This window comes from Collinsella sp. AM42-18AC, from assembly GCF_003467965.1.
In the GTDB taxonomy this organism is placed as follows: Bacteria; Actinomycetota; Coriobacteriia; order Coriobacteriales; family Coriobacteriaceae; genus Collinsella.
Genome location: NZ_QSFY01000016.1, coordinates 1 through 50,554, shown reverse-complemented (window position 1 = coordinate 50,554; position 50,554 = coordinate 1). Strand labels below are relative to the sequence as shown.

Annotated in this window: 42 protein-coding genes; 16 read left to right on the top strand and 26 right to left on the bottom strand. The window is 59.8% G+C overall.

Features of this window, described 5'->3' with window-relative positions:
* Positions 1–96: 96 nt before the first annotated feature.
* The 10 genes from DW913_RS08895 to DW913_RS08855 all read right to left on the bottom strand — a co-directional run bounded on the left by DW913_RS08895 (position 97) and on the right by DW913_RS08855 (position 12,634).
* Positions 97–4,878 (bottom strand): 2-hydroxyacyl-CoA dehydratase, encoded by a 4,782-nt coding sequence (locus DW913_RS08895; RefSeq protein WP_117798275.1) that lies wholly within the window; start codon positions 4,876–4,878, stop codon positions 97–99.
* A gap of 12 nt (positions 4,879–4,890) precedes the next feature.
* Positions 4,891–5,601: a TetR/AcrR family transcriptional regulator gene (locus DW913_RS08890; protein ID WP_117736137.1), complete on the bottom strand. Its 711-nt coding sequence runs from the start codon at positions 5,599–5,601 to the stop codon at positions 4,891–4,893.
* Between the two features lie 255 nt (positions 5,602–5,856).
* Positions 5,857–5,982, bottom strand: a complete 126-nt coding sequence (locus DW913_RS10220) for a hypothetical protein (RefSeq protein WP_255413571.1) — start codon at positions 5,980–5,982, stop codon at positions 5,857–5,859.
* A 156-nt stretch (positions 5,983–6,138) separates the two neighbouring features.
* The gene (locus DW913_RS08885; protein ID WP_233503174.1) at positions 6,139–7,002 is read right to left on the bottom strand and encodes an HAD-IIB family hydrolase; all 864 of its coding nucleotides are present in this window, start codon (positions 7,000–7,002) and stop codon (positions 6,139–6,141) included.
* Between the two features lie 109 nt (positions 7,003–7,111).
* Complete coding sequence (locus DW913_RS08880; protein ID WP_117798274.1) at positions 7,112–8,374, bottom strand: MFS transporter; 1,263 nt, start codon at positions 8,372–8,374, stop codon at positions 7,112–7,114.
* Between the two features lie 100 nt (positions 8,375–8,474).
* Complete coding sequence (locus DW913_RS08875; protein WP_158551295.1) at positions 8,475–9,137, bottom strand: TetR/AcrR family transcriptional regulator; 663 nt, start codon at positions 9,135–9,137, stop codon at positions 8,475–8,477.
* Between the two features lie 74 nt (positions 9,138–9,211).
* Positions 9,212–9,550, bottom strand: coding sequence for a P-II family nitrogen regulator (locus DW913_RS08870; RefSeq protein ID WP_117775909.1), 339 nt, complete (start codon positions 9,548–9,550; stop codon positions 9,212–9,214).
* 48 nt (positions 9,551–9,598) lie between these two features.
* Positions 9,599–10,876, bottom strand: coding sequence for an ammonium transporter (locus DW913_RS08865; RefSeq protein WP_117798272.1), 1,278 nt, complete (start codon positions 10,874–10,876; stop codon positions 9,599–9,601).
* A 198-nt stretch (positions 10,877–11,074) separates the two neighbouring features.
* Positions 11,075–12,094 (bottom strand): putative ABC transporter permease, encoded by a 1,020-nt coding sequence (locus DW913_RS08860; RefSeq protein WP_233542041.1) that lies wholly within the window; start codon positions 12,092–12,094, stop codon positions 11,075–11,077.
* A 3-nt stretch (positions 12,095–12,097) separates the two neighbouring features.
* Positions 12,098–12,634 (bottom strand): HD domain-containing protein, encoded by a 537-nt coding sequence (locus DW913_RS08855; protein WP_117798271.1) that lies wholly within the window; start codon positions 12,632–12,634, stop codon positions 12,098–12,100.
* 228 nt (positions 12,635–12,862) lie between these two features.
* Between DW913_RS08855 and DW913_RS08850 the strand changes: the two genes are divergently transcribed.
* The 6 genes from DW913_RS08850 (at position 12,863) to DW913_RS08825 (ending at position 19,386) form a co-directional block, all read left to right on the top strand.
* Entirely contained in the window at positions 12,863–14,644 is a 1,782-nt protein-coding gene (locus DW913_RS08850; RefSeq protein ID WP_117798270.1) for a 1-deoxy-D-xylulose-5-phosphate synthase, read from the top strand.
* Between the two features lie 455 nt (positions 14,645–15,099).
* A complete protein-coding gene (locus DW913_RS08845) occupies positions 15,100–16,095 on the top strand; it encodes a glutamate ABC transporter substrate-binding protein (protein WP_117798269.1) in 996 nt (331 codons plus the stop codon).
* Positions 16,096–16,233: 138 nt separating this feature from the next.
* Positions 16,234–16,893 carry an amino acid ABC transporter permease gene (locus DW913_RS08840; protein WP_117798268.1) on the top strand — a complete coding sequence of 220 codons (660 nt, stop codon included), beginning with the start codon at positions 16,234–16,236 and terminating at the stop codon, positions 16,891–16,893.
* The gene (locus tag DW913_RS08835; protein WP_006234893.1) at positions 16,890–17,723 is read left to right on the top strand and encodes an amino acid ABC transporter permease; all 834 of its coding nucleotides are present in this window, start codon (positions 16,890–16,892) and stop codon (positions 17,721–17,723) included. The genes DW913_RS08840 and DW913_RS08835 overlap by 4 nt, the downstream gene beginning before the upstream one ends.
* A 36-nt stretch (positions 17,724–17,759) precedes the next feature.
* Entirely contained in the window at positions 17,760–18,524 is a 765-nt protein-coding gene (locus tag DW913_RS08830; protein ID WP_117798267.1) for an amino acid ABC transporter ATP-binding protein, read from the top strand.
* Between the two features lie 52 nt (positions 18,525–18,576).
* Positions 18,577–19,386 (top strand): gamma-glutamyl-gamma-aminobutyrate hydrolase family protein, encoded by an 810-nt coding sequence (locus tag DW913_RS08825; RefSeq protein WP_117798266.1) that lies wholly within the window; start codon positions 18,577–18,579, stop codon positions 19,384–19,386.
* A 108-nt stretch (positions 19,387–19,494) separates the two neighbouring features.
* Here the strand turns inward: DW913_RS08825 and DW913_RS08820 are convergent, their stop codons facing one another.
* The 8 genes from DW913_RS08820 to DW913_RS08785 all read right to left on the bottom strand — a co-directional run bounded on the left by DW913_RS08820 (position 19,495) and on the right by DW913_RS08785 (position 26,422).
* Entirely contained in the window at positions 19,495–20,313 is an 819-nt protein-coding gene (locus DW913_RS08820; RefSeq protein WP_117798265.1) for a hypothetical protein, read from the bottom strand.
* A complete protein-coding gene (locus tag DW913_RS08815) occupies positions 20,297–21,121 on the bottom strand; it encodes a hypothetical protein (RefSeq protein WP_117798264.1) in 825 nt (274 codons plus the stop codon). Before DW913_RS08815 ends, DW913_RS08820 begins: the two co-directional genes overlap by 17 nt.
* The gene (locus DW913_RS08810) at positions 21,118–21,879 is read right to left on the bottom strand and encodes an ABC transporter ATP-binding protein (RefSeq protein WP_117798263.1); all 762 of its coding nucleotides are present in this window, start codon (positions 21,877–21,879) and stop codon (positions 21,118–21,120) included. The genes DW913_RS08815 and DW913_RS08810 overlap by 4 nt, the downstream gene beginning before the upstream one ends.
* 144 nt (positions 21,880–22,023) lie before the next feature.
* Complete coding sequence (locus tag DW913_RS08805; RefSeq protein ID WP_117798262.1) at positions 22,024–22,353, bottom strand: helix-turn-helix transcriptional regulator; 330 nt, start codon at positions 22,351–22,353, stop codon at positions 22,024–22,026.
* A gap of 8 nt (positions 22,354–22,361) precedes the next feature.
* The gene (locus DW913_RS08800; RefSeq protein ID WP_117640224.1) at positions 22,362–22,922 is read right to left on the bottom strand and encodes a hypothetical protein; all 561 of its coding nucleotides are present in this window, start codon (positions 22,920–22,922) and stop codon (positions 22,362–22,364) included.
* 230 nt (positions 22,923–23,152) lie between these two features.
* Positions 23,153–23,509, bottom strand: a complete 357-nt coding sequence (locus DW913_RS08795; protein ID WP_199407877.1) for an Hpt domain-containing protein — start codon at positions 23,507–23,509, stop codon at positions 23,153–23,155.
* 24 nt (positions 23,510–23,533) lie between these two features.
* Positions 23,534–25,414, bottom strand: coding sequence for a diguanylate cyclase (locus tag DW913_RS08790; RefSeq protein ID WP_117798261.1), 1,881 nt, complete (start codon positions 25,412–25,414; stop codon positions 23,534–23,536).
* Between the two features lie 210 nt (positions 25,415–25,624).
* Positions 25,625–26,422 (bottom strand): alpha/beta fold hydrolase, encoded by a 798-nt coding sequence (locus DW913_RS08785; protein WP_117563848.1) that lies wholly within the window; start codon positions 26,420–26,422, stop codon positions 25,625–25,627.
* A 225-nt stretch (positions 26,423–26,647) separates the two neighbouring features.
* Between DW913_RS08785 and DW913_RS08780 the strand changes: the two genes are divergently transcribed.
* The 3 genes from DW913_RS08780 to DW913_RS08770 all read left to right on the top strand — a co-directional run bounded on the left by DW913_RS08780 (position 26,648) and on the right by DW913_RS08770 (position 29,538).
* Positions 26,648–27,424, top strand: a complete 777-nt coding sequence (locus DW913_RS08780; RefSeq protein WP_117798260.1) for a radical SAM protein — start codon at positions 26,648–26,650, stop codon at positions 27,422–27,424.
* A gap of 160 nt (positions 27,425–27,584) precedes the next feature.
* Positions 27,585–28,472 carry a type I methionyl aminopeptidase gene (gene map, locus DW913_RS08775; protein ID WP_117798259.1) on the top strand — a complete coding sequence of 296 codons (888 nt, stop codon included), beginning with the start codon at positions 27,585–27,587 and terminating at the stop codon, positions 28,470–28,472.
* A 130-nt stretch (positions 28,473–28,602) separates the two neighbouring features.
* Entirely contained in the window at positions 28,603–29,538 is a 936-nt protein-coding gene (locus DW913_RS08770; protein WP_117798258.1) for a D-2-hydroxyacid dehydrogenase, read from the top strand.
* Between the two features lie 574 nt (positions 29,539–30,112).
* Here DW913_RS08770 and DW913_RS08765 read toward each other — a convergent pair.
* The gene (locus DW913_RS08765; protein WP_233542040.1) at positions 30,113–31,498 is read right to left on the bottom strand and encodes a M18 family aminopeptidase; all 1,386 of its coding nucleotides are present in this window, start codon (positions 31,496–31,498) and stop codon (positions 30,113–30,115) included.
* 161 nt (positions 31,499–31,659) lie between these two features.
* On the opposite strand from DW913_RS08765, the gene DW913_RS08760 reads away from it, so the two are divergent.
* The 3 genes from DW913_RS08760 (at position 31,660) to DW913_RS08750 (ending at position 35,297) form a co-directional block, all read left to right on the top strand.
* Positions 31,660–32,745: a carcinine hydrolase/isopenicillin-N N-acyltransferase family protein gene (locus DW913_RS08760; protein ID WP_117798257.1), complete on the top strand. Its 1,086-nt coding sequence runs from the start codon at positions 31,660–31,662 to the stop codon at positions 32,743–32,745.
* Positions 32,746–32,884: 139 nt separating this feature from the next.
* Positions 32,885–33,964 carry a 6-phosphofructokinase gene (locus tag DW913_RS08755; protein WP_117798256.1) on the top strand — a complete coding sequence of 360 codons (1,080 nt, stop codon included), beginning with the start codon at positions 32,885–32,887 and terminating at the stop codon, positions 33,962–33,964.
* Positions 33,965–34,358: 394 nt separating this feature from the next.
* A complete protein-coding gene (locus tag DW913_RS08750) occupies positions 34,359–35,297 on the top strand; it encodes a helix-turn-helix domain-containing protein (RefSeq protein WP_117798255.1) in 939 nt (312 codons plus the stop codon).
* Between the two features lie 514 nt (positions 35,298–35,811).
* Here the strand turns inward: DW913_RS08750 and DW913_RS08745 are convergent.
* Complete coding sequence (locus DW913_RS08745; protein ID WP_233542039.1) at positions 35,812–38,577, bottom strand: FtsX-like permease family protein; 2,766 nt, start codon at positions 38,575–38,577, stop codon at positions 35,812–35,814.
* A 5-nt stretch (positions 38,578–38,582) separates the two neighbouring features.
* Complete coding sequence (locus DW913_RS08740; RefSeq protein WP_117798254.1) at positions 38,583–39,284, bottom strand: ABC transporter ATP-binding protein; 702 nt, start codon at positions 39,282–39,284, stop codon at positions 38,583–38,585.
* 271 nt (positions 39,285–39,555) lie between these two features.
* On the opposite strand from DW913_RS08740, the gene DW913_RS08735 reads away from it, so the two are divergent.
* On the top strand, positions 39,556–40,194 hold the full coding sequence (locus DW913_RS08735; RefSeq protein WP_117798253.1) for a GyrI-like domain-containing protein: 639 nt from the start codon (positions 39,556–39,558) through the stop codon (positions 40,192–40,194).
* Between the two features lie 185 nt (positions 40,195–40,379).
* A complete protein-coding gene (locus tag DW913_RS08730) occupies positions 40,380–41,615 on the top strand; it encodes a chloride channel protein (protein WP_117798252.1) in 1,236 nt (411 codons plus the stop codon).
* 170 nt (positions 41,616–41,785) lie between these two features.
* On the opposite strand, the gene DW913_RS08725 is transcribed toward DW913_RS08730, so the two are convergent.
* The 5 genes from DW913_RS08725 to DW913_RS08705 form a co-directional block, all read right to left on the bottom strand.
* A complete protein-coding gene (locus DW913_RS08725; protein WP_117798251.1) occupies positions 41,786–43,165 on the bottom strand; it encodes a sensor histidine kinase KdpD in 1,380 nt (459 codons plus the stop codon).
* Positions 43,162–43,851 carry a response regulator transcription factor gene (locus DW913_RS08720; protein ID WP_089572344.1) on the bottom strand — a complete coding sequence of 230 codons (690 nt, stop codon included), beginning with the start codon at positions 43,849–43,851 and terminating at the stop codon, positions 43,162–43,164. Before DW913_RS08720 ends, DW913_RS08725 begins: the two co-directional genes overlap by 4 nt.
* Positions 43,852–44,079: 228 nt before the next feature.
* Positions 44,080–44,658 (bottom strand): methylated-DNA--[protein]-cysteine S-methyltransferase, encoded by a 579-nt coding sequence (locus tag DW913_RS08715; protein ID WP_233502817.1) that lies wholly within the window; start codon positions 44,656–44,658, stop codon positions 44,080–44,082.
* A 454-nt stretch (positions 44,659–45,112) separates the two neighbouring features.
* On the bottom strand, positions 45,113–46,138 hold the full coding sequence (locus DW913_RS08710; protein ID WP_089572346.1) for an aspartate-semialdehyde dehydrogenase: 1,026 nt from the start codon (positions 46,136–46,138) through the stop codon (positions 45,113–45,115).
* A gap of 173 nt (positions 46,139–46,311) precedes the next feature.
* Entirely contained in the window at positions 46,312–47,700 is a 1,389-nt protein-coding gene (locus tag DW913_RS08705; protein ID WP_117798250.1) for an aspartate kinase, read from the bottom strand.
* 104 nt (positions 47,701–47,804) lie between these two features.
* Between DW913_RS08705 and thrC the strand changes: the two genes are divergently transcribed.
* Together thrC and thrB are read left to right on the top strand one after the other, a co-directional pair.
* On the top strand, positions 47,805–49,322 hold the full coding sequence (gene thrC, locus DW913_RS08700) for a threonine synthase (RefSeq protein WP_117798249.1): 1,518 nt from the start codon (positions 47,805–47,807) through the stop codon (positions 49,320–49,322).
* Between the two features lie 203 nt (positions 49,323–49,525).
* On the top strand, positions 49,526–50,407 hold the full coding sequence (thrB, locus tag DW913_RS08695; protein WP_006234874.1) for a homoserine kinase: 882 nt from the start codon (positions 49,526–49,528) through the stop codon (positions 50,405–50,407).
* The last annotated feature ends 147 nt before the right edge of the window (positions 50,408–50,554 follow it).

Sequence of the window (50,554 nt, the reverse complement as noted above, 5' to 3'; positions counted from 1 at the left end):
TGCGCGCCCCGCACAGGCTAAAGCCTTTAATAAAAACGGGTGGCAGCCGGTACGGCTACCACCCGTTTGTCTCATATCCAGCACAAAGCAGGCCAGTTACTTCTTAATGTCGCGTCCCAGGCGCTCGGCGACCGATGCCACGGCCTCCTCGCTGGCCGGCCCGCAGCTCACACAGCCATCGTGGGCGCGCATCTGGCCGGTGACCTCGTCCATCGCGAGCGGCGCCACCTTCTCGAGCTTAAAGCCCTTACCGGCGCGCATGTTCTCCTTGGCCACACTGATCATGAGCTTAATACGGTTGAGCTGGTTGACCTCGGATGCACCGGGGTCGTAGTCCACCGCGACAATGTTGCTCTCGGGGTGCTGACGGCGCAGTTCCTTGATCACGGCCTTGCCCACCACGTGGTTGGGCAGGCACGCGAAGGGCTGCGTGCAGATGATGTTGGGCGCACCGTGGTCAATCAGATCGAGCATCTCGGCCGTGAGCAGCCAGCCCTCGCCCATGTTGTTGCACACCGAAAGCACCGTGCGGGCCTTGTCGGCCATGGTGCCGATGCGCTCGGGCGCCTCAAAGCGTCGGGACTTTTCGAGCATCTCCTCCACCGGCGTACGCATCCAGTCCACGAGCTTGATGAGCGCCTGCATACCAGCGCGCGTGGTAGCAGAGCTTCCCAGCTCGTCCTTCTGCAGCTCGGCATTACTCATGGAGTACAGGAAGAAGTCGAGCAGGCCCGGCACCACGGCCTCGCAGCCCTCGCGCTCGATGACATCTACCACGTGGTTGTTGGCTGTGGGGTGGAACTTGACCAAGATCTCGCCGACCACGCCCACGCGCGGCTTGGTACCCTCGCCCACGAGCGGCATAGTATCGAACGCGCGGATGGCCTCGCGGCACAGCTTGGTGTAGTTGTGGCGGTTGAACTTGGGCGCCAGCTTGCGGGCGCGCGCCATGTACTCCTCGTAGAGCGCGTTGGCAGCACCGGGCGTGGCCTCGTACGGGCGGCAGCGGTAGAGCATCTGCATCATCACGTCACCAAAGAGCACCGCGTACACAGCCTGCTTAAGCAGGGCCGGTGTCAGCTTAAAGCCGGGGTTGTCCTCGCCGAGCGCCACGGCCGAAAGCGAGATTACGGGAATCTCGGGGTGACCGCTCTCGCGCAGGGCCTTGCGGATGAGCGCGATGTAGTTGGTAGCTCGGCAGCCGCCACCGGTCTGGCTGATGACCACGGCCGTCTTGGACAGATCGTACCTGCCGCTCTCGATGGCCTCCATAATCTGGCCCGTCACCAGAATCGACGGGTAGCAAATGTCGTTGTTCACGTAGCGCAGACCGGCCTCGACGGCGTCGTGATCGGTCGAGGGCAGCAGCTCCAGGTTGTAGCCGGCACCGCGGAACACCTCTTTGACCAGGTCGAAGTGGATCGGCGCCATCTGCGGGCACAGGATGGTGTAGCCCTCGTCGCGCATCTGCTCGGTAAAGGGCACCTTGGGCCACGCGGTCGAGGCACTCTCACGCTGGGCCTCGAACGTGTACTTGCGGCTCGCGAACGCGGGGGCATCCGTGGAGGGAGCCACCGGCGCGGCATCGCCCTGCTCGTAGGCCTCGCCCGCAGCGGTTGCCTCGGCCAGACGCTCGGCCTCCTGGTCCTTAAGCGCGGCCATGAGCGAGCGGATGCGAATGCGCGCGGCACCCAGGTTGGATACCTCGTCGATCTTGAGCACGGTGTAGATCTTGCCGCTGGCTTCCAGAATCTCCTGCACCTGATCGGTGGTCAGGGCATCGAGGCCGCAGCCGAAAGAGTTGAGCTGGATCAGGTCCAGATCGTTGCGCATCGTCACAAAACGGGCGACGGCGTACAGGCGGCTGTGGTACATCCACTGGTCGACGACGCGGATGGGGCGCTCGGGCTTCACGAGATGCGCGAGCGAATCCTCGGTAAAGACCGCAAAGCCAAAGCTCGAGATGAGTTCGGGCAGGGCGTGGTTGATCTCGGGATCGTTGTGGTAAGGGCGACCGGCGAGCACAATGCCGTGGCCGCCGTGGCCCTCAACCCACTTAAGAGCCTCCTCACCCATGGTCTGGATGTCCTCGTGGAAACGCGCATCGGCCTCAAAGGCAGCGTTGACGGCGGCATCGACCTCGGAACGCGTGATCTTGGGCCCACGCACGCGACCGCGACCGGCTTGCGCATCGGCCACACGGTCGACGGCGAGCACCTGGTACAGACGGCGCTTGAGCTCGGTCTTGTCATGATAGGGCACAAACGGGTACAGGAACTCGATATTCTGCTCGCGAATCTCATCGATATTGAGCGCCAACGCCGTGGGGTAGCTCATGACGATGGGGCAGTTGTAGCAGTTACCGGCCGTCGGGTCCTCCTTGCGCTCCCAGCGCACGCACGGCATCCAGATAAAGTCGACATCGCGGTCGATGAGGTTCATAACGTGGCCGTGGCTCATCTTTGCCGGGTAGCACACGCTCTCGGACGGCATGGACTCGATGCCCGCCTGGTAGGTCTTTTTGCTCGACTGGTCGGACAGCTGCACGCTAAAGCCCAAGCGCGTAAAGAACGCGTGCCAGAAGGGGTAGTTCTCGTACATGTTGAGCGCGCGCGGGATGCCGACGGTGCCGCGCGGGGCCTCGTCGGGGCTCAGCACCTCGCGGTTAAAGAGCAGATCGTTCTTCTTTTTGAAGAGGTTGGGCGCCTCGGTCTTTTGCTTTTTGTGGCCGGCACCCTTCTCGCAGCGGTTACCGGTAATGAAGCGCCTGCCGCCGCCAAAGTCGTTGACGGTGAGCTGGCAGTTGTTGGAGCAGCGGCCGCAGCGGACATGCTTTTGCGTCACGGTGAGGTGCGCGATGTCCTCGGCCGAAAGGATGGTCGAGGTGCCGTCGGCGCCGGCGCGATCGCGGGCGAGCAGGGCCGCACCATAGGCGCCCATGCAGCCGGCGATGTCGGGACGCACGGCATGAACGCCGGTGAGCTGCTCAAACGCGCGCAACGTGGCGTCGGACATAAAGGTGCCGCCCTGAACGATCACCTGGCTGCCGATCTCCTTGGGGTCGCGCAGCTTAATGACCTTGAACAGGGCATTCTTGATGACGGAATAGGACAGGCCGGCCGCGATGTCGCCCACCGTGGCACCTTCCTTTTGCGCCTGCTTGACGCGCGAGTTCATAAAGACCGTGCAGCGACTGCCCAGGTCGACGGGGGCCTTGGCATGGATGGCGGCATCGGCAAACGCGCGCACGTCCATGTTCATAGACACGGCGAAGCTCTCGATAAAGCTGCCGCAGCCCGATGAGCAGGCCTCGTTGAGCATGATGTGCTCGATGACGCCGTCCTTAACGCGCAGACACTTCATGTCCTGGCCGCCGATGTCCAGGATGAACTCGACGCCGGGCAGGAATGCCTTGGCGCCACGCAGGTGCGCAACGGTCTCGATCTCGCCGGAGTCGGCCTTGAGGGCCTCGATGAGCAGCGCCTCGCCGTAGCCCGTGGTGGTCACGTGGCCGATGGTACAGCCGGCGGGGATGTGGTTGTAGAAATCGGCCATGATGACCTTGGCCGTGCCCAGGATGTCGCCGTTGTTGTTGCCGTACCAGGTGTGCAACAGCTGGCCGTCCTCGCCCACGAGCGCGGCCTTCATGGTGGTGGAGCCGGCGTCGATACCGATGAACACGCGGCCGGTGTAGCCGTCGAGCTTGCCCTTGGGGACGACTTCCTGGTCGTGGCGACCCTTGAACTCGGCAAAGTCCTCGTCGGTGGCAAAGAGCGGATCCAGGCGCTCGACCTCAGCACCCTGCGTGTCGCCCAAGCTGTCGATAGCCTCGATGAGCTGCGGGAACGTGCTGAGCTTGTTGGACTCGTGCGCCATGGCGGCGCCGCTCGCCACAAACAGGTGGGCGTTTTGGGGCACGATGCGGTGCTCCTCGTCCAGGTTGAGCGTGAGGTAGAAGCGGTGGCGCAGCTCGGAGAGGTACTGCAGCGGGCCGCCCAGGAAGGCGACGTTGCCGCGGATGGGACGGCCGCAGGCGAGGCCCGAGATGGTCTGCGTCACGACGGCCTGGAAAATGGAGGCAGCCACGTCCTCGGGGCGGGCGCCCTCGTTGAGCAGCGGCTGAACGTCGGTCTTGGCAAAGACGCCGCAGCGGCTGGCGATGGGATAGATGGTGGTGGCGTTGGTCGCGAGCTCGTTGAGGCCGCTGGCATCGGTGTGCAGCAGGGTGGCCATCTGATCGATGAAGGCGCCCGTGCCGCCGGCGCAGGTGCCGTTCATGCGCTGCTCGATACCGTTGTCAAAGTAGATGATCTTGGCGTCCTCGCCGCCCAGCTCGATGGCGACGTCGGTGGCCGGGATGAGGGTCTCGACGGCGCGTTTGCTGGCGATGACCTCCTGGACAAACTCCAGGTCGAGCCACTGGGACAGCAGCAGGCCGCCCGAGCCGGTAATGGCGCAGGTCATCTGGGCCGTCGGCAGCACGGTCGCAGCGCCCGCAAACAGGTCGCGGGCGCAAGCGCGGACATCGGTGTGATGACGCTGGTACTTGGCGTAGACGATCTGGTTGTCGTCGTTGAGCACGGCGAGCTTAACGGTGGTGGAGCCCACGTCGATGCCCAGGTGCAGGTTGCCGCGGGCGGCCTCGGGGTTGAAGATCGCGCCTTCGGGGGCGTGGGCGGCGGCTACGGGCTCAGCGGCGGTGGCGGGCTCGCTAGCGATGGACGTCTCCCCTGCCGTGTTCTTGGCATCGGCAACTACCTCGGCAACTTTCTCGGCAGCCGCGGTCGCGGCCTTCTGCGCGGCGTCCACCACGGCGGGCGCGGCCTCGCGCGCGGCAGCAACCATACGGTCCTTGATGCCCTCGACGAGTTTGCTCATCTGTCTCTCCTCTTAGTTGTTGGACTCGACGGTTGCGGCGGTGTCGGCCGCGTCCTCGAGCTGCAAGTTCAATAGCTTCATGCCGTATTCCGGCACATTGATATCGATGGGTTGGCCATACAGGTCGCCGGGGCGCACAAAGGCGATAACCGTCATGATGCGCGCCATGGCCTCGGGCGATTCGGAAAGGTCACGCTCAAACCAGCGCTGAATCATGCCGACCTCGGCACTCACGACGTAGGTGACGTAGTAGTCAAAGAACGTGCCCAGCGCCAGGCCCAAAATGCCCGTCTGCGCACGCGGCACCACAGCCTCACGCGCGGTGTCGATAATCCTTTTAATGAAGGCCTGGTCGCCACCCGGACCCAGCAGCGCACCGATTAAGTCGCGGTTGGCCGCAAGATAACGCAGCAGCTCAACCGAACCGGGCGCCGGCTCGAGCTCATCGATGTTGTGATAGAGATCGGGCAGCTGAGCTGCGGTGATGAGCTCAATGCGCTCACGGATCTCGGCCAGCAAGCCGTCCTCGATTTGATTGATAAAGTCGGGAATATCGCGATAGTGCGAATAGAACGTGCGGCGCGTAAGGCCAGCACGCTCGGTGAGCGACGCGACATTAATGCGCGAAAGGTCGCCGCTTTCGGCAAGCTCGCTGGCAAGTGCCTGGCGAAGGGCACGCTGCGAGCGAAGGGACCGGCGATCGCATTTCTCGAGCTGGGACAAGCGCCCTCCTTGTTACTCAACCTGTGCGCTATTGCACAGTGCGAGTATTATTGCACACCGTGTGTATCAACACGTAAAGGCAATATTTGGGATGTGACAAAGGGACTGTCTTTTTGTCACATTAGGTTGCGCTCAGCTTTTAGAAGCGACATTGCCGATTGTCCAAAATGTCATTCGTGGGTAGAATGGTGTCGACGGCAGCCCAAGTTCTGCAAAGCTGGGCAGCGCCGTTGCGTGGATTAAGGGGTCAACGCCTTAGCGGCGGCGACCCCTCTTTCGTTGCTTCGAGCGTTGCTTGAGTGCCTCGGAAAGTCCGATAAGCGTCGTAAGAAGCGAGACCAATGCGGTCAGGAGCCTCACGAAATCAATCAAATCGGTCATGGGCATCACCTCCCATCAGATGGAGGGCGCTGCCCGGCACATGGAACTGCCGCCAACAGCAACAATTCTATCAAAGCGCAGTTAAATATGCGAATATATGTTCGTGTTTAAAGAAGCTAGTCCCCACTGTGACAAAGGGACAGTCCCTTTGTCACATTATTCAATGATGGTGCGGGAGCTCTGCTTATGCATGGTGGCGAGCATGTGTTTGGGGACGGCGTGGACCATGCAGCTGCCGATAGTTGCGCTCGCAGCAGCCTTAGCTGCATCGCTAGCGTTTTTGGTCGCATAGCTGTGGCGGAAACGCTTGAGCATGGCGATGTCGTTGCCGCCGTCGCCGTAGACCGCGACCTCGTCCTCGGCAATACCGTAGTAGCCCGCCAGCCAGGCCACACTCTCGCCCTTGTTGCACGCCACGTCCGTGATCTCGAACATCACCGGATCGAACGGCGCGTTGACCACATGGTCCGAGCGTTCGGCAAGATAGGCCTTAAGGTCACGCTCCAGCTCGGGCGAGGTCACGCGACAATTGATCTTGCATACATCGTGGCGCAGGATGTCACCGATCGACTGGTCGAAATACTGCTCCTCGTGATACCCACCGCGCGCACGCATGCCGCGCATCACAATACGCTTGATGGGGCTGTCCTTTTTAAAGCCCGCCTGATGCATCTCGAACGAACCGCTCGAGTACATGCCATCGGGCGTGGAACAATCAAAGCAAATGTCCGGGAACGCCTTGAGCAGTTCCTCAGTGACCTGCGGATCGATGGTCCAAGTCTTGAGCACCTCGCCATGGCTGTCGCGCACGATGGATCCATTGGAGCAGCAGGCGTCAAGCGCCAGGCCCGTAAAGCCATGCTCGCCGATCGGCAACGTCGATCGTCCAGTCGCGGGAACCACGTGCAGGCCAGCCTCAGTCAGCTCGCGAATGGCGCGGCGGATGGTCCCATCCGCCTCGTGCAGGGCGTTCAGCAGCGTTCCGTCTAAGTCACTCGCGAACATCTTGATCATGGACATGCCTCTCCTTCGTCTGCCCGATATTGTAGACGAAGGAGAGGCATGTCCAAACAATGCCGTCCCGGCGCGGCGTACCACCGCCTTCACAAATTCACGGTGCCCCAGCGCGTTAAGACAATCGCCGCAATCGATTTTTCAGCCGATAAAACAGAGCCGTCATCAACGTCAGCACCGCCAACATGGCTGCGAATACAATCGCCGGTGTCCATCGATCATATGCAGCCCCGTACGTCAATTGGCCGATAGGCGTTGCGCAGGAAAGGACCATGTAAACGACCGAAAGCACTTTTCCGCAGAGCTCAGTCGGCGCTGCCCGCTGAACAAACGCGATGATTTCAACCGACGCAATGCTTGCCCACACCATGACCCATGCCGAACCAACTGCAAACACGGCGAACGCACATACATCAGTGCCGCACAATAGCGCGACAATGATCGGCGCGACTCCAAAACAGATCATCGCAACATATCGACATATGCCATTGAAAGAAAAGCGATGCGGCCAAATGCCGACCAAGCCACTGCCGGTAAGACCACCCAAGCCCAGAGCAACCTCAACTATCCCAACGCAGGACGATTGCATGCCGAGATGCTTTGTAACAATAATGGGAGCGCCAATCGTTAGCCCAACCAACGCAAGGTTCAAAACGGCCGCAAGCAAAATCACAGCAACCAATGATGCATTTTGCAACAGATACCGAATCGACTCCCGAAAATCGTTTCGGCATGTCGTGCGAGTCGCGCCGTCTCCCATCGTTTCAGATGAGGCATTTTGCTTGAGTACGCCACCAAACAACAGAGCTGAAATCGCAAACGTTACCGACGCGATTGTGCAAAGAGCATCGATGCCAAAGCACCCATAGACTGCCGTCCCGACCACAGGACCCAAGATATTGCTCACCATGGTCACCTGCGAAACCAATGCAGTGGCCCGCTCAACCTTCTTTTCACCCGCCATGCGCACCGTCTCAATTTGGAGCATTGGCTTTAGCAGCGATTGAACACCATATTGAACACAAAGTATCGCTACTACGACGACCGCAAGAGGCAACGAGCGCTTCATGGGGATAGACAGCAGTGATGCAGTCATCAGAGCAATGCCGAGGGTCCGCTTTCGCTCGAGATGTCTTCCCCTATCCGCCAAGATTCCGCCAGCCGGAGTTGCAAGTACGCCGGGTATGAACGCTATCGCCGCGACGACGCCATATAACGTTGACGATCCACTGCGATCGAACAAGTAAAGTGGATACGCAAAGCACCGCGCCGACAGCATCGAATACGTGCACAGCTGCGCAACCAGAAGTTCCGCGAGCCTGATTGACCGCACTGTTTTTGATTTCAACGAGACACCGACGTCTCTCAGCCCAGCCATAAGCCCACCCCCTATACATACCACTAGTATGTATTTAATGACTTGAAAAGGGCAGCCGTGGCTACCCTCACAAATCAATTACATACCGTTGGTATCTATATTACCACCCGGCGCAGTCCCATACGTCCCAAATCTGCGCCGTTGTCTGGAGCACTTCCTCGCCCAAATCGAGTCCCACCGCAGAGGCCATCTGCGCCAAACATTGAGCGCGAGCGAGCATTCGATCCTTGGGTTCAAGCGGACGAAACAGTGGCAGCAACCAGAGATTCGCCAGCAACGATACGGCCTCTGCCGCTTCGCGCGGGCATTCGCACGCAATGGATCCGTCGGCGATGCCCTCCTCGATCACTGGCAAGAGACAGCCATCGGCCGACTCGTCAAATGAGCCCTGGTACTGCATCGCCAGTAGGCGCGAGCTTTTTACCGGATCTGCTGCAGGACGCATACGTGCCCATAGCTCAATTTGTGGAACAACGGACTCGGGAGCGTACAGTCGCTTGAGCTTTTGGGCTCCGGTCATATTACCGACGCCAAGCATCGAGCGGCGGCGCTCAACAATCGGAGTCATCGCCCGATCAAACGCGGCGTTGAAAATCTCTTCTTTGCTCTTGAAGTGATGATAGACAGCGCCCTTGGTCATACCATCGAGACGGTCAACGATATCTTGAATGCTCGTCCCCTCATAACCCTGTGCGCAGAATAGCTCCAGTGCCGCGTCGAGAATCTTCGCGACCGTCTCCTCGGGATATTTATTGCGACCCATAATCCGCCCATCCGCAACGCAAGCCTTGTGCCTCATTGCAGCATTTTAACGTTGCGGATGGCAGACGGTCGATTCTACACCGCGGCGGGGCCGTGTTCGCCGGTACGGATGCGGATAACATCCTCGACCGGCTCGACCCAAATCTTGCCGTCTCCAACGGCACCGGTGCGGGCGGCGTTGCAGATGATGTCGACAATGCCATCGACATGTTCATCAGCGCAGATAAGGGTGAACTGCACCTTAGGGATCGTGTTGACAAGCAACTCGTTGCCGCGCACGTATTCCTTCCAGCCATGCTGTGCGCCGCAGCCCTGCACCTGGTTGATAGTCATGCCGCGAACATCAGCAGCAAACAGCGCGTCTTTAAGAACCTCAAGCTTCTCAGCACGAACGATTGCCGTGATCTTCTTCATAGTGAATTCCTCTCTTTAAGAGTTGGTCTGACAGAACGTTTGAAACTGTTAGTCCAGACCACTAAACGAAGGATAGGCGCTCTCACCGTGCTGGCTCGCATCCAAGCCCAGTGCCTCGTCGGCCTCGTCCACGCGCAGGCTACCGTGGAACAGCGCCTTGACCACCGCGGCGATCAACAAATCGAGCACCAGCACAATAGCGACCGTCACCACAATGCCTAAAATCTGCGAGATGAGCAGCGACACGTCGCCCGTGTAGAACAGGCCACCCTTACCGGTCCACGAAAGCTCCGGCACACAGAACAGGCCCGTGAGCACGCCGCCCAAGATGCCGCCAATGCCGTGGCAACCGAACGCGTCGAGCGCATCGTCGTAGCCAAACTTGGTCTTAAGATGGCTGATAGCCAGGTAGCAGACAGGCGATACGATCAAGCCCATGACCAGCGCCGCCCACGGCTCGACAAAGCCTGCGCCGGGCGTAACCACCACCAGGCCCGCAACCAGACCGGTGCTGGCACCCACCAGCGTGGGGCGACCGGTGTGCACGCGCTCGACGGCAAGCCACGAGACCATGCCCGCCGCGCTGGCCGTCACGGTGTTGAGGATGGCGAGCGCCGCCACGGCGTCGGCCTTAAACTCGCTGCCGCCGTTAAAGCCAAACCAGCCAAACCAAAGCAGGCCGGCGCCCAGCGCCACAAACGGCACGTTATGCGGACGATAGCTCACCATGCCAAAGCCGCGACGACGGCCGAGCATTAAGCAGAGGATCAGGCCGGTAAGACCAGACGAAATGTGCACCACGTCGCCGCCAGCAAAGTCGAGTGCGCCGATGATGTCGCCGATAAAGGAGCCATCGCCGCCCCAAACCATGTGGGCGAGCGGCGCATAGACCACGAGTAGCCAAATGCCCAGGAAGGCCGTCATGGCACCGAACTTAACGCGACCGGCCAGGCTGCCCGTGACGATAGCGGCCGTGATCATGGCAAACGCCATCTGGAAGGCGATGTTGATGATCTGAGGGTAGACGGCACCGTCCGCGGCATTGCCCTCGGCCGCCTGCAGCACCTGGTGGAGCACCGGCAGGCACAGCAGCTGGTCAAGGCCTCCAATAAACGGACTGGAGCCGTCGCCGCCGTAGGCCAGCGACCAGCCAGCAACAATCCACAGCACACCAACCAGGCCAATGGCGCCAAAGCACATAAGCATGGTGTTGATGACATTTTTGCGCCTGGACAGGCCGCCATAGAAAAACGCCAGGCCCGGTGTCATTAAAAACACGAGCATGGTGCAGATGAGCATAAACGTTGTCGATCCCGTATCGTACATTCGCTCCCCCTTGGTCGCATGGACGTTGTCGGCGCCCATAATGCGGCCGAGGGGCAACTGGTGTAGACCAGATACGGCGTTGTTAAACGCTGCGTTGTCGAATGGAAACGGTGCCGCAATCTTGGAAACGGCGCGGCAACGGGCGCGAAACGAACGGGAAACGGGCGAACGAGAAGGGCGCGCTTGGCCCCGTCCCGGCTAGCGCCGGAACAGCTCGCGGGCTCGGTCGCGGAGGTCGGTAGCTCGGATGACGCCCTCGTAGCGATTGATGTGCAGACGCGGGAAGGCGTTAAAGAAGCGTAGGTCGCGGCGGCTGAGCGACACGCTCGGCACCGGACGGCTCATGCGCTTGCCGGCAAGGCGACGACTGAGCGACGGACGCGGCATGCTCGGCGCGGCATCGGCCACGCGGCGGGCAGCGAGCGCCAGGCCGCGAGCACCATCCGAGATAAATGTCGGCATCGAAGCCTTCTCGCGCAGGGCATCGAGCGCCGCGTCGCCCAGCTCGGCCAGCCACGCGTTAACGGCGCGACCGCGGATATGCGTCTGCGCCACCGAATCGATCGCCGAATCGGGAATACGTTCGAGCATAGAGTCGGAGGCATCGGCAAGCGACTCATTGATGCGGTCGGCAAGGTCGGCACGCACACGCTCCAGCTCATCGGACAGGCGGCGCCAGCTGGCCAACGAGCACACCGCATCGACCATCATCGCGACCGCGACGATAAAGGCGGACAGCCGCACAATCAGCACCGGCAGATGGCCAAGCAGCCCCAGCAATGCCGGCTCCACTAAACGGCAAATGCACAGCGCACCCAGGCCAAACGCGCAGGCCCAGTACAGACAGATGCGTCCATGCAAATTAAACGGCAGGTGCGAGTAATCCCAAAAGCGCGCGCCTGTTGTTTTTTCCAACAATACGCCTACGCTGTACTCAATCAAGCTGCATACGAGCGCCGCGGCAACAAACTGGCTCGAGGCATCCGGAATCCCGCGCAGCAAAAGCCAACAGGCTATGCCACCCACACCATAGATAGGGCAACACGGCCCCAGCAAAAAGCCACTGTTGGCAAATCGTCCGTGATTGAGCATGGCGCAAACCGTCGACTCCCACGCCCAGCCGCAAAACCCGTAAAAGGCAAACGAGAGCACCAGTGCCGAGAGTGGACAGGCGGCAAGCGTCGCGCCGCCAAAAGCCATGTCGATCGCGGTTCCCACCGTCTACCCTCTCCTCTTTTCGTTCGATTCGCTGCTCACGTCATCGTCCGCCCTGTCTTTGCGCGGCAGACGGCCGGTAATCGTCTCGCGCAGCGCGCACCATTTATCCGCCAGGCACACAATCCATGCCTCGCGACACGTCGGCGGCACCGGTACCAGCGGAAACATATGGCGCGCGATGATATTCCGCTCGCGCGACGTCAGCTCAAAATCCTCTTCGGCACGCGCCAGGGCAAAAAACGGATGCCGAAAGCCATGCAGTCGATGGCTTGGGTCGGGATCGTGCCAGTCATAGAGAAAGTAATCGTGCAGCAGGGCCCCGCGCAGCAGCGACAAGCGGTCGACGGAGATACCGACGCGGCCCAGGCGCTCGGCAAAGGACAGACTTGCCCGCGCCACCGAGGTCACATGCGTATACACCGTCACATCGCCATGCTGGATAAACTCGCGCGTCAGGTCCAGACGGCCCGCCTGTGCCAGTTGACGGGCAGCATGGTCTACTTCGCACGCGATTTTCTCGGCACGAACGGTATCGGACATGCGGCCTCCTTCCGGCGGCGCTCGGCGGCAAGCCACAGCCTGCACGCAATGAATAAAATCATCATGGAACTTATCAGTATGGCATCGGACAAAACGTTTTGCCCCACCAGTTGGCGAATTACCGCGCCGCCGTCACATATCAAACGCCAAAATGTGCGAGACTGTCTTGTGCAATTGTGCCGGCCGAGGGAGTGCCGGCGCACGATTCGCATGGAGTAACCCACAACGATGCTGCTTACGCAAACGACAACGCCCGAGGACGTCAAGGCTCTCGATCGCGCCGAGCTTCCGCTGCTCTGCGGCGAGATCCGCCACGCCATCCTCGAAAGCTCCGCCGCCGTCGGCGGGCACGTTGCCCCCAACCTGGGCGTCGTTGAGCTTACGGTTGCGCTTCATCGCGTGTTTAACTCCCCCACCGACAAAATTGTCTTTGACGTGTCGCACCAGACCTATGCCCACAAGGCGCTGACTGGGCGCGCGTACACTTATATCGACCCGGCACGCTACGGCGAGGCCTCTGGCTTTGCCAATCCCGACGAGTCCGAACACGACCTGTTCGCCATGGGCCACACCTCCACATCGGTGAGCCTGGGCTGCGGCTTGGCGCACGCTCGTGACCTGGCGGGCGATGCGTACAACGTCATCACCATCATTGGCGACGGTTCGCTTTCGGGCGGTCTGGCGTTTGAGGGCTTCAACAATGCCGCCGAGCTCGACAGCAACTTGATCATCGTCGTCAATGACAACGACCAGTCCATCGCCGAGAACCACGGTGGCCTGTATCGCAATCTGGCCGAGCTACGCGCCAGCAACGGCACCTGCGAGCGCAACGTTTTCCGCGCGATGGGACTCGACTACCGCTATCTGGACGCCGGTAACGATGTGTTGGCCCTGGTCGACGCGTTGCAGGAGCTGCGCGATATCGATCATCCCATCGTGCTGCACGTCTCCACCGCCAAGGGCAAGGGCTTTGAGCCAGCCCAGAGCGATCCCGAGCGTTGGCACCACGTGGGTCCGTTTGACATGGCAACTGGACGCAAGCTCTGCCCGGGCCATCCGAGCGAGCCTGCGCCGCGCACCTATGCCGACATTACGGGCGAGGCCCTGAGCGCCGCCATCGAGCACGATCCGCAGGTCGTGGGCATCACGGCCGCCACGCCCTACATCATGGGCTTTACACCCGAGCTTCGCGCCGCGGCAGGCAAGCAGTTTGTCGACGCGGGCATTGCCGAGGAACACGCCGTCACCTTTGCCACCGCGCTCGCCAGCGCCGGTGCCAAGCCGGTCTTTGGCGTGTACGGCACGTTTTTGCAGCGCGCCTACGACGAACTGTGGCACGACCTGTGCCTCAACGACGCCCCCGCAACCATCTTGGTGTTTGGCGCGTCGATCTTTGGCACCACGTCCGAGACGCACCTTTCGTTCTTTGATATTTCCATGCTGGGCGGTCTTCCCAACATGCACTACTTGGCGCCGGCCTGCATGGAGGAATATCTGTCCATGCTGAGCTGGTCGCTCGACCACCGCGAGCATCCCGTAGCGATCCGTGTGCCGGGCATTGGCTTGGTAAGCCGCCCCGATCTTGCGCCCGCCGAAGACACCGACTATAGCGTCGTTCGCTACAACGTGGTACGCCAGGGACGCGACGTGGCCGTGCTCGCGCTTGGCGATTTCTTTGAGCTGGGCGAGCGCGTGACAAACCGCTTGGCCGCCGAGTACGGTATCGAGGCCACACTCGTCAACCCGCGCTTTGCAACCGAGCTCGACCGCGAGTTCCTCGACAGCCTTGCCGCCGAGCATCGCGTTGTCGTCACCCTCGAGGACGGTATCTTGGACGGCGGCTGGGGCGAGCGCGTGGCATGTTATCTGGCATGCACGCCGTTGCGCACGCGCACCTTCGGCATCGCCAAGGGCTTCCCCGACCGCTACGACCCCAACGAACTGCTCGCGCAGAACGGCATGACGGTCGAGAACATGGCCGCCGAGGCCGTAAGGCTACTCAACGAGTAAAAAACCTCCGCAAGGGAAGCACCCCTGCGGAGATTTTATTTTCGCGGCGCGATTATCTCAATCTGTAACATCTATGGCCCGAATTCCCGTCTAACTGTTACAGATCTAGACAAACCGTCTTTGCCCCTGACCTTTGTCTCAATCTGTAACAGATAGAGACCTTTTGGCCGTCTAACTGTTACAGATCGAGACATTCGAATTCCCCTGAAGAGAAAATCTCAATCTGTAACAGTTACTCGGCAAAAATGGCTGCAGATGTTACAGATCGAGACAAAACAGCAAGGCATGCCGCTGCATCTGCAAGAACCACCACAAAGGTGCCTGTCCCTTTTTGGTAGGTAGAATAACCCATAAGGTAAGTATGTTTCTGTGTTATTTCGTGTTGACCCATTTGAGCGCGATGGGGTATAACTCTACTCAACCGCTAGGGATTTTATTGAGAAAGGTGTTCTACCATGAGCAAGAACCTCTCCCAGCAGGTCGTTCTCGACCGCCGCGGCTTCGTTGCCGCCACCTTCGCAACCGTCGCCGGCCTTGGTCTTGCCGGCTGCTCTGACACCAGCGCCGAGGCCGACAAGGGTTCCGCCGCCGGCTCCTCCAAGGGCTCCGAGGATACCGAGGTTTCCGCCACGCTCGATGCCAAGGCATTCGACAAGCTCGTCAACGACGGCCCCAAGGCCGATGACGACGCCATCGACGCCAGCACCTGGGCGACGGCCGTCAAGGACGCCGGGGTCTTTAAGATCGGTGGCGTTCAGACTTCCACGCTCTTCTCCCTCCTCAACGAGAAGGACGGTCAGACCCGCGGCTTCGACGCCGGTATCGCACAGCTCCTGTCCAACTACATTCTGGGCGAGAACAAGGTCGAAATCACCCAGGTGACCTCGGACACGCGCGAGTCCGTCCTGCAGAACGGCCAGGTCGACGCCGTCTTTGCCACCTACACCATCACTGACGAGCGCAAGAAGCTCGTCTCCTTTGCCGGTCCCTACTACTACACCCAGCAGGCTATCCTGGTGCTCGCCGATAACGACGACATCAAGAGCGTCGACGACCTGGCCGACAAGAACGTCGCCGTCCAGTCCGGCTCCAACGGCCCCGCCATCCTGGAGGAGTTCGCTCCCAAGGCCAGCCAGCAGGAGTTCAAGACCGACGAGGAGGCCCGTCAGGCACTCCAGCAGGGTCGCGTTGACGCCTACGTCATCGATAACAACATGCAGCAGAGCGCCCTGGTCCGCGAGCCCGGTAAGTACAAGATCGCCGGCAAGCCCTTCGGCAGCAAGGAACCCTATGGCATCGGCCTGCCGCTCGATTCCGACGGCGTCGCCTTTGTCAACGACTTCCTTAAGAAGATCGAGGACGACGGCACCTGGACCGAGCTGTGGCAGATCTGCATCGGCGACCGCACGGGCGACACCAATGTTCCCGAGCTGCCCGAGATCGGCGCCTAGGCAGCGAGCCTGGTAACGGCCGCAACGAAACCATATGGAAACGCACGATGCGCTTTATTGCGGTAAACTGTTTCCTCACAGAGTTGTCGGGGCTTCCGTACACACGGGAGCCCCTTTCCTTATCGGCGGGAGGTCCGCATGAGTCTCTCCGAACTCTGGTCGCTCTATGGCCAGAACTATATCGACGCGCTGCTAGCAACCTGGGGCATGACGCTTGAGTCGTTTGTCATCGCCATGGTGCTGGCCGTCGCCGTCACCGTGATGCGCGTGTCGCCGCTCAAGCCGCTGCGCGTCTTTGGCGACCTGTATGTCCAGGTCTTCCGTAACATCCCCGGCATCGCGCTGCTCATCATCGTCGTCTATGCGCTGCCGCCGCTCAAGGTCGTTCTGCCCTACCGCACCTGCGTTATCGTCGCCACGGTCCTTTTGGGCTCGGCCTTTGGCTCCGAGAACTTTATGAGCGGCATCAACACCGTCGGTGTCGGCCAGGTGGAAGCCGCACGCTCGCTGGGCATGAACTTTAGCCGCATCCTCGCCAAGATCGTGATTCCGCAAGCGCTGCGCTCGAGCGTGCTGCCCATGACTAACCTCTTTATCGCCGTCATGCTCACCACCGCGCTCGGCAGTCAGGTGCCGCTTAAACCCCAGGAGCTCACCGGCGTGGTGAGCTACATCAACACGCGCTCGCTCGGCGGCGTTGCCGCGTTCTTTATCTCGGCGCTCGGCTACCTGGGCACGGCCTTTGTGGTAAGCCACATTGGCAACTACATCGATAAGAAGGTGAGGATCCTCCGATGAGCAAGCACTCCTCTCCCGCGCTCACCATGCGCGATGCGCTCTACGAGGCTCCCGGCCCCAAGATGCGCGCCAAGATTCGCATCGGCACCGCCATCTCACTTGTTGCCGTCGCCGCGCTCGCCGTCCTGGTACTGCAGCGCTTTTATGTGACCGGCCAGCTTTCGGTCCACTATTGGTATTTCTTTACGCACCTCACCACTTGGAAGTTCCTGCTTGCCGGCTTTGAGGGCACCGTTAAAGTCGCACTCACCGCTGGCGCCATCGCGCTGGTGCTCGGCCTTGCCCTTATGCTCGGTCGCACCAGCGACATTAAGCCGCTGCAGCTGGTCTGCCGCGTGCTCACCGATTTCTTCCGCGGCGTGCCGAGCCTTCTGTTCATCTACTTCTTCTTTTTGGTGCTGCCCCAGTACAAGATTGCGCTGCCGTCGTTTTGGATGCTCACGCTTCCCGTCGCGCTCGCCGCAGCCGGTGTACTGGCCGAAATCTTCCGTGCCGGCGTCAACGCCGTACCGCGCGGCCAGGTCGAGGCTGCCCAGGCACTCGGTCTCTCCAAAGCTAAAATCACCTTTAAAATCGTCCTGCCGCAGGCTATTCGGTTTATCATTCCGTCGTTGATTTCGCAGCTTGTGGTCGTCGTCAAAGACACCACCGTCGCCTACGTGGTGAGCTACCCCGACCTCATGCAAAATGCCCGCGTGCTCATTACCAACTACGATGCCCTCGTGTCGGTCTACCTGGTGATCGCGGTCATCTATATCCTCATCAACGTCGCGATCAACAAGGCCGCCGTCTACGTCTCGCACAAGACCGGCGCGACCATCATCCGCTAACGATTTATCACTTCGAGTCATAAGGAGCCGAGCACCATGGCACAGAGCACTTCTTCCACCGGCAATCAGCCGCTGATCGAGCTCAGGCACGTCGATAAGCACTATGGCGACCTGCACGTCCTCAACGACATCAATCTCTCGGTCGACCGCGGCGAGGTCGTCGTGGTGATTGGTCCCTCGGGCTCGGGCAAGTCGACCATGTGCCGAACCATCAACCGTCTGGAAACCATCGACTCGGGCGAGATCCTCATCGAGGGCGAGCCTCTGCCGCAGGAAGGCAAGGACCTTGCCCGCATGCGCGCCGAGCTGGGCATGGTGTTTCAGCAGTTCAACCTGTTCGCACATATGACCGTACTGCAAAACGTCATGCTGGGACCGGTCGATGTGCTGGGCGTCTCCAAGGACGAGGCCCGCGAGCGCGCCATGGACCTGCTGGGCCGCGTGGGTGTTGCCGAGCAGGCCGATAAGGTGCCTGCACAGCTCTCGGGCGGCCAGCAGCAGCGCGTCGCCATCGCCCGTTCGCTCGCCATGCAGCCCAAGGCCATGCTCTTCGACGAGCCCACGAGCGCCCTTGACCCCGAGATGATCAATGAGGTGCTCGAGGTCATGGTTCGCCTGGCCCAGCAGGGTATGACGATGATCGTCATCACCCACGAGATGAACTTTGCCCGCCGCGTAGCCGACCGCGTCGTGTTTATGGCCGACGGCCAAATCGTGGAAACCGGCACGCCCGACGAGTTCTTCGACCACCCCAAGACCCAGCGCGCCCAGGACTTCCTCAACTCCATCAAGGGCCACTAACCCCATTGCCATATCTGCTCGCCATGACCATCCAAACTCGAAAGCAGCACCTATGATCGGAACCCGTACTTCCTCGTCCTATACCCCGCACGTCGACGTTGCCCCCGCCGACCGTCCGCTCATCCTGGTAGCGCCGCGCTGGGAAGAGGCGAAGCCGTTTTTAAGCGAAACGCTCTCCCCCAACGAGGAAATCGCAAGTGTCTTTGTCGATGCCATCCTTGCCGCCGGCGGCCTGCCGCTGCAGATGTCCATCACCGAGGACACTGAGGTTATCCGTCATTACGTCGATATCGCCGACGGCATCGCCATTCCCGGCGGCCCGGACGTCAACCCCAAGCGCTGGGGCGATGATCGACCCTACGACCCCACCCTCTGCTGCGAGATTCGCGATAGCTTTGAGTTTAAGCTGGTCGGCGAGGTGCTCCGTGCCAAAAAGCCGCTCTTTACCACCTGCCGCGGCACGCAGTTGCTCAATGTCGCCACTGGCGGCACCCTGTGCATGGACGTGCCAAGCCTGGGCGCTCGCGAGGGCCGCACGCAGTGGCGCCATACCCACGTGCTCAACGACCCCGTGCATCCCGTCGAGGTCATGCCGGGCTCGCTGTTGGAGCGCGCGCTTGGCGGGCACAGGCTGATCCAGACCAACTCCGCACACCACTGCTGCGTCGATCATCTGGGTAAGAGCACGCGTTTGGTCGCCAAGGCAACCGACGGCGTTCCCGAGTGCATCGAGGTCGAAGGCCAGCCATTCTGCTTGGGCGTGCAATGGCACCCTGAGTACACGTGGAAGACACTCGAGACCGACTTTAACCTGTGGAAGTCGTTTGTCGAAGCAGCGGCCAAGGTAAAGCAGGCCCGCTAGCTCGCGAACCACTCAGGTTAAAGCCTCCTAAGCCAGGGGGGCGGACACCAGCTACGGTGCCCGCCCCCTGTATTTGATATGCTCGGTATGATTATCCCTCACAAACAATCAAAGTAATCTCGACCGTAATCGGTCGACGGTAAAGCAAATGGCAAAAACACTTGCTACGTTTATGAGACAGTCAATTAAAATCGAGGTGCATTGACTATCCTCCAACGGGGTTACGCCGCAAATCCACATGAGCATCGAGGACGGAAGCGGAAGCATGGAATTGGCCCCGACCTGTATGTAGATCGCTACGACGTTGACAAGCAACAGCATGCCAATCGGACCGAAGCCGGATCCAAAGTAGGAAACAACGATCACGCAAGAGACCACGTATGCAAGGCAGGCAACAGCTGCAAGAACAAGTCGATAGTAAAATACATGCAGGTTGAGATGCTGTTGAGCATCTAAAACGATTGCGCAGTTAAGGCAGTACAAAACGACGCTCGACAGGACAAAAGCGCCCAAAAGGGCGAAAGAAGACAGCACCGTTCGCGCAACGGTAACGCACGCCCGCCTCCCTCCCCGAGCCTCCGACAGCCCCCACGGTTCCTCGACAAAGCCCGAACTGACAAAGCGCGGCACAATACAAGCCGCGATGAACGGAAAGAACAATGCATGAGCCAACGGGGCTACGTTGAACAGCAGACCGCGAAAAACCTCTGCATTACCAAATAGAAGGACATCCTCCGCCGATAGCCGAAGCGTCGGGTCTGGGAAGAAGCCCAAGAAACTGTTCTCACGGAGGCTGCAGAACCACATCGGGAAAGAATTAAGCTGCAATACCACCATGCACGCATAAATTACCGGGATTAAGGCGTACGTCCATTTACTCACGTGCTTCAATTCTGAATGGAGGAATCTTTTAATCTGACGAGCCATTGAGCACACCCCCAGCACGAAAGCTCACGAGAGCGTAAATCAATACCGATAAACAGCTGGCTGCCACGCCATAGCCCAGAAGCGCCAGTTGCCCCATATCGCTATACCCAAGGGCGCATCCGACTCCAAGGTACGGCCCAGGAAGGAAGAAGATCCATCGCAAGGATGGTATAGGTGCCTGAAGGAAGGCTCCGTAGAGCGTCAAGCTCATGACAAATCCGATTATTATTGCAGCCCCGCTCAATACAGCGCTGCCTGTAATCCGATAGATGGTCACCGTCTCCAGCGCAACCGATATCACCAATACGGTGTTGACTATCATTGCAGGCAAAAATGCAGCCAGCATGCCATGCGCGTAGCTATGCCCTCCACGTATTATGGCTATTGCAAACAGAAGAAAGCAAAGCGCACTATATGCTGCGCCAATTATTAAAGCAGACGAAAGCGCATGAGCTAGAGCCCCATAAAAGCGGGTAAGACCTCTTGCTGAAGAAATTCGGTATCCCTCTTCATAGCCGCGCTCCTGTAAAATCGCCAGGCAAACGATGAGCGGAACGAACAGAGAGGTGCCGGCAAAAGCACTGCGCACAAGGGACTCATCGGGTGCAGAAGGATCGATTACATTCCAGACGAAACCAATATCCTCCCCAAAAACGCTATTGCCAAAGGCGAGCAACGTTGTTCCGTTTTTTAGAAAGACACCGAAGAGAAGGCCGAACGCCAGCATAAGCGCAAGACCAAGCTTCGCCGGAAACATCCTGTACAAACGCATCATATCTGCCTTTATGGGATGGATCGCCCGCTTCATAGCGAGACCGCCTTCATCAAGCGCCTGTAATACTCTTTTAAGGACGACGCCTCATCCCTTATGACGTCCATCGATTCCTTTTTCAGCAGTTCGCCGTCATGAAGAAACAGGCAGCATGTTGCAACCGATGCCAGCTCATCCAAGTCGTGGCTAGAGATAAGCATGGTTTTGCCCTGTTCTTGATTCAATCGACCGATAAGGGCCCATATACTCTCGATGCCCAACGGATCCAATCCATTTGCCGGCTCATCGAAAATGAGTACGTCGGTATCGCCCAACAAAGCCGTAGCTATATCCAGCCGCCGTTTCATCCCCAGAGAAAAACTGCCCACGCTCTTTTTCTCATCGACGTCCAGCCCGACAAGGCTCAAAACGCGAGGAACCTCACGTTTCTCATCGAGCCCCCATTCCGCACATCGGATCCGAAGATTCTCAGCCGCACTGAGGGATTGGTATGCTCCGCTGGAATCTGGCACATAGCCGACACGCGTCCGCATCAGACTCAGCTCTTTTTTCGACTTGCCTCCAAAGAGCTCCACACTCCCCGACGATGGCCCACAGAGGCCCAGCACTATTTTGATAAGCGTGCTTTTACCCGCCCCGTTTGCACCAACAAGGGCGCAAAGCTCAGACTGACCCACCTCGAAGGAAACGTCATGCAACACACGCCGTTTTCCATAGCGCTTTGACACCTTTGATAGCTTTATCGTTGATGCGCTCATTGGCCTCCCGTTCTGCTTGATAACAAAACCGCTCATATCGTTCCTTCTTTACTTTATCGTTTTACATAATTGTTATTGTTTTTCGATAACACATATTTGTCAAGATAATCTAAAAGAAAGAACCCGTGTTAGACACGGGTCCCTTCACGCTGATATTTCGTTTTAGTTGTTCGCCTTAAGCTACTCGTCGCTCAAATCGACAGCGAAGACCGATGTCGGAAGCGACGCCTCATTGCCTCTGCCATCCCGCATCTGCCTCACGGCATTCTTCGCGCGCTCGACAATAAGTTCCTCGAGCTCTTTCTCGCTCACGCGCTGAATAATATCTCCCGGTTGACAATCAAGCTCATCACAGATATCGAGGAGCGTCTTTAGGCGAATAGCTTTTATCTTTCCGTTTCTAAGCTTTGAAATATTAGCCGGAGTATGCCCCGTCGCTCGAATCAGATCAGCACTGGTCTTTCCGGTCTTAAGCAGCTGCGTCTCAAGCTCGATGATGAGATAGCTCATGTTTCCTCCTACACAAGCTCGTCAGACTGCTCTTGGAGCAGCGAGGCATAACTCCAGATCGCCGAGATAAACAAACAGACAACTGCGCCGATAAACGACCCCGCATCAAAGGTAGCGCCTTGGCAAATCTCAATAACGAAGGAATGAGGCACAATGTAAAGCTCCAGTCCGCCAATGGTGAGATTGACCGATCCATAGGCACCAACAAGCGAAACCGCGGCGTTAACAGCAAAGGCAAGCGCGAGAACACGGATAAGCCGCACATGCGCCTTGGTAAAGGGCGAGACGCCCCGAGAGATGTTATGGCTGATTCCGCACAAAACGACAAGCGAAACACCCACGACGAGTGCCAGGCACAGCCCGCTTGGGATAACGATGCTCCCGCCATCGAGAAGCGTCACGACACCGAAAGAATCGACAGAAACAACGTTTGCAACCGCATACCAGATCACGTAAACAACCAACGCGGCAAAAGCGACGAGCATCCCTGCAAAAACGGCTGCCATGCAAAAACCAAGCTTCCTGATATTTTCGCCCGCCTTGGCCATACGCTGAACGCTGTTGGACATACACTCACCCTCATCGACTCTATCGTTATTCGAACAGTTTATCGAACAACGATATGGATTGCATGCGGAAAGCCCCGCCAGTGCGCATGGGCCATTCACTAATCAGAAGGGGTGAGAGTGGATTTTTGGACATGTATCGAACGAGAGTGGACAATCTCCCACTTTGAGGCCGCCACCGGGCCTAAAACGGGAGATTATCAACTCTCATAGTCATCAAAGCTCGCGAGCTCTTACTCGGCCGCCTCGCGCAAGGCCGACATCGTTGCCGCATATTGCTGCTGCAGCGCATGCATTCCCTCGCGAGCGCCGTCAACGGCATCGGCGCCGCGCAGCGCTTCGGTCACCACAACCGCCGGCTCGTACAGATTATCGAATCCCAGGTTCTGGCTCACGCCCTTGAGCGTGTGCGCTGCCATAAACGCACCTTCGGCGTCTCCTGCCGCCATGGCGGCCTCCAGCTTGCCCATGCTCTCGTCATCCAAAAACTTGAGGGCAAAGCGGGCAAGCATTTCCCCGCCCATCAGCCGAGCGCACGCGTCGTCATAATTAGCGCCGATCTTCTCATACGCCTCACGCATGGAAATCATGGATTAAAAACTCCTTTGGTCAAACTAAATCGTGGGAAACGCGACGACGTCGGCGGGGCGTGCCAACGTCTCGGCAATTTGGTCTTGCACCTCGAGCAGGCAATCGAGCAGCAGCGGGTTAAAGGTGCCGCACTTACCGTCCAGGATCATCTGGATCGCCTCCTCGTGCGGGATAGCGTCCTTGTACACGCGCACGCTCGTCAGTGCATCGTACACGTCAGCCACCGAAACCACCTGCGCGGCGATGGGAATTTCGTCGCCCTTAAGGCCATCGGGATAACCCTTGCCGTCCCAGCGCTCGTGATGCCAACGCGCAATCTGGTACGCATATTCCATAAGCGCATTGCCGGCGTGATGGCTACCCAGCTTAAGCAGCATATCGGCGCCAATCGTGGTATGCGTCTTCATAATCTCGAATTCCTCGGGCGTGAGGCGCCCGGGCTTGTTGAGGATCGCATCGTCAATCGACATCTTGCCGATATCGTGCAGCGCCGAAGCCAGGGCGATCGTGGAGCGTTCCTCATTGTCGAGGGAGATCGTGCCGCTACGCTGGACCAGATAGCCAAGCAGCAGCTCGGTCAGCTTTTCGATGTTCGTAACGTGCCTACCGCTCTCGCCGTTGCGAAGCTCCATGACGCCGGCCATGATGTCGATGAGCATGCGACTGTTCTTGACGCGCTCGTTGTACTGTTGGGACAGCAGGTTCGTCAGGCGGCGCTGTTTGGCGTACAGGCGGATGGTGTTGCTTACGCGGCGGCGCACGACACGGGAGTCAAACGGGCGGTTGATATAGTCCGAGGCACCCAGCTCATACGCGCGCAGAACCGCATCATCGGAATCTTCGCTCGAAATCATGATGACAGGCAGATTATCGATACCCGATCGGCGCGACAGATCGGCCAGCACCTCAAAGCCGCTTATGCCCGGCATCACAATGTCCAGCAGCACGAGCGACAACTCATCGCCATAGCGGTCGACCATGTCGAGCGCCGCACGACCGTTATCGGCCTCGAGGATGCAATGCTCGTCCTTGAGCATCTCGCTGAGAATGGCTCGGTTCATCTCGGAGTCATCGGCGATAAGCACCAAAGGCTTTTCGCTTTGGAAGGCCTCGATGGAATCGGCATCGGTCACGACCGTACCGGCTTTTGCCTTAGCGCGGCTCAGTAACTGAGCAGCGCGGCCAACGCCCTCATCGACCGTCTCGCCATGAATGCGAACGCCACCAACACATGCCGTCAAGCTCACGTACTCATGGCCCGGAATAATCGTGGAATGAACGGCATCGGACACCTGATGCAGGCGACGGGTGAAGTCATCGGAGGGAATATTGGGCATGACAACCACAAACTTGTCGCAGCCATAGCGCACAAGCTCGTCAGTCGAACGGATTCCGCTGCGTATGGCTGTCGCCACAGCACCGAGCGCAAGGTCGCCGGCATGACGGCCACACGTATCGTTGAAGGCCCTAAAATCATCAACGTCGATCATCGCAACGCCGGCATTCATGCGGGCGCTGCGAAGCTTTTCCTCGTAATATCGGCGATTGCGCACGCTCGTCAGCACGTCGGTGTAGACAAGGTCCTCTTCCGCGGCCTCTTGCTCATCAATCGGACGCACCATCAGCAAGACGTGAGGCTCGCCCTCGACCTTCAGAGGGCGTAGACGGGCGCGGTACTCAGTGCCATCATTGAGCAGTTGCTCCGACACCTCATCGGAGTCTGCCAAAGCCTCAAGACTCGACTGACGCAGACAAGGGCAGCGATCGCCGGCGAGCAAGCAGTTAGGCTCACTCTTAATCTGATCGGCCGACAGTAAACGCACCACGGGGTAGGTCTTCGCGACGCGGGCGACCTCGACGGCAGCCTCCTCGTCGGTTAGATTGACCTCGTGATTATTGAGCATATGGGGCCCTTTCGATAGTTTCGCATGGAGCGGTGGGTTCCAAATGTTACAAGGGTAACACCTTGTCGATGCAGGTAAGTACGTGAATGCTGCCACATTCTTATGAGTTGGCAGACGGCGCGATTGAAGCCGCAGACGCGAGGTTTTGAGCACGTTTGTTAATACGGCCGAAACGTTTGCGGATGAAGCCTGCTTTGGCTATTGCGGATGCTAGAGCCCCAGGATGCCACGGACAGCCCGGGCAGCCGCTGCCGGGCGATCGCGCAGACCGTTATGCGCGCCCGGGATCGTCACGAGAGGGCAATCGAGATATTCGGCAGCCGCTCGCGTGCCAGCCTCGCGGGGCGTGCCAATCGAGAGCTCGCCTAGGAGCACGGCGGCCACCGTTTTCGACGCGCGAACGCTATCCCAATCGGGAACGCAGGTCATAGTAATCCCGTATTCGTTTGCCATGAAACTGCGGCCGTTGCGCAGGGCATGCTTGGCTTCTGCCTCGGTCGTTCCAGGAGCCTCGGGGTCCAAGTCGCCGAGGGCTCCCAAGAAAAGCCGGAGCGCCCTTGAAACCTTTCCAGCCGCAATCATATCGAGCAAAACCGGAGCTGCGCCCATGCCGACGCCTTCGGCCGACACAGCCGGCTCATGCAGAATCGCACGGGCGACGAGATGGGGTTCAGTGCGAAGAAGCTCCAGCGCTACCAACGTACCGGCGCTGTGCGCAAGCACATTTGTCGGAGCGCCAACGTGTTCGATCACGGCCTGCAGGTCGGCGGCCTGAGCGGCAAGATCATAGCTGCCGTCTGCCGCTTCGCTGCTGCCACCACAGCCGCGGCGGTCGTAGGCAATTACGCGGTAGTTGCGGCTGAGCTCACAAGCGATGCCGTCGAAAAATGTGCCGTCAACACAAGCGCCGTGCACGCACACCAAGGCAGGAGTATCAGGCGACACATCCGGGCCGGCATATTCGCGACAGGCAATCGTGGTGCCCGCATTCTCGACCGTAAAATCCATGTTGTGCCCCCATCATCAATGCCCATCCAATTGCACGTCAGTACGGCTGAATGGTCCCGCATTGCCTTACGACTTGTTAACAGATTAACTGTACCCGACCCGAGGCTTTTCATGGCACGGCATCATGAGCGACGTGAAAAAACGAAACTTGTAAAGCAAGAGCCCGCACCTCGCTTTGGAGCCGATGCTATGCTTAGGCGCAATAGTCTTGAGGAGCATATGCCTATGTCTACATTTTTGAATGCCAGCCCCATCTTTGGACCCGTTCGCAGCCGTCGCCTTGGTCTCTCGCTCGGCGTCAACATGATGCCGGCCAGCGGCAAAATCTGCACGTTCGACTGCATTTACTGCGAAAACGGCCTCAACGCCGAGCGCCCCTGCCACGAGCCGTATAACACGGCTGCCGTGGTGCTCGATGCACTCGAGGCAAAGCTGCGCGAGATGGCAGCCGAGGGCGAGCTCCCCGATGTGATCACCTTCGCAGGCAACGGCGAGCCCACCGCCGCACCGGAGTTTCCGCAGGCCATTGCCGGCGCCGTCGCGCTGCGCGACGAGCTTGCCCCAAACTCCAAGATCGCCGTGCTCTCCAACGGCACGCGCGCCGAGCGCCCCGAGGTGCACGACGCGCTCATGATGGTCGACGACAACATTCTTAAGCTCGATACCGTCGACCCGGCGTTTATCCAGCTGCTCGACCAGCCCGTTGGCCCCTACGACGTCAAGCACCAGATCGAGACGTTCGCAAGCTTTAACGGTCACGTTATTATCCAGACGATGTTTTTGAGCGGTGAGTACCGGGGCAAGCCCATCGACAACACCGGCGAGGAGTACGTTGCCCCCTGGCTCGCGGCGCTTGAGCGCATTCGCCCGCAGGAGGCGACCATCTACACGGTGGCGCGCGAGACACCGGTCGCCGGCCTTGCCAAAGCAGTGCCCGAGGTACTCGACGCCATTGCCGCGCGCGTGCGCGCCCTCGGTATTCCCTGCCAGGTGAGCTACTAGCAAAACCACGCAGCAGCTAGTGCCCGCCATCCCGCCCCATCAGTTGCGGTGATATAGTTCCTATTTGTGCTGTTAAACCGCTTAAATCGGAACTATATCACCGCAACTTTTATGGCCGCGTGGGTGGGCTATACTAGCTGCGAACGAAAGGAAGTTAGCCATGTATGACAAAAGACCCGTGCCCGGCCGCAACGACGCTTGCTGGTGCGGCAGCGGCAAGAAATACAAGAAATGCCATAGCGCCTTTGATGAGCGCCTCGAGCGCTTGTGGGAAGAAGGCTGGGAGGTTCTGCCTCGCACGCTCTACAAGACTCCCGCCGATATCGAGGGCATCAAGCGCTCGGCAGCCATCAACGTGGGCGTGCTCGATTATGTGGGCGAGCATATCGCCGCAGGCATGACCACCAACCAGATCGACCAGATGATCTACGACTACACCGTCGAGCACGGTGGCACGCCGGCCGACCTCAACTACGAGGGCTACCCCAAGAGCGTGTGCACCTCGATCAATGATGTGGTCTGCCACGGCATTCCCTGCGATACGGACGTGCTGCACGAGGGCGACATCATCAACGTGGACTGTTCCACGATCCTAGACGGCTACTTTAGCGACTCGAGCCGCATGTTCTGCATCGGCGAGGTCTCGGCCGAGCGCCAGCGCCTGGTCGATGTCACCCGCGCCAGCGTGGAAGCGGGTCTGGCGGCCGTCAAGCCATGGCTGCCACTGTCCGTTATGGCCGAGGCCGTGCAAAAGACCGTCGAGGACGCCGGTTTTAGCGTGGTGCGCGAGTACGGCGGACACGGCATCGGTAAGGAGTTCCACGAAGACCCATTTGTGGGCTTTACCACCGAGGCGCCCGATGTGGATACCATCATGGCCCCGGGCATGGTCTTTACCATCGAGCCTATGGTCAATGCCGGAGCGCCCGACATCAAGATTAGCAAGGGCGACGGCTGGTGCGTGCGCACCAAGGACGGCAGCGATTCGGCCCAGTGCGAGGTACAGCTCGTGGTGACCGAGGACGGCTACGAACTGCTCAGCTGGTAGCTGTAGATGCGTCGGATGCTGACGGGCACGCTCGTCTTGCATCCAGCGTTTTATTTGAACATTTTGCCTGATAAAACCCGCCAAAATAAACCTGTCCCTTTTTTGGCAGGTTGAGCGGAGAGGACTGCCTGTGAACATCCTGGTTTTGCTGCCCGTCAACGACCGTCATCGCGCAATTCTTGAGTCGAGCGCTCCGGGCGAGGACTTTATCTACACGAGCGCCGACGCTGTCACGCACGAGCAAGTCGCTGACGCCGACGTGATTCTGGGCAACGTTGACCCTGCCATGCTCCCCGCATGCGAGCACCTTCAACTGCTGCAACTGCAGACCGCGGGCTATGACGACTACCTTGCCGCCGGCACCGTGCCGGCTGAAGCCAAGCTGTCTTGCTCAATCGGCGCCTACGGTCAGGCCGTGAGCGAACACATATTTGCCATGGTCCTTTCCATGATGAAGCGCTTGCCCGGCTATCACGACTTGCAGCGCCAGCATCGCTGGGAGGACTTGGGCCCGGTCACCTCGCTCAAAAATGCCAATGTGCTGGTGCTGGGCGCGGGCGACATTGGCGGTCACTTCGCCACGCTCTGCCGCAACATGGGCGCGCATGTCCGCGGCATCAAGCGTCATCCGCTCGTCTACCCCATTGTATTTGAGGACATGGACGGCATGGACGCCCTGTCCGAGCGCCTGGCCGAGGCTGATATCGTCGCATCCTTTATGCCCAGCACGCCCGAGACCCGCGGTCTTGCGAATGCCGAGTTCTTCGCCGCAATGAAGCCGGGCGCCTTCTTTGCTAACGGCGGCCGCGGAGACCTTGTAGTTGCCGACGACTTAGTTGCCGCCCTGGAGTCGGGGCATCTCGCCGGCGCCGCGGTCGACGTCACCGACCCCGAGCCGCTGCCTGAGACAAGCCCCCTGTGGGATGCGCCCAACATGCTCATCACGCCGCACGTCTCCGGTTGGTTCCACCTGGCAGCCACGCTCAACAACGTGGTCGACATCGCCGCCGAGAATCTACGTCATCTTCAGGCTGGCGAGACACTACGTTGTTGGATTGAGCATTAATTTGTTCCGGCGTTTTACCAAACGCCGGAACCCCTCGACGCTGCGAGCCCGCCGTTTGGCCAATCTGCCGTTCAATTTCAAAGGCGCGACCAGAAGGTCAGCGCCTTTTCATTTCACGGCACCTTGGCTCAAACGGCGGGCTCTCGCTGGCGTGCGCTCTACCTGCGGCGTTTCGCTGGCGCCGGCTTCATCTGCAAGCCTTAGCAGTTCCGTCTTGCCGTTGGCGTTGTGGCATTTGCCCAGATAAAACCTGCCAAAATAAACCTGTCCCTTTTTGGTAGGTTTGGTGCAATGGGGTCAGGTTGGCTTGCGCCATACCGGTAGTTCTGTCTGCGACACTCTCGCCAAAGTGATATCAAACATACATCTAGCGTTTTCGACACTTCGCTTATTAGAGCCAGTCCGTCTCCTCGTCATAGCGGTCCGAATAGGCGTTACGCTTGAGTTCTTCAGCACTCGTTGGTCGCGCCTTGGACACGTCGACCCCTGACTCATGGCAAGCGGCGACGAACAGCTGTAAACCCCGATCAATAAGCTAAGCCCCACGCTCGGCCTTCATTTCTTCGGCTCGCATTTAGAGTTCCACGCTTTCGGCGCCGTTGATGGTTAGGTTGCGCTCGTAGAAGGCGGTGAGGGCGCGGATGGCGTACATCACGTCGCGCACGCCGCCGGTCTCGTAGCTCGAGTGCATGGCAAGCTGCGGCAGGCCCACGTCCACGGCATGCATGCTCGCCTGCATGTTCGACAGGTTGCCGAGCGTGGAGCCACCCGCCATATCGCTCTTGTTTGCGAAGGCCTGCGTGGGCACGTCGGCGTCATCGCAGATGGCCTGGAACACCGCGCGACTAAAGGCATCGGTGCAGTAGTGCTGGTTGGCGGCCTCCTTGATGACGATGCCGCCGTTGAGCACAACCTGGTTGCGGGCGTCGCACTTCTCGGCGTGGTTGGGGTGCACGGCATGCGCGTTGTCGCAGCTCACGAGCATCGAAGCGGCAAGCGCACGGTGGTACGACTCGTCGTCAAAGCCCAGCGAGCCGTTAATGCGGCGCAGCGCATCGGCCAAGAACGTCGACATGGCGCCCTGCTTGGTCTCGGAGCCAACCTCCTCATTATCAAAGCAGCAGAAGACCGAAACGTCGTGCGCGTTCTCGGCACCCAAAAATGCCTGCAGCGAGGTGTAGGCGCAGGCCAGGTCGTCGAGCTTGGGCGTCGAGATAAACTCGTCGGCCCAGCCCCAAATGCGCGCATCCTGACGATTGACCAGGAACAGATCGCGGCCCAAAATTTGCTCGAGCTCAACGTCCAGTTCGTCGGCGATCAGGGCGTCAAAATCTCCCTGCTTAAGGTCACCGGCGCTGATGAGCGGGCACAGGTCGACGGCGCGATTGGGAGCAAAGCCCTCGTTAACGCCGCGGTTCATATGGATAGCAAGGCTCGGAATAATAGCGACCTCGCGCTCGGTGGCAAGCAGGCGGCTCTCGATGCGGTCGCCCTCGCGCACCAGCACGCGGCCCGCGAGCGCCAGCGGACGATCAAACCACGTATAGTCGATCATGCCGCCGTAGGCCTCGGTGTTCAGGCGCAGCGTCTCGCCCGCACCGTCGAGCTCGGGCACGGCTTTGACCTTAAACGTCGGCGAATCGCTGTGCGACGCCGCAAGCTGAAAATGATAGTCGCCGGCAACGCCGTCCTCGCCCCACGTCGCGGCCAGGTCCTCGCCCACTTTAAAGGCAACAACGCTCGAGGTGTTGCGTTGCGTGTAATAACGCCCGCCCGGCTCGATGTCCCACGCCGCGTTCTCGGGCAGGTAGGTAAAGCCCGCCTCGTCGAGCTCGGCCATAATGGTCGCCGCCGTATGAAACATGCTGGGGCATGCCTCGATAAAGTCGATAAGGTCGTTAGCGGCCTCGATATCGTCGGCCGTCACATGCGCGCGCTCGGGCGTTTCCTGATCCGTCATGCTCTCCCCTTTCGCTGGGTTGATGGTCCCCTCCAGCATACCCCGCCGCGCCAGTGCCGTGCCTTTCATTCCATGTTTAATCCCGCGCCGCTCGCCAAGTTGAGCCATCATGCCCGCACTCCTTTTGCGACAATTACGCTAACAGGACGAGAGGAGCCGTCATGAAGCCACGTAACATTGCCATCGCCTGCGGTGTCGCGGGAGTCGCCGTCGGCCTTGCCGCTGCCGCCGGCATCGTTTACCGCAAGCAAATCAAGTCCGCCGCGTCACTCAAACGCTTGACCGGCAACGCGGATGGCTATGACCTGTACGCAATCGACATCGCCTACGACTACGATCTTGATCGCATCATCGCCGCTGGCGTGCGCGATGACCAGGCATACATCGATGCCGTGGTGGCACAGGTGCTGCCCGGTGTGCCGGCACATGTCCAGGCGCCCCAGTTTGCCTGCAGCGCTTTTGTCGCCGTAGATGCCGAAGGCCGCGTGCGCACCGGTCGCAATTACGACTTTAAGGACGACACCTCGGCGCTGTTGGTGCGCAATCACCCACGCGGCGGCTATGCCTCCATCGGGTTTGCCGCCCTTAACAACCTGGGCGATAACACTCCGCTCGACTCCGTCGCCGGACGTGCCGCCGCACTCATGGGCCCGTTTGCCCAGCTCGACGGTGTTAACGAGTGCGGCGTGTCCATTGCCGTACTCACCCTGGATTCCAAGCCCTGTGACCAGGACACGCAACGCCCCGTCATCAATACCTCGCTCGCCATCCGTCTGGTGCTCGACCGTGCCACCACCACGCAAGAGGCCGTCGACCTGCTTTCTGCCTACGACATGCACGCCATGGCAGGACGCGATTACCACTTCTTTATCAACGACGCCGCCGGTGACGCGCGCGTAGTAGAGTGGGATCCGCGCGATCCGGACCGCGCTTTCAAAGCGACTCCTGTACGCCAGGTTACAAACTTCTACGCCTGCTATGGCGACGAAGTGCTGACCAACCAAAAGAATGGCGAGCTGGGCCATGGTAAAGAGCGCGCCGTCGCAATCGCCGATGTCCTCGACGCCCATGCCGGCGCCCAAGACGAGGCAGTCGCTTGGAAGGCCCTTCGCGCTGCGGCGCAAGAGCCCAATCCGGAAGACATCACCAGCAATACGCAATGGTCGGTCGTCTTTGACAATACCGAGCCCGCTGCCGCCATCGCGCTGCGCCGCCACTGGGGCAACGTCGATGCCTTCGCACTGTAAGGAGCCAGGCCCGTCGACCTTACGTTCCCTGGCGTTGCTTACATTTCCATACGCTTGAGCTAACACGTTTTACCCCCGTATCAACAGTGTGCGGGGGTAAACTTATGCGCATGTTATAACTTGCCCGGAAGGATTCATCATGCTTAGGATCGGTCTTCTTACCAGTGGCGGCGACTGCCAAGCGCTCAACGCCACCATGCGCGGCATCGTCAAAACGCTTATGACCAATAGCGAAGAACCTATCGAGATCTATGGTTTTGAGGACGGCTACCAGGGCCTTATCTACAGCAGGTTCCGCGTCATGACGCCCGCCGATTTTAGCGGCATCCTCACCCGCGGCGGCACTATCCTGGGCACGAGCCGCACGCCGTTCAAGCGCCTGAACATTCCCGAGGCCGACGGCGTCGAGAAGGTGCCCGCGATGGTCCACACCTATCACAAGCTGCAGCTCGACTGCCTGTTTATGCTGGGCGGCAACGGCTCCACCAAGACTGCCAACCGCCTGCGCGAAGAGGGCCTCAACGTTATCGCTCTGCCCAAGACCATCGATAATGACACCTGGGGCACCGAGATGACGTTTGGCTTTACGAGCGCCATCGACGTCGCCACCAAGTGCATCGACGACATCCACACCACCGCCTCGAGCCACGGCCGCGTGTTTGTCATCGAGATCATGGGCCACAAGGTTGGCTGGATCCCGCTGTACGCCGGCGTCGCGGGCGGCGCGGACGTCATCCTGATTCCCGAGATCCCCTACGACATGGACCAGGTCATCAAGACCATCGAGCATCGCATGGAGACCGGCAGCCGCTTCACCATCGTAGCCGTCGCCGAGGGCGCTATCTCCAAGGAGGACGCGGCGCTGTCCAAGAAGGAGTACAAGAAGAAGCTCGCCGAGCGTACAAGCCCGTCGATCGTCTACGACATCGCCAAGGAGATTGAGGCTAAGACCGGTCGCGAGACCCGCGTCGCCATCCCCGGCCACACGCAGCGCGGCGGCCAACCCGACGCCCAGGACCGCATCTTTGCGACCCAGTGCGGCGTCGAGGCAGCGCTCGGCTGCCTGCGCGGCGAGTTTGGCTACATGATTGCCCTGCGCGACGGCAAGATGTGCCACATGCCGCTCGAGGATGTCGCCGGCAAGCTCAAATATGTCGACCCGCAGAGCGATCTGGTGCGCGAGGCCAAGGCGTTGGGCATCAGCTTCGGCGACGAATAGCCTCGGCCGAAACTGCTCTCATCGGAGGCCCCAGGGCTTACCTCCCAAATCGTCCTCGGACATGTCAGGATCCCGCCGTGCGCTCCGCGCGGCGGGATCCTTCCGTCCTGCGGAAAGATTTGGGAGGTAAGCCCTGGGGCCTCCTGCGGTAACTAGGGAGGCCGAGGCTATTCGTCTTCTTGCTGCAAGTGCGTGGGCTGAGGATTTTGGGATGTTGCAGGCTCTTAGCTGAGAGTAGCACTGACATTTGTCCTGAAATGGCTGGTCGTTAGGGGTTGCTACCGGTAGTTGCGGTAGGGTTGGGGCAGATTCTAACTAGAAATGGTGGTCGCTACTGGTTGTTCTCGGCATACTCGGCTCATTCGATTACGGTCGCCACATGAAAGGAACTGCTATGGATCTTGCGATGGCGCAGCGGCTCGTTGATCGCCGCAAGGCTGCCGGGCTTTCTCAGGAGGCGCTTGCCGCCCAGCTGGGTGTGAGTCGTCAGGCTGTCAGCAAATGGGAGCGCAGCGAATCCTCGCCCGATACCGATAACCTTATTGCGCTCGCCGCGCTGTATGGCGTGTCGCTGGATGAGCTGTTGTATGGGGAGGCGGTGGATAGCACTGGCGACTCGCAGGCTGATGATGAGGCACAGGACAGCGACGCCGGCGCCAAAGCTTCAGATAAGGCTGAAGAGGCTGAGGCTTCTACTGAGCACGCTGATTGCAGCGATAAGCCACTTGTCGATATTTCCCTCGCGCGCGGCATCCACGTCATTGATCCCAATAAAGGTGAGGAAGTCCATGTTGGCTGGAACGGCATCCATGTGACCAACGAGCGCAAAGGTGAAGAGGTCCATGTGGGGCCGGGCGGATTGCACATCGATACGCTAGAGGACGATGGACATAGCGTGCGTACCAATGACGACGGCACCGTCACCATCGACGGCGAGACGTTTTCCAGCTGGAAGGAAGCACACGAAAAGCTCGACCATCATGGCAAGCATTTCCACACCAAGGTCGGACGTGCATGGAACAAATTCCCCTTCCCCGCACTTGTCACTCTCGCCTATCTGGTGCTCGGCATTGTCTACGGCACATGGGGCATGGGGCTTTTCCTCGTCTTTCTGGTTCCCGTCTACTACGCGATTGGTGACTTCATCGATCGGCGCCACCTGTCTAAGCTGATCGAGGCCATCTACCCGGCAGCCGCCATCGCTTGGTTCCTCTACATGTGGCTCTGTTTGGGACAGCCCCATCCTGCATGGATCATCCTCATCACGATTCCCGTCATAAAGGCGCTCATGCGCTGGTGCCGCAAACAATGGAAGTGCCGCAAACAGGCCTAACACGCTCCGACCCACCAGCACCCAACCACCCCCGCCCTTCTCCTAAGTTGCGGTGAGATAGGGACTGTTTTGAAGCTCCAAAGCGCCAAACAGTCCGTATATCACCGCAACCTACAAACAACTGGGTCAGTTCCGGCACGGAGATTAGCATTGAGCTGACCACGCGCCAAGAAAAGGGCCTATTTACTACGTTTAACTCGAGAGGGCCGACCATACCCGCCTTTTCCGAATATTAGCAAGCCCTCTACCTGCGGTTTTAATTTCATAATCTTTGTCATGGTCGAGGGTGTGGTAGCAAACGTAGTAGATAGGCCCGTTTTGCGGCATACGACCCATTCAAGCCCAATCTCGAAGGCTAAAGAGAGCCTCTCATCCACGCCTGCGAGCGAAAGCCAAATAGAATGAAAGGCAAATGGAAAGCCCGTTTGACGGGGCAAACGCCGGGCCACCTAATGGTTGTCCGGCGTTTGCCCAGATAAAACCTGCCAAAATAAACCTGTCCCTTTTTGGCAGGCTACTCGGCGCTCTTGAGGGCGCCGACCATGTCGATCTTGTTGAGCGTTCGGTTGGTGGCGAGGTTGACTATGATCGTAAAGCCGAAGGAAAGCACCACGGCAAGCACGTAGCTCAGCGGCTCGACTTCGACGTCAAAGTACAGCGACGGCATCTGCAGGATGTACGTAAAGCTCTCGGCAAGCAGGCCACCCAGCGGCACGCCCAGCGCGGCGCCAATCGCCGTGAGGATCAACGTCTCCTTGTTGACGTAGTGGTGCACCTCGCCACGGCGGAAGCCCAGCACCTTGATGGTCGCCAGCTCGCGTTCGCGCTCCGAAATATTCGTATTAGACAGCGTAAACACCACCACAAACGACAGGCACGCCGCCATAAAGGTCACAAGCACCACGACCGAGTTGATGATGGTGAAGTTGGCCTCATAATTCTCCCAATGCTCGGACGTACTCGAAATTGTGAGCCAACCGTCACTCTTAAGCTTCTTGCTAAACGCAATCTGGTCAGCCGACGAACCCTTAAGCAACACAAAGACGCCGTTAAGGCGTGCACTTCGACCGAACGCGCGCTCATAGGTGCCCTGCGTCATGTAAAGCGTGTTGCCTAGATAGTTGAGCGAGATGTCGCTGACTTTGACCTTGGCAACATTGAGCGACGAATCCTGGACGTGAGCCGTGTCACCCGGCTTGATCCCCAGCACCAGCTGAGAGCTCTTGCTCAAATACACGTCTCCGTCACGCAGGGCGAGCGGTTCTTTGGACTCATCCTCCAGGCGCACGTAATCGCCCAAGTCACCCGTGCGGTCGTCGGGAATCACGATGAGCTGCACGGTCTCGCTCTTGCCGCCAAACGTAAAGGTGACGTTGTCGGTCATAATCGGCAGGGTCGAGGTCACCGTCACGTTGGAATCATTGGCCGTGCTGCGCTCATCCAACGCCGCGCACGTCTGCGTAAAGTCATCGGGGTTGGCGACCGCCAGCAAGTCATAACGCGTGATATGCCCATACTGTTTGGGCGAAAGCGCCACCGACGTATCGCGAATACCCATACCGCAGATCACAAGCGCGGTGCAACCCGCGATGCCAAAGATGGTCATAAAGGCGCGCTTTTTATAGCGGAATAGGTTGCGTGCAGCGACCTTGTTCAAAAAGCCCATGCGGCGCCAGATAAAGCCGACGCGCTCAAGCAAGATGCGCGAGCCGGCGCGCGGAGCCTTGGGGCGCATGAGCGAGGCCGGGGTCTCGGCCATCTCGTGGCGGCAGGCGATAATTGTGGCGCCCACCACGCCCACGGCAAACAGTGCCACCGAGACGATTGAGGACACAATGTCGTACGAAAGCAACATCTGGGGCAGCGAGTACATGTCGTCGAACACCGTAAACAGGAACAGCGGCAGGCCCACAAATCCGATGATATTGCCGAGCACGCCGCCGATCAGGCACGCCCACAGCGAGTAGTCCACGTATTTGGACAGAATGCGCCCGCGCGAATAACCGAGCGCCTTATACAGGCCGATGAGCGTGCGTTCCTCCTCGACCATACGCGTGGCGGTGGTAAGGCTGATGAGCACGGCGACGATAAAGAAGATGAACGGGAAGACCGTGGCGATGGCCTCGATCGAGGAGCTGTCGCTCTCGACGCTCGAGTAGCTCGCGATGTTGCCACGGTCCTGGATGTACCAGGTGCATTCGCCAAGGTCGGAAATCTCGGCGCGGGCATCGGCGAATTGCTGGTCGGCGGTGGCGCGGCGCTGGTCCAAATCGGCCTGAGCCTGGGTGCGCTCCTCGCTGCCCTCGGCCATACGGTTGATGTTGTCCTGTTCAATCCCAAAGACCATGTTCGCTTGACGCTCGGCCGCGTCCAAGCTCGCCGGCGTATCGGCCGTCAGTTCCTGGGCACGCGCTTTTTCGCGCTCGTCACGAATCTTCTCGATATTGCCCTTGACCTCGTTAATCCTTGCCGTATAGGCATCGGAATAGGAGTTGAGGTCCTTGGCTCCCTCGACGATCACGTGGACCGCGGAATAGGACGACGACGTCGCGGCATCCTCACTCACGTAGAACTTGTAGTCCGCGGCCGAGGCGGCACGGAAGGCGTTGACTGTCGAGTCGGAGCTCACGTCGGTGGGATCGAGAACCTCGGCCGTGATGGTGTAGTCTCCATCGGCAAACTGGTCCTTGGCGCTTTGGTTCGACGAGCTCGCGTCATTGGCGGCAAAACTCACCGTATCGCCGATTTTCTTGCCCGAAGCCTTCAAAAAACGTGAGGTCACTGCCACTTCGCCCGAAGTCTCGGGCAGCTCGCCGCGTACTAGCACCGGTTGGTCAATATTCTCTTTGGAGAGGCTCTGTACGACGACACGCTCGCGCGTCGTACCCACGGCGGTATAGGCGGTCTCGGTATAGATGCCCTCGGCCGTCTCGACGCCGTCGACCTCCTGAATGGCCGCAAGATCGTCATCGGTCAGACCATAGGTCGACTGCACGTTGATGTCATAAACATTCTGCTGGTCAAAGTAAGCGTCGACCGAATCGCACAAGTCCTCGCACCCCGCTTTGAGGCCGCACATAACGCTCACACCGAGCGCCGTGATTACGACGATAGACAGGAAGCGTTTGAGGCTGCCGCGAATCGTGCGGTAGATGCCACGGCGAAAAACCATCGGCACCATATCGTTTGAGCTTTGGGCAGTGCGGTAGGTCGTAAAATCCTGCTCGCGCTCCGTGTTCTGCGCGTCGCGGCGTTGGCTGTTTTGGCGATCCTGGTCCATGGGCGCTACCACTCGATCGTCTCGATAGGCACAGGATTTTGCTGGACCGTCTCGCTCTCCACGCGGCCATTCTTAAAGCGAATCAGGCGATCGGCCATGGGCGCCAGCGCGGAGTTGTGGGTGATGATAATGACCGTAATGCTTTGCTTGCGACAGGTGTCCTGCAACAGCTGCAGAATCTGCTTGCCGGTTTTGTAGTCGAGTGCACCCGTCGGCTCGTCGCAAAGGAGCAGCTTAGGGTTCTTGGCCAGCGCGCGGGCGATGGACACGCGCTGCTGCTCGCCGCCCGAAAGCTGCGCCGGAAAGTTGGCGAGGCGCTCACCCAGGCCGACCTGGCGAAGCGTCTGTTCGGCATCGAGCGAATCAGGGCAGATCTGAGCTGCGAGCTCGACGTTTTCGAGGGCCGTCAGGTTGGGTACCAGATTGTAGAACTGGAAAACAAAGCCGACGTCGGCGCGGCGGTATTCCACGAGCTGCGCCTCGTTGGCGGAGCTCACGTCGCGTCCGTCCACCGTCACGGTGCCGGAGGTCGCCGTATCCATGCCGCCCAGAATGTTGAGGGCCGTGGTTTTACCGGCGCCCGAAGCGCCCAGGATAATAGCGAGCTCGCCGCGCTCAACCGTAAAGCTCGCGCCGTCGAGTGCGTGAATGCGCGCGTCGCCCTCGCCGTATGCCTTGATGACATCTTTGAATTCGATATAGGCCATCGATCGGTTCCCATCTGGTCGGATAACTCTTTAGTATTACCCATTTCGCACCGACCAAAAAGGGACAGGTTTATTTTGGCATGTTTTATATGGGGAAACGGCAGCTATAGATGAGGCGCCGGGGAGGCCGAGAAATCATCGACGGGGTCAGGCCGACCGCCAAACACAACGCACGCATCTCAATCTGTCAGCCAAATAATTCGAACAGCTGTTCGTTTCTATGATATGATTCAACTATCTAAGCAGGCCAATACGCAGAAAGGCGGCCAACATGGCGTTCGACTTTAAGAAGGAATGCAAGGAGCTCTACAAACCTGCAAGCAAGCCGAGCATCGTAACTGTCCCGCCTATGAACTACGTTGCCGTTCGCGGAAAGGGCGACCCAAATACCGAAGGTGGCGAGTATCAAAACGCCCTGCCGCTACTTTACGGCATCGCCTATACCGTCAAGATGTCGAAGAAAGGCTCAAGGAGTATCGAGGGCTATTTCGACTTTGTGGTACCGCCGCTCGAGGGTTTCTGGTGGCAAGAGTCCCCGAGCGGCGGCATCGATTATGTACGCAAGGACAATTTCAACTTTATCTCGTGCATCCGCCTGCCCGATTTCGTCACCCGAAATGACTTTGACTGGGCAGTCGCGGAAGCCACGACCAAAAAGAAACTGGACTTTTCCGCCGTCGAACTGCTTAAAGTTGACGAGGGTCTCTGCGTTCAATGCATGCACACCGGGCCCTACGACAACGAACCGGCGACCGTAAACGCTATGCATGAATACACGACCGAGCTGGGCTATGTTCCCGACTTCTCAGACACCCGTTTACATCACGAAATCTATCTCTCCGATCCACGCAAATGCGCACCGGAGAAACTTAAGACCGTGGTTCGTCATCCTATCAAGCGCGCTGAATAGCGTGGGGCGTCATTTCACGCGCTAGGTTTTAAGCCGGCCAACCAGCCGCCTCCTAGGCCGTCCGGTAATTATCTTGACGCGGCCCGTCGCATCTTATAAGTTTGTTTTGCTAAAGCTGGAAAGCCTCTCAACGATGCGCAACTCCAGCTCTTTTTCTATCAAGAGAGCAAGTGTCGGAAAGCAAAATGTCAGAAAGCAGCGCTTCGAGCAGAATCAAACTCCTGGTCAACACCTATAGCGGTCTCGTGCTCATGGGCGCCGTCGGAATCCCTATCGGCGTTATCGTTGGCGCCATCTGTGCCCTTTTTGGTCGTGTGCTCCTGGCAATTGGCGCCTTCCGTAACGAGCACATCGTACTGCTCCTTCCCTTCCTCGCCCTCATGGGCTTGGCCATCGTATTTGCCTACCTCACCTGGGGCAAAGGCACCGATCGGGGCATGAGCTTAGTATTCGACGTAGGTCACGGACGCGAGGACGCCATCTCCCCGCGTCTGGTGCCGCTCATTATGCTGAGCACGTGGGCCACGCATCTTTTTGGCGGCAGCGCGGGACGAGAAGGCGTAGCCGTGCAGATCGGCGCAACCGTCTCGCATTGGATCGGCCGACGCCTGCCTTTCCGCGACCCCGGCAACACGTTTTTGCTCATTGGTATGGCCGCCGGCTTTGCCGGACTCTTTCGAACGCCGCTCGCCGCTACGGTCTTTGCTGTCGAGGTGCTGGTCGCCGGACGCATGGAATACCGCGCGCTGTTTCCCGCGCTTACGGCTTCACTTGCCGCAAGCATGACCTCCGGCGCTCTGGGACTCGAGAAGTTCGAGGTCGCCGTTACCGCCTCGTATGCGCTCGACCTCCCCGGTCTTGGACGGCTGGCGTTGTTGGGTATCGCGTTTGGTATGGTAGGTGGAGCTTTTGCCTGGTGCCTTGCCCATGCCAAGACCCTTGCAGCGCGGCTGCTCCCCAGCCCTTACATACGCGTTGCCGTTATGGGCCTTGCGCTGTCGGCGATTCTGTTCGCGCTGTGGCAGGGGCGATACTGCGGCCTTGGCACCAACCTGATATCCGCGGCACTGGGTGACAACGGCGAGGCGTCGATCATGCCTTGGGACTGGGCGCTCAAATTCGTACTCACCATCGCCACGCTTGCCGCAGGATATCAGGGTGGCGAGGTGACGCCGCTGTTCTCCATCGGAGCCAGCCTGGGTGTCGTACTCGCCGGGATTCTCGGCATGCCCGTCGAGCTCTGCGCCGCGCTGGGCTACGCCGCCGTTTTTGGCAGCGCCACCAATACGCTGCTCGCGCCGATCCTCATTGGCTGCGAGGTCTTCGGTTTCGGTAATCTGCCGATGTTCTTCATCGTCTGCGTTGTGGCTTATCTGTTCAACATGGACAAATCGATCTACGCCCTGCAGGAGCGGGCGTAGGAAGCCGCCCGGCAGATACACCGGGGCGCAGTTTCCGCTAGGCCCTCCAAGGGGAAAGCTCATCCCATTCCGAGGCGTCAAACCGGGACACAGTTTCCGCCCACAGCCTCCTCCGTCGACGTTTCTCCAGATAAAACCTGCCAAAACAAACCTGTCCCTTTTTGCAGGTTTTAGAGGCGGACGGTGAAGGTGATCTGATGATCGTGGCCGGATACGGTGGCGGATCCGCCATGGGCTTCGGCGATGGCGCGCACGACGGACAGCCCCACGCCCGAGCCACCTGTCTTGGAGCTGCGCGACACGTCCGCACGATAGAAGCGGTCGAACAGCCGGTCCAGGTCGCCCTCGGGCAGCTCATCAACAGCATTCGATACGACAAGCTCGGCCGAGCCTTTGCCCGCACCGCGCGAAACGGCACGCAGGCTCAGCTCGATCACGCTGTCCTCGCTTGCGTAGCGTGTGGCGTTGTCCAGCAGCAGCTCAACAACCTGCGCCACTGCCGCGGCATCGGCATGGGCCCGCACACCGCTCGCGATCGACGTCGACAGCCGCTTTCCGCGCGAAACCGCCACCGATTCAAATGGCGTCGCAGCCGTGTCCACGGCCTCCGAAAGATCAATCGTCGCCATAGTAAAGCCGGCCGAACCCTCGTCCATACGCGCCAGGAACACCAGACGCTCCGTGAGCGCCGTCAGCCGCGCGACCTGCTCGTGAATGCTCTGCGTCCACTCGCTCTCGCCGCTCTCGATCTCTTGGACCTCGTTGGCGGCGTCAATCACGGCCAGCGGCGTTTTGATCTCGTGGCTTGCATCGGTAATGAAGCGCTTCTGTTTGCTATAACTCTCGACCATCGGCCGAATCACCGCACCCGAGGCGACCGTTACAATTGCCAGCACCGCCAGCCAGCCAATGCAGCTGATTGCCACACTCGCGCTCAAAAACGAATGGAAACTTGCAAGCTCGCGCGAACAGTCCACGAACACATAGGTTGTCTTGTCGCCCTGAACCGTAGCCGTATAACGGTAGTTGCCAGAAAAGCCCGAAGTCCAACCCTTGGAATATAGTCCTGCAGCGATGCGGGCGGCACGCTTGGCACCTACCGCGGCAATGCGGGCCGTGTTGACATCGGTCACCTGCCCGCCGGCAATCGACACCGTAAAGTAGCGCGTGTCGAAGGGAGACTCCGCCGTCATGCCTTCAAAATGCACATCGCGAACGGCCGCCCGGTTACCGGTAGCAACCTTGCCGGCAACCGCATCCTGACCGGGACCGGTCTTAGGCTCGTCCTCCCCATCAATGCCATCCTTGCCTGCCAGGATATAGTCCAGTCGTGCATCGGCCATCTTGCAAACATGCGAATAATTGACAATGTTGATGCCAGCGATGATGAGCGTGAGCACCACGGTCACAGCGCCCATGGCAACGAGGATGAACTTACGACGCAGGCGACGGCCCATTGCACTGGCAGCATCGGCGCGCTCCGGATTACCCGAGCCCACACCCATGCCGAGCTTCGCCGCCATGCGCTTGCACCACGTGCGCACGCTCACGCCCGTTCTCCTTCCTCGACAACCTCGAGCGAATATCCCTGGTTGCGCGACGCGCGGATGGCCACGTCGGCACCCAGCGCCGTCAGCTTTTTGCGCAGGTACGAGATATAGACCCACACTACATTGGCACCTTCGGGCGCGTCCTCGCCCCAAACCTCAAGCATTAGGCGCTCGGTGGGCATGCGCGTGCCGGCGTTGCGCATAAAGAGTTCCATAAGCTGAAACTCGCGATTGGCCAGGTGCTCCTCGCCCAAAGGTCCCACAAGCGTGCAAGCCGCCGTGTCGAGGCGCACGTTACCCACGCTGAGCGTCGTGGCGTCAATTGCCGTCGCGGCACGCGTCATGGCACGAATACGCGCAAGCAGTTCCTTGGCGGCAAACGGCTTGGTCAGGTAATCGTTGGCACCGGCATCCAGGCCCTCGACCTTATCGGACACCTCGCTTTTTGCCGTGAGCATGATGATGGGCAGTCGCTTTCCGGCGGCGCGTGTACGCTTGAGCACCTCGATGCCGTCCATGCCGGGCATCATGATGTCCAGGATTGCGGCGTCGTAATCGTTGGTGAGTAGATTCTCGAGCGCCGTCAAGCCGTCGAGGGCGGTGTCGACCTCGTAGTCGCTATGTTGAAGAATCGCGGTGAGGGCGCGGGAGAGACCAGGTTCGTCCTCGGCAAGCATCAGCTTCATAGTTGCTCCTTTGGCGCATGGCTCTACAGGTTTCGATACTGCCGATGATAGCGTACCGTCAACCGCCTTAGCGCAGCCTTAGCGGCTCAACCTGCGCGTTTTCAAATACGCAGGATGTGACTTAGCCAAACTTAAGCCGCCGATGCCGAGCGCCCGGACGCATACCGGCCGCGGAAGGACGGAGGCTCGTCCTTTTGCGGCGTCCTAGTTATGCAAAGCGTTCGAGCGTTATTCCTCGTACGCGCCCTCAAGCCGAAGCAGCCACTCCTTGCGATCAAGCCCGCCGGCATATCCGTTGAGCGATCCGTCGGCCGCGACCACGCGATGGCACGGCACGATTATCGAAATGGGATTACGCGCAACCGCAGCCCCCACCGCACGAGGAGACACAGCGGGCGCTTCATTTCCCGGCACACGATGTCGAGCCGCTACACGCTGGGCGATCTCGCCATACGTAGCGACCTCGCCACGCGGAATAGAAAGCAGCTCAAACCAAACCTCGCGCTGAAACGCCGTACCAATCAAATGCAACGGCGGCGTAAACCGAGGCTCCTGCCCCGCAAAATAAGCATTCAGCCAAGCCCATGAACGCTCAAGCACCGAAGAGGCCACACCATTTGCCGGACTCACCGACGACATACCACCGGTACCGGAAACCGCGTCGGCGCCTTCAACATGTTCGGAGTCTTCCCGGAGAAGCGTGGAACCAAAGTGCTCCTGCCCCTCAAACCAAAGCCCCGTCAGACCGCGGCCATCAGCGGCAAGCAAGATTTCGCCCAAAGGCGAGGCAAATGTCGTCGTGACCACCAGCGGCTCCTTTCAAAACTCCGCAACATAATACCGCGAATTGTGCAGACAACCCCAATCGACCCCAAAGTCACCCAAGGCAGCAGGCGCGACAGCGCCGCAGCTGCCGCACGACCCCAAAGTCCCCGCAGGTAGCAGGCGCAACGCGCCGCAGCTGCCGGCCGCGCTCCGCAGTCCCCCAAGACGGCAGGCGCGAAGCGCCGGGGCCGCCGCCGGGACCAGGGCCTGCAACGGCCACGTGCCCCCACATCAGCCCAGCGGCCCCAACCAGCAGCGGCCCCATCGCAGGCCGCTCGCAGCCGAGTCACCGCAGGCAGGGGCCGGGCTTAGTTTTCAGAACACTCCGCAGACCAGTGTGGCGCCTTGTCCGCGGCTCCGAAGGAGCAGGACAAGGCGCCACACATGGTCGAGGACGTTCTGAAAACTAAGCCCGGCCCCCGCCGGACAGGTCGCACTACTCGCAGAGCAGCTTAGCAATCTGGACGGCGTTGGTTGCCGCGCCCTTACGGATTTGGTCACCGCAGCACCAGAAGGTGATGCCACGCGCGGCCTCGGGGTTCGAGATGTCGCGACGCACGCGACCGACCCAGATCAGGTCCTGGTCGGAGGTATCCATCGGCATGGGGAAGCGATCGTGCGCATCCTCGGCGCTCATATCGTCAACCAGCTTCACGCCCGGAGCGGCAGCCAGCGCGGCACGAGCCTCCTCGACCGTAATGTCGCGCTCAAACTCGAGCGTAATGCTCTCGGAATGCGAACGCAGCACCGGCACGCGCACGCAGGTGCAGTTCACGCGCAGCTCGGGCAGGTGCATAATCTTGCGGCCCTCGTTTTGCAGCTTCATTTCCTCGGAAGTAAAGCCTTCCTCCTTGACGCCGCCGATCTGCGGAATCAGGTTGCTCGCCAGCTGGGCGGCAAATGCACGCGGCTCGGGAATCTCCTCGCCGCGGCCCAGGGCGGCCAACTGAGCCTCGAGCTCGGCCATACCGGGAGCGCCGGCACCCGAAGCCGCCTGATACGTCGAGACGATCATGCGCTTTACGCCGGCGAGCTGATGCAGCGGCCACGTGGGAACCAGGCCGATGATGGTCGCGCAGTTGGGGTTGGCGATAAGGCCGTGATGCCACTTGATGTCGTCGGCGTTGATCTCGGGCACGACCAGCGGCACCTCGGGGTCCATGCGGAAGGCATGGCTGTTGTCGACCACGACGGCGCCGCGCTTGACGGCTTCGGGCAGCAGCTCCTTGGCGATATCGTCGCCGGCAGCGCCGAGTACGATGTCGCAGCCCTCAAAGGCCTCGGGGCAAGCCTCTTCGATCACAACCTGCTCGCCGCGGAACTCGACGGTCTTGCCCGCAGAGCGCGCGCTCGCTAGCAGCTTGAGCTTGCCAACTGGGAACTCCTGCTCGTTGAGGCACTCGAGCATCTGGGTGCCTACAGCTCCCGTCGCGCCCAAAATAGCAACCGTGTACTGTTTCATGCTTCCCCCTTTAAAGGTTGTGGCTTTTGCCCGCACGCCGAGCAGGCCGATTATTGTTGCCAGTGTATACAAGAACAGGGCGGGCACGAAACCCGCCCCGTCGAAACGAAACCGAAACGAAACGCCCCGCCGTAGATTTTTGAGACATGACCCAAAAATCTACCGAGCAGTCGCTACTTTTTGAGCGCAGCCAGAGCGGGATCGACCGGCGCAGGAGCCTCCAGATCGGAGACCTTCACAATGCCGTTTTCGTCGGAGAAGGCACGGTAAATGGTCCGAATCGCCAGGTCGAAGTCCTTCTCCTCGACACCGATAATGATATTGATCTCGTCACAGCTCTGCGAAATCATGCGCACGCTCACGCCGGCCTGGCCGAGCATGCCAAACAGATGGCCCGAGATACCTGCACGACCGCGCAGGTTGCGGCCGACGGTAGCGATGAGCGCCAAGCCCTCGACAACCTCGATCTCGAGCGGCTCGACCTCCTGCTGGATGTCGCCCACGAGCGAGTACAGCGAATCGTGCACATCCTGCTCCTGCACCACGGCGCCAAAGCGGTCGACGCCGGTGGGCATATGCTCGACGGAAACGTCATAGCGCTCGAAGACCGAAAGCGCACGGCGCATAAAGCCAACGCGGGGCTTGGTGCGGTCGCGGGCCACGTTGATGGCGACAAAACCGCGCTTGCCGGTCACGCCGGTAATGATGGGTTCTGCCTCGCCCTCGTCAGCGGTCTCGCTAATGATGGTGCCGGGGTCCTGCGGCGCATTGGTGTTCTTGATGACCAGCGGAATGCCTGCCTCGCGCACGGGGAACACGGCCTCCTCGTGCAGGACGCTCGCGCCCATGTACGAAAGCTCGCGCAGTTCCTCGTAGGTAACGCGGGCGATGGGCTGAGCCTCGGGAACAATACGCGGATCGGCAGAATAGAAGCCCGAGACGTCGGTCCAGTTCTCGTACAGGTCGGCGCCCAGGCACTTGGCCAGAATCGAGCCCGAGATATCGCCGCCGCCACGATCGAGCAGCTTGATCTGGCCCTCACGCGTCGCGCCGTAGAAACCGGGCATAACAAAGCCGCCCTGCTGACCGTACTCCTGCACCAGCTCGGAGGTGCGATTCATGCTGAGCGTACCGTCGTGATGGAACGCCACAACCGTCGCGGCGTCCAGGAACGGTAGGCCCAGGTACTCAGCCATCAGGCGCGCGGTAAAGTACTCGCCGCGGCTTACGAGCTCCTCAGTAGAGTAGCCACCGGAGCGGGCGCGCTCGGCAAAGGCCGCGAACTCCTCACGGATGGGATAGGTGAGCTCCAGCTCGTCAGCGATATCAAAATAGCGCTGGCCAATGTCCTCGAGCAGCTCCTCACACGACACGTGGTACTTAACGTGCGCATTGACCAGATAGAGCAGGTCGGTCACCTTGGTGTCGCCCTTAAAACGGCGACCGCAGGCGGAAACCACCACAAAACGGCGAGCCGGGTCGGCATCGACGATGGCCTTGATCTTCTTGAAGTGTTCGGCGTCGGCGACCGACGAGCCGCCAAACTTGGCAATCTTAATCATGGGCTGGAGGTTACCTTTCTAAAAAGCCTCTGCGAACCTATTTTGCGCGCTCTGATACCATGGTTTCACCGATTGGGACCAAGGCATCCGAGGAGCAGTGTTATATGGGAACTTATCATAGTACACGAGGACGCACTTTATCGTGCTCAAGTAAGGTGGCAATCCGTACTGGCATCGCTCCCGACGGGGGTTTGTTTGTCTCGGACGAGCTCGGCACCCAGCAGGTCGATATCAGCTCGCTTGCAGATAAATCGTACTTTGAAATCGCTCAAGATGTGTTGGGAATGTTACTGAATGATTACACGACCGAAGAAATTTCGGCGTGTGTCGACGAAGCATACCGCGGCACGTTCGCGAGCGAAGAGGTTACGCCGCTCGTCAAACTCGATGCCGCACCGGGCGCCGACGCCCCTCAGACCTATGTGATGGAGCTCTTTGGCGGCCCCACGAGCGCCTTTAAGGACGTCGCCCTGCAGATGCTCCCCCGTCTGATGGCCCGTACCTCTGCCAAGGACGGCGGCGCCGAGCGCATCATGATCGTCACCGCCACGTCGGGCGACACGGGCAAGGCCGCACTCGCCGGCTTTGCCGACGCCCCGGGCACGGGTATTACCGTCTTTTATCCCGAGGGCAAGGTCAGCCGCGTGCAGAATCTGCAGATGTCCACACAGGAGGGCGATAACGTCGCCGTCTGCGGCATTCGCGGCAACTTCGACGATGCCCAGAGTGCCGTCAAGCGCATCTTTGCCGATAAGGAACTTGCCGAGCGCCTGGAGGCCGCTGGCACGGTGCTTTCGAGCGCCAACTCCATCAATGTCGGCCGTCTGGTACCGCAGGTCGTCTACTACTTTGCCGCCTATGCGCAACTGCTGCGCGCCGGCGCTATCGAGGCTGGCGACGCCGTAGAGTTCTGTGTGCCCACCGGCAACTTTGGCGATATCTTGGCCGGCTACTACGCCAAGTGCATGGGTCTGCCCGTCGCCAAGCTCGTCGTGGCGAGCGACAAGAACAAAGTGCTTGCCGACTTCCTGACCACCGGCGTTTACGACCGTAACCGCCCGTTCTTCACGACCATCTCGCCGTCGATGGACATCCTCATCAGTTCCAACCTGGAGCGCATGCTCTACTTCCTGTCCGATGGCGACTGTGAGCTCGTTGCCGGCCTTATGGAGCAGCTTGCCCAGACCGGTCGCTACGAGGTGCCCGCCGACCTGCTGGCCAAGATCCAGAGCGTGTTTGGCTGCGGCTGGGCCAGCGAGGACGAAGTCCGCGCTGCCATCAAGAGCTGCTGGGATGCGAACGGCTACGTGATCGACCCGCACACCGCTTGCGGCTATCACGTCTTTGAGCAGGTCGCCCCCGCCGAAGGCGCCAAGGCCCGCGTGCTGCTTTCGACCGCCAGCCCCTACAAGTTCCCGCGCGCCTGCTGCGACGCCCTGGGGCTCAACGTTCCCGAGGACGACTTTGAGGCCATGCGCGTGCTCGAGCAGGCCACCAACACGGTCGCCCCGACCCAGCTCGCCGAGCTCGAGTCCAAGCCCATCCGCTTCGAAGACGTCTGCGACGTCGATGAGATGGCAAGCTACGTCGAGTCCGCAGCAAAAAAGATGGCTACCAACTAAACCCCTCATTAAGCGCCGGCGAAAGCCGGCGCACCTTCTTTCATCAGATAACCCCCGGGATGATGACGAACGCGCACAGCGTGCCTGGCTGTTTAGTTCGTCGCGAGTTCCGCACGCAAAGGAAAGCACTTAATGTGCTTTCCGTCTTGCGCAGGACTGCCCGAGCAGCGAACTAAACAGCCAGGCACGCCAGGAGGACTCACATGATCAAAATCACCGTCCCAGCAACAAGCGCCAACTTGGGCATTGGCTACGACACCCTCGGCATGGCCGTCAGCCTCTACTCGCACTTCACCTTCGAGCGCGCCGACAAGCTCACCATCACGGGCTGCCCCGAGGAATTCCAAAACGAGAACAACCTGGTCTACGTGAGCTTTGTCGATGCGCTTGCCGCATGGGGCGAGCCGGCCTTCCCCGTCGCCATCGACATTCAGACTGACGTTCCCGTCGCTCGTGGCCTGGGTTCCAGCTCCACCTGCGTTGTCGCCGGCATTATGGCCGCCGCCGCGCTGACGGGCCACACCGTCGACCGCGCCGAGCTCGTCCGCATTGCCACCGAGGTCGAGGGCCATCCCGATAACGTCGCCCCCGCTATCCTGGGCGGCGCCGTCTGCTCCTTTACGCCGACCGATTCGCTCCCCCAGTGCCTGCGCTACGAGGTGAGCGATCGCCTGCGTTTTATTACCGTGATTCCGCCCTACGAGGTACACACGAGTGAGGCGCGCAAGGTCGTGCCGCAGGAGATTCCGCTTTCCACCGCCGTATGGCAGATGGGCCGCATCGCCGGCATGACGCGCGGTCTCGAGACCGGCGATCTGGACCTGATTGCTGCCGCCAATGACGACCGTATTCAGGAGCCCTATCGCCGTCGCCTGATTCCCGACTACAACGCCGTGCGCGACACCTGTCTTAACGGCGGTGCCAAGACCATCTGGATCAGCGGTTCGGGCTCGACCCTCATGGCGGTGACCGACGACACCATCGTGGCAAAGTTCCTACAGGTCAAGCTGCGCGAGCAGTTCCCCAAGTGCGATACGCATATTCTGACGTGCGACACCGAGGGCGCTCAAATCGAGTACCTGTAGACATCGCTGGTTAATCTCTTCGGGCCGCCCAAGGGTATCCCCTTAAAAACGTCCTCGCACTTGAGGCCCGCTTATCCTGCTCCTTCGGAGCTACGGATAAGCGGGCCTCGTGCTGACGCTCCTATTTGGCAAGGTGTTTTTTAGAAT

What these genes read in the sequence shown, in the direction of transcription:
- DW913_RS08835 (WP_006234893.1), top strand. Translation starts at nt 16,890, where the DNA reads ATGAGCAAGCACTCCTCTCCCGCGCTCACCATGCGCGATGCGCTCTAC.
- DW913_RS08810 (WP_117798263.1), bottom strand. Translation starts at nt 21,879, where the DNA reads ATGAGCGGTTTTGTTATCAAGCAGAACGGGAGGCCAATGAGCGCATCA.
- DW913_RS08765 (WP_233542040.1), bottom strand. Translation starts at nt 31,498, where the DNA reads ATGACGGATCAGGAAACGCCCGAGCGCGCGCATGTGACGGCCGACGAT.
- DW913_RS08870 (WP_117775909.1), bottom strand. Translation starts at nt 9,550, where the DNA reads ATGAAGAAGATCACGGCAATCGTTCGTGCTGAGAAGCTTGAGGTTCTT.
- map (WP_117798259.1), top strand. Translation starts at nt 27,585, where the DNA reads ATGTATGACAAAAGACCCGTGCCCGGCCGCAACGACGCTTGCTGGTGC.
- DW913_RS08740 (WP_117798254.1), bottom strand. Translation starts at nt 39,284, where the DNA reads ATGGCCTATATCGAATTCAAAGATGTCATCAAGGCATACGGCGAGGGC.
- DW913_RS08755 (WP_117798256.1), top strand. Translation starts at nt 32,885, where the DNA reads ATGCTTAGGATCGGTCTTCTTACCAGTGGCGGCGACTGCCAAGCGCTC.
- DW913_RS08895 (WP_117798275.1), bottom strand. Translation starts at nt 4,878, where the DNA reads ATGAGCAAACTCGTCGAGGGCATCAAGGACCGTATGGTTGCTGCCGCG.
- DW913_RS08845 (WP_117798269.1), top strand. Translation starts at nt 15,100, where the DNA reads ATGAGCAAGAACCTCTCCCAGCAGGTCGTTCTCGACCGCCGCGGCTTC.
- DW913_RS08815 (WP_117798264.1), bottom strand. Translation starts at nt 21,121, where the DNA reads ATGAAGCGGGCGATCCATCCCATAAAGGCAGATATGATGCGTTTGTAC.
- DW913_RS08875 (WP_158551295.1), bottom strand. Translation starts at nt 9,137, where the DNA reads ATGGGTCGCAATAAATATCCCGAGGAGACGGTCGCGAAGATTCTCGAC.
- DW913_RS08855 (WP_117798271.1), bottom strand. Translation starts at nt 12,634, where the DNA reads ATGTCCGATACCGTTCGTGCCGAGAAAATCGCGTGCGAAGTAGACCAT.
- DW913_RS08885 (WP_233503174.1), bottom strand. Translation starts at nt 7,002, where the DNA reads ATGTCCATGATCAAGATGTTCGCGAGTGACTTAGACGGAACGCTGCTG.
- DW913_RS08735 (WP_117798253.1), top strand. Translation starts at nt 39,556, where the DNA reads ATGGCGTTCGACTTTAAGAAGGAATGCAAGGAGCTCTACAAACCTGCA.
- thrC (WP_117798249.1), top strand. Translation starts at nt 47,805, where the DNA reads ATGGGAACTTATCATAGTACACGAGGACGCACTTTATCGTGCTCAAGT.
- DW913_RS08805 (WP_117798262.1), bottom strand. Translation starts at nt 22,353, where the DNA reads ATGAGCTATCTCATCATCGAGCTTGAGACGCAGCTGCTTAAGACCGGA.
- DW913_RS08865 (WP_117798272.1), bottom strand. Translation starts at nt 10,876, where the DNA reads ATGTACGATACGGGATCGACAACGTTTATGCTCATCTGCACCATGCTC.
- DW913_RS08795 (WP_199407877.1), bottom strand. Translation starts at nt 23,509, where the DNA reads ATGATTTCCATGCGTGAGGCGTATGAGAAGATCGGCGCTAATTATGAC.
- thrB (WP_006234874.1), top strand. Translation starts at nt 49,526, where the DNA reads ATGATCAAAATCACCGTCCCAGCAACAAGCGCCAACTTGGGCATTGGC.
- DW913_RS08760 (WP_117798257.1), top strand. Translation starts at nt 31,660, where the DNA reads ATGAAGCCACGTAACATTGCCATCGCCTGCGGTGTCGCGGGAGTCGCC.
- DW913_RS08830 (WP_117798267.1), top strand. Translation starts at nt 17,760, where the DNA reads ATGGCACAGAGCACTTCTTCCACCGGCAATCAGCCGCTGATCGAGCTC.
- DW913_RS08820 (WP_117798265.1), bottom strand. Translation starts at nt 20,313, where the DNA reads ATGGCTCGTCAGATTAAAAGATTCCTCCATTCAGAATTGAAGCACGTG.
- DW913_RS08785 (WP_117563848.1), bottom strand. Translation starts at nt 26,422, where the DNA reads ATGGATTTTACGGTCGAGAATGCGGGCACCACGATTGCCTGTCGCGAA.
- DW913_RS08800 (WP_117640224.1), bottom strand. Translation starts at nt 22,922, where the DNA reads ATGTCCAACAGCGTTCAGCGTATGGCCAAGGCGGGCGAAAATATCAGG.
- DW913_RS08780 (WP_117798260.1), top strand. Translation starts at nt 26,648, where the DNA reads ATGTCTACATTTTTGAATGCCAGCCCCATCTTTGGACCCGTTCGCAGC.
- DW913_RS08745 (WP_233542039.1), bottom strand. Translation starts at nt 38,577, where the DNA reads ATGGACCAGGATCGCCAAAACAGCCAACGCCGCGACGCGCAGAACACG.
- DW913_RS08710 (WP_089572346.1), bottom strand. Translation starts at nt 46,138, where the DNA reads ATGAAACAGTACACGGTTGCTATTTTGGGCGCGACGGGAGCTGTAGGC.
- DW913_RS08790 (WP_117798261.1), bottom strand. Translation starts at nt 25,414, where the DNA reads ATGCTCAATAATCACGAGGTCAATCTAACCGACGAGGAGGCTGCCGTC.
- DW913_RS08840 (WP_117798268.1), top strand. Translation starts at nt 16,234, where the DNA reads ATGAGTCTCTCCGAACTCTGGTCGCTCTATGGCCAGAACTATATCGAC.
- DW913_RS08825 (WP_117798266.1), top strand. Translation starts at nt 18,577, where the DNA reads ATGATCGGAACCCGTACTTCCTCGTCCTATACCCCGCACGTCGACGTT.
- DW913_RS08705 (WP_117798250.1), bottom strand. Translation starts at nt 47,700, where the DNA reads ATGATTAAGATTGCCAAGTTTGGCGGCTCGTCGGTCGCCGACGCCGAA.
- DW913_RS08880 (WP_117798274.1), bottom strand. Translation starts at nt 8,374, where the DNA reads ATGGCTGGGCTGAGAGACGTCGGTGTCTCGTTGAAATCAAAAACAGTG.
- DW913_RS08750 (WP_117798255.1), top strand. Translation starts at nt 34,359, where the DNA reads ATGGATCTTGCGATGGCGCAGCGGCTCGTTGATCGCCGCAAGGCTGCC.
- DW913_RS10220 (WP_255413571.1), bottom strand. Translation starts at nt 5,982, where the DNA reads ATGACCGATTTGATTGATTTCGTGAGGCTCCTGACCGCATTGGTCTCG.
- DW913_RS08720 (WP_089572344.1), bottom strand. Translation starts at nt 43,851, where the DNA reads ATGAAGCTGATGCTTGCCGAGGACGAACCTGGTCTCTCCCGCGCCCTC.
- DW913_RS08850 (WP_117798270.1), top strand. Translation starts at nt 12,863, where the DNA reads ATGCTGCTTACGCAAACGACAACGCCCGAGGACGTCAAGGCTCTCGAT.
- DW913_RS08730 (WP_117798252.1), top strand. Translation starts at nt 40,380, where the DNA reads ATGTCAGAAAGCAGCGCTTCGAGCAGAATCAAACTCCTGGTCAACACC.